Annotated in this window: 59 protein-coding genes and 1 tRNA gene; 38 read left to right on the top strand and 22 right to left on the bottom strand. The window is 56.8% G+C overall.

Going from position 1 to position 55,368, the window contains the following annotated elements:
* The first annotated feature begins 111 nt into the window (after positions 1-111).
* The 4 genes from J122_RS14000 to cydC are packed head-to-tail and all read left to right on the top strand — an operon-like array spanning position 112 to position 5,850.
* Positions 112-1,551, top strand: coding sequence for a cytochrome ubiquinol oxidase subunit I (locus J122_RS14000; protein WP_061332894.1), 1,440 nt, complete (start codon positions 112-114; stop codon positions 1,549-1,551).
* A 2-nt stretch (positions 1,552-1,553) separates the two neighbouring features.
* Positions 1,554-2,555 (top strand): cytochrome d ubiquinol oxidase subunit II, encoded by a 1,002-nt coding sequence (cydB, locus tag J122_RS13995; RefSeq protein ID WP_058089798.1) that lies wholly within the window; start codon positions 1,554-1,556, stop codon positions 2,553-2,555.
* The gene (gene cydD / locus J122_RS13990) at positions 2,556-4,229 is read left to right on the top strand and encodes a thiol reductant ABC exporter subunit CydD (RefSeq protein ID WP_061332893.1); all 1,674 of its coding nucleotides are present in this window, start codon (positions 2,556-2,558) and stop codon (positions 4,227-4,229) included.
* Positions 4,204-5,850 (top strand): thiol reductant ABC exporter subunit CydC, encoded by a 1,647-nt coding sequence (gene cydC, locus J122_RS13985; protein WP_227510215.1) that lies wholly within the window; start codon positions 4,204-4,206, stop codon positions 5,848-5,850. Before cydD ends, cydC begins: the two co-directional genes overlap by 26 nt.
* Before the next feature lie 3 nt (positions 5,851-5,853).
* On the opposite strand, the gene J122_RS13980 is transcribed toward cydC, so the two are convergent.
* Both J122_RS13980 and J122_RS13975 read right to left on the bottom strand, forming a co-directional pair.
* Positions 5,854-7,095 carry a saccharopine dehydrogenase family protein gene (locus tag J122_RS13980; protein WP_061332891.1) on the bottom strand — a complete coding sequence of 414 codons (1,242 nt, stop codon included), beginning with the start codon at positions 7,093-7,095 and terminating at the stop codon, positions 5,854-5,856.
* Between the two features lie 43 nt (positions 7,096-7,138).
* Positions 7,139-7,552 carry a hypothetical protein gene (locus tag J122_RS13975; RefSeq protein ID WP_061332890.1) on the bottom strand — a complete coding sequence of 138 codons (414 nt, stop codon included), beginning with the start codon at positions 7,550-7,552 and terminating at the stop codon, positions 7,139-7,141.
* 158 nt (positions 7,553-7,710) lie between these two features.
* On the opposite strand from J122_RS13975, the gene J122_RS13970 reads away from it, so the two are divergent.
* Positions 7,711-8,040 (top strand): hypothetical protein, encoded by a 330-nt coding sequence (locus J122_RS13970; protein ID WP_058089793.1) that lies wholly within the window; start codon positions 7,711-7,713, stop codon positions 8,038-8,040.
* Positions 8,041-8,051: 11 nt separating this feature from the next.
* Complete coding sequence (locus tag J122_RS13965) at positions 8,052-8,507, top strand: hypothetical protein (RefSeq protein WP_061332889.1); 456 nt, start codon at positions 8,052-8,054, stop codon at positions 8,505-8,507.
* A 30-nt stretch (positions 8,508-8,537) separates the two neighbouring features.
* Here J122_RS13965 and J122_RS13960 read toward each other — a convergent pair whose 3' ends face one another.
* Positions 8,538-9,479, bottom strand: coding sequence for an electron transfer flavoprotein subunit alpha/FixB family protein (locus J122_RS13960; RefSeq protein ID WP_061332888.1), 942 nt, complete (start codon positions 9,477-9,479; stop codon positions 8,538-8,540).
* Positions 9,480-10,229, bottom strand: coding sequence for an electron transfer flavoprotein subunit beta/FixA family protein (locus J122_RS13955; protein ID WP_061332887.1), 750 nt, complete (start codon positions 10,227-10,229; stop codon positions 9,480-9,482). It lies immediately after the preceding gene.
* Positions 10,230-10,655: 426 nt separating this feature from the next.
* Between J122_RS13955 and J122_RS13950 the strand changes: the two genes are divergently transcribed.
* Entirely contained in the window at positions 10,656-12,308 is a 1,653-nt protein-coding gene (locus J122_RS13950; protein ID WP_061332886.1) for an electron transfer flavoprotein-ubiquinone oxidoreductase, read from the top strand.
* A 117-nt stretch (positions 12,309-12,425) separates the two neighbouring features.
* On the opposite strand, the gene J122_RS13945 is transcribed toward J122_RS13950, so the two are convergent.
* The 7 genes from J122_RS13945 to J122_RS13915 form a co-directional block, all read right to left on the bottom strand.
* Positions 12,426-12,887, bottom strand: a complete 462-nt coding sequence (locus J122_RS13945; RefSeq protein ID WP_058089788.1) for an FKBP-type peptidyl-prolyl cis-trans isomerase — start codon at positions 12,885-12,887, stop codon at positions 12,426-12,428.
* A gap of 201 nt (positions 12,888-13,088) precedes the next feature.
* The gene (locus J122_RS13940) at positions 13,089-13,655 is read right to left on the bottom strand and encodes a DUF1285 domain-containing protein (protein WP_061332931.1); all 567 of its coding nucleotides are present in this window, start codon (positions 13,653-13,655) and stop codon (positions 13,089-13,091) included.
* A gap of 17 nt (positions 13,656-13,672) precedes the next feature.
* Positions 13,673-14,569, bottom strand: coding sequence for a radical SAM protein (locus J122_RS13935; RefSeq protein ID WP_061332885.1), 897 nt, complete (start codon positions 14,567-14,569; stop codon positions 13,673-13,675).
* A gap of 42 nt (positions 14,570-14,611) precedes the next feature.
* Complete coding sequence (sixA, locus tag J122_RS13930; RefSeq protein ID WP_061332884.1) at positions 14,612-15,061, bottom strand: phosphohistidine phosphatase SixA; 450 nt, start codon at positions 15,059-15,061, stop codon at positions 14,612-14,614.
* 26 nt (positions 15,062-15,087) lie between these two features.
* A complete protein-coding gene (locus J122_RS13925) occupies positions 15,088-16,149 on the bottom strand; it encodes an NAD(P)H-dependent glycerol-3-phosphate dehydrogenase (RefSeq protein WP_061332883.1) in 1,062 nt (353 codons plus the stop codon).
* Between the two features lie 54 nt (positions 16,150-16,203).
* A complete protein-coding gene (locus J122_RS13920; RefSeq protein WP_058089783.1) occupies positions 16,204-16,695 on the bottom strand; it encodes an STAS domain-containing protein in 492 nt (163 codons plus the stop codon).
* A 13-nt stretch (positions 16,696-16,708) separates the two neighbouring features.
* Positions 16,709-17,917 carry a PP2C family protein-serine/threonine phosphatase gene (locus tag J122_RS13915; RefSeq protein WP_061332882.1) on the bottom strand — a complete coding sequence of 403 codons (1,209 nt, stop codon included), beginning with the start codon at positions 17,915-17,917 and terminating at the stop codon, positions 16,709-16,711.
* Between the two features lie 114 nt (positions 17,918-18,031).
* Between J122_RS13915 and J122_RS13910 the strand changes: the two genes are divergently transcribed.
* Entirely contained in the window at positions 18,032-19,516 is a 1,485-nt protein-coding gene (locus J122_RS13910) for an HD domain-containing protein (protein WP_061332881.1), read from the top strand.
* Positions 19,517-19,525: 9 nt separating this feature from the next.
* Here J122_RS13910 and J122_RS13905 read toward each other — a convergent pair whose 3' ends face one another.
* Positions 19,526-20,536 carry an NAD(P)/FAD-dependent oxidoreductase gene (locus J122_RS13905; RefSeq protein ID WP_061332880.1) on the bottom strand — a complete coding sequence of 337 codons (1,011 nt, stop codon included), beginning with the start codon at positions 20,534-20,536 and terminating at the stop codon, positions 19,526-19,528.
* 8 nt (positions 20,537-20,544) lie between these two features.
* On the opposite strand from J122_RS13905, the gene J122_RS13900 reads away from it, so the two are divergent.
* The 10 genes from J122_RS13900 (at position 20,545) to J122_RS13855 (ending at position 28,989) form a co-directional block, all read left to right on the top strand.
* On the top strand, positions 20,545-21,501 hold the full coding sequence (locus J122_RS13900) for an acyl-CoA desaturase (RefSeq protein ID WP_061332879.1): 957 nt from the start codon (positions 20,545-20,547) through the stop codon (positions 21,499-21,501).
* The gene (locus J122_RS13895; protein WP_061332878.1) at positions 21,498-21,965 is read left to right on the top strand and encodes a nuclear transport factor 2 family protein; all 468 of its coding nucleotides are present in this window, start codon (positions 21,498-21,500) and stop codon (positions 21,963-21,965) included. Before J122_RS13900 ends, J122_RS13895 begins: the two co-directional genes overlap by 4 nt.
* On the top strand, positions 21,962-22,744 hold the full coding sequence (locus J122_RS13890; RefSeq protein ID WP_061332877.1) for an SDR family NAD(P)-dependent oxidoreductase: 783 nt from the start codon (positions 21,962-21,964) through the stop codon (positions 22,742-22,744). The genes J122_RS13895 and J122_RS13890 overlap by 4 nt, the downstream gene beginning before the upstream one ends.
* Before the next feature lie 26 nt (positions 22,745-22,770).
* Positions 22,771-24,036 (top strand): NAD(P)/FAD-dependent oxidoreductase, encoded by a 1,266-nt coding sequence (locus J122_RS13885; RefSeq protein WP_061332876.1) that lies wholly within the window; start codon positions 22,771-22,773, stop codon positions 24,034-24,036.
* Positions 24,037-24,038: 2 nt separating this feature from the next.
* Positions 24,039-24,938 (top strand): DUF1365 domain-containing protein, encoded by a 900-nt coding sequence (locus J122_RS13880; RefSeq protein WP_061332875.1) that lies wholly within the window; start codon positions 24,039-24,041, stop codon positions 24,936-24,938.
* On the top strand, positions 24,926-26,194 hold the full coding sequence (locus J122_RS13875) for an SAM-dependent methyltransferase (RefSeq protein ID WP_061332874.1): 1,269 nt from the start codon (positions 24,926-24,928) through the stop codon (positions 26,192-26,194). The genes J122_RS13880 and J122_RS13875 overlap by 13 nt, the downstream gene beginning before the upstream one ends.
* Positions 26,191-26,715, top strand: a complete 525-nt coding sequence (locus tag J122_RS13870; RefSeq protein ID WP_061332873.1) for a DUF2878 domain-containing protein — start codon at positions 26,191-26,193, stop codon at positions 26,713-26,715. Before J122_RS13875 ends, J122_RS13870 begins: the two co-directional genes overlap by 4 nt.
* Positions 26,712-27,449 (top strand): hypothetical protein, encoded by a 738-nt coding sequence (locus J122_RS13865; RefSeq protein WP_061332872.1) that lies wholly within the window; start codon positions 26,712-26,714, stop codon positions 27,447-27,449. The genes J122_RS13870 and J122_RS13865 overlap by 4 nt, the downstream gene beginning before the upstream one ends.
* Positions 27,450-27,528: 79 nt before the next feature.
* The gene (xthA, locus tag J122_RS13860; protein WP_061332871.1) at positions 27,529-28,341 is read left to right on the top strand and encodes an exodeoxyribonuclease III; all 813 of its coding nucleotides are present in this window, start codon (positions 27,529-27,531) and stop codon (positions 28,339-28,341) included.
* Positions 28,342-28,359: 18 nt separating this feature from the next.
* Positions 28,360-28,989 carry a TetR/AcrR family transcriptional regulator gene (locus J122_RS13855; RefSeq protein ID WP_061332869.1) on the top strand — a complete coding sequence of 210 codons (630 nt, stop codon included), beginning with the start codon at positions 28,360-28,362 and terminating at the stop codon, positions 28,987-28,989.
* 3 nt (positions 28,990-28,992) lie between these two features.
* Here the strand turns inward: J122_RS13855 and J122_RS13850 are convergent, their stop codons facing one another.
* Positions 28,993-29,412, bottom strand: a complete 420-nt coding sequence (locus J122_RS13850) for a phasin family protein (RefSeq protein ID WP_061332867.1) — start codon at positions 29,410-29,412, stop codon at positions 28,993-28,995.
* A 352-nt stretch (positions 29,413-29,764) separates the two neighbouring features.
* On the opposite strand from J122_RS13850, the gene J122_RS13845 reads away from it, so the two are divergent.
* From J122_RS13845 to J122_RS22525, 8 genes are all read left to right on the top strand, one after another.
* The gene (locus J122_RS13845; RefSeq protein WP_061332865.1) at positions 29,765-30,202 is read left to right on the top strand and encodes a YeeE/YedE family protein; all 438 of its coding nucleotides are present in this window, start codon (positions 29,765-29,767) and stop codon (positions 30,200-30,202) included.
* 4 nt (positions 30,203-30,206) lie between these two features.
* Positions 30,207-30,644, top strand: coding sequence for a YeeE/YedE family protein (locus tag J122_RS13840; RefSeq protein ID WP_061332863.1), 438 nt, complete (start codon positions 30,207-30,209; stop codon positions 30,642-30,644).
* 90 nt (positions 30,645-30,734) lie between these two features.
* On the top strand, positions 30,735-31,163 hold the full coding sequence (locus tag J122_RS13835) for a TIGR01244 family sulfur transferase (protein WP_061332861.1): 429 nt from the start codon (positions 30,735-30,737) through the stop codon (positions 31,161-31,163).
* Between the two features lie 23 nt (positions 31,164-31,186).
* On the top strand, positions 31,187-32,299 hold the full coding sequence (hemH, locus tag J122_RS13830) for a ferrochelatase (RefSeq protein WP_061332859.1): 1,113 nt from the start codon (positions 31,187-31,189) through the stop codon (positions 32,297-32,299).
* A 15-nt stretch (positions 32,300-32,314) separates the two neighbouring features.
* Entirely contained in the window at positions 32,315-33,055 is a 741-nt protein-coding gene (locus J122_RS13825; protein WP_061332857.1) for a 5-oxoprolinase subunit PxpA, read from the top strand.
* Positions 33,052-33,735 carry a 5-oxoprolinase subunit PxpB gene (pxpB, locus tag J122_RS13820; RefSeq protein ID WP_061332855.1) on the top strand — a complete coding sequence of 228 codons (684 nt, stop codon included), beginning with the start codon at positions 33,052-33,054 and terminating at the stop codon, positions 33,733-33,735. Before J122_RS13825 ends, pxpB begins: the two co-directional genes overlap by 4 nt.
* Entirely contained in the window at positions 33,732-34,685 is a 954-nt protein-coding gene (locus J122_RS13815; protein ID WP_061332853.1) for a biotin-dependent carboxyltransferase family protein, read from the top strand. The genes pxpB and J122_RS13815 overlap by 4 nt, the downstream gene beginning before the upstream one ends.
* Positions 34,672-34,875 (top strand): hypothetical protein, encoded by a 204-nt coding sequence (locus J122_RS22525; RefSeq protein WP_061332851.1) that lies wholly within the window; start codon positions 34,672-34,674, stop codon positions 34,873-34,875. The genes J122_RS13815 and J122_RS22525 overlap by 14 nt, the downstream gene beginning before the upstream one ends.
* A 134-nt stretch (positions 34,876-35,009) precedes the next feature.
* Here the strand turns inward: J122_RS22525 and J122_RS13805 are convergent.
* A tRNA-Ser gene (locus tag J122_RS13805) sits at positions 35,010-35,100 on the bottom strand.
* 259 nt (positions 35,101-35,359) lie between these two features.
* Between J122_RS13805 and J122_RS13800 the strand changes: the two genes are divergently transcribed.
* The 5 genes from J122_RS13800 to J122_RS13780 all read left to right on the top strand — a co-directional run bounded on the left by J122_RS13800 (position 35,360) and on the right by J122_RS13780 (position 37,551).
* Positions 35,360-36,061 carry a Bax inhibitor-1/YccA family protein gene (locus tag J122_RS13800; RefSeq protein ID WP_058089752.1) on the top strand — a complete coding sequence of 234 codons (702 nt, stop codon included), beginning with the start codon at positions 35,360-35,362 and terminating at the stop codon, positions 36,059-36,061.
* 101 nt (positions 36,062-36,162) lie between these two features.
* Positions 36,163-36,573: a sulfurtransferase complex subunit TusD gene (gene tusD, locus J122_RS13795; RefSeq protein ID WP_061332849.1), complete on the top strand. Its 411-nt coding sequence runs from the start codon at positions 36,163-36,165 to the stop codon at positions 36,571-36,573.
* A 1-nt stretch (position 36,574) separates the two neighbouring features.
* Positions 36,575-36,925, top strand: coding sequence for a DsrE family protein (locus J122_RS13790; protein WP_061332847.1), 351 nt, complete (start codon positions 36,575-36,577; stop codon positions 36,923-36,925).
* A gap of 10 nt (positions 36,926-36,935) precedes the next feature.
* Positions 36,936-37,226, top strand: a complete 291-nt coding sequence (gene tusB / locus J122_RS13785; RefSeq protein ID WP_061332845.1) for a sulfurtransferase complex subunit TusB — start codon at positions 36,936-36,938, stop codon at positions 37,224-37,226.
* Between the two features lie 4 nt (positions 37,227-37,230).
* Positions 37,231-37,551 (top strand): TusE/DsrC/DsvC family sulfur relay protein, encoded by a 321-nt coding sequence (locus J122_RS13780; protein ID WP_061332843.1) that lies wholly within the window; start codon positions 37,231-37,233, stop codon positions 37,549-37,551.
* Here the strand turns inward: J122_RS13780 and J122_RS13775 are convergent, their stop codons facing one another.
* From J122_RS13775 to nfuA, 3 genes are all read right to left on the bottom strand, one after another.
* Positions 37,552-37,920 (bottom strand): hypothetical protein, encoded by a 369-nt coding sequence (locus J122_RS13775; RefSeq protein ID WP_061332841.1) that lies wholly within the window; start codon positions 37,918-37,920, stop codon positions 37,552-37,554.
* A gap of 15 nt (positions 37,921-37,935) precedes the next feature.
* Positions 37,936-39,150, bottom strand: coding sequence for a DUF445 domain-containing protein (locus tag J122_RS13770; protein ID WP_197463851.1), 1,215 nt, complete (start codon positions 39,148-39,150; stop codon positions 37,936-37,938).
* A 207-nt stretch (positions 39,151-39,357) separates the two neighbouring features.
* Positions 39,358-39,945 carry a Fe-S biogenesis protein NfuA gene (gene nfuA / locus J122_RS13765; protein ID WP_058089746.1) on the bottom strand — a complete coding sequence of 196 codons (588 nt, stop codon included), beginning with the start codon at positions 39,943-39,945 and terminating at the stop codon, positions 39,358-39,360.
* Positions 39,946-40,186: 241 nt separating this feature from the next.
* Here nfuA and metH point away from each other — a divergent pair, with 241 nt between their 5' ends.
* The 4 genes from metH (at position 40,187) to J122_RS13745 (ending at position 46,655) form a co-directional block, all read left to right on the top strand.
* Entirely contained in the window at positions 40,187-43,885 is a 3,699-nt protein-coding gene (gene metH / locus J122_RS13760) for a methionine synthase (RefSeq protein ID WP_061332839.1), read from the top strand.
* Positions 43,886-43,899: 14 nt separating this feature from the next.
* Complete coding sequence (locus J122_RS13755) at positions 43,900-44,139, top strand: DUF2970 domain-containing protein (RefSeq protein WP_082780601.1); 240 nt, start codon at positions 43,900-43,902, stop codon at positions 44,137-44,139.
* 364 nt (positions 44,140-44,503) lie between these two features.
* Complete coding sequence (locus J122_RS13750; protein WP_061332837.1) at positions 44,504-46,156, top strand: nitrite/sulfite reductase; 1,653 nt, start codon at positions 44,504-44,506, stop codon at positions 46,154-46,156.
* Positions 46,149-46,655 carry a DUF934 domain-containing protein gene (locus J122_RS13745; RefSeq protein ID WP_061332835.1) on the top strand — a complete coding sequence of 169 codons (507 nt, stop codon included), beginning with the start codon at positions 46,149-46,151 and terminating at the stop codon, positions 46,653-46,655. The genes J122_RS13750 and J122_RS13745 overlap by 8 nt, the downstream gene beginning before the upstream one ends.
* A 50-nt stretch (positions 46,656-46,705) precedes the next feature.
* Here J122_RS13745 and sohB read toward each other — a convergent pair whose 3' ends face one another.
* On the bottom strand, positions 46,706-47,767 hold the full coding sequence (gene sohB / locus J122_RS13740; protein WP_061332833.1) for a protease SohB: 1,062 nt from the start codon (positions 47,765-47,767) through the stop codon (positions 46,706-46,708).
* Positions 47,768-47,996: 229 nt separating this feature from the next.
* On the opposite strand from sohB, the gene J122_RS13735 reads away from it, so the two are divergent.
* Positions 47,997-48,311, top strand: a complete 315-nt coding sequence (locus tag J122_RS13735) for an SCP2 sterol-binding domain-containing protein (protein ID WP_061332831.1) — start codon at positions 47,997-47,999, stop codon at positions 48,309-48,311.
* Positions 48,312-48,390: 79 nt separating this feature from the next.
* On the opposite strand, the gene J122_RS13730 is transcribed toward J122_RS13735, so the two are convergent.
* The 4 genes from J122_RS13730 to J122_RS13715 all read right to left on the bottom strand — a co-directional run bounded on the left by J122_RS13730 (position 48,391) and on the right by J122_RS13715 (position 52,328).
* Positions 48,391-50,097, bottom strand: coding sequence for a hypothetical protein (locus tag J122_RS13730; protein WP_061332828.1), 1,707 nt, complete (start codon positions 50,095-50,097; stop codon positions 48,391-48,393).
* Positions 50,098-50,307: 210 nt separating this feature from the next.
* On the bottom strand, positions 50,308-51,051 hold the full coding sequence (dnaQ, locus tag J122_RS13725; protein WP_264753578.1) for a DNA polymerase III subunit epsilon: 744 nt from the start codon (positions 51,049-51,051) through the stop codon (positions 50,308-50,310).
* Positions 51,052-51,064: 13 nt separating this feature from the next.
* Positions 51,065-51,508 (bottom strand): ribonuclease HI, encoded by a 444-nt coding sequence (gene rnhA / locus J122_RS13720; protein ID WP_061332824.1) that lies wholly within the window; start codon positions 51,506-51,508, stop codon positions 51,065-51,067.
* Positions 51,509-51,524: 16 nt separating this feature from the next.
* Positions 51,525-52,328, bottom strand: a complete 804-nt coding sequence (locus J122_RS13715; RefSeq protein WP_061332822.1) for a class I SAM-dependent methyltransferase — start codon at positions 52,326-52,328, stop codon at positions 51,525-51,527.
* Between the two features lie 112 nt (positions 52,329-52,440).
* Here J122_RS13715 and gloB point away from each other — a divergent pair, with 112 nt between their 5' ends.
* Both gloB and J122_RS13705 read left to right on the top strand, forming a co-directional pair.
* Complete coding sequence (gene gloB, locus J122_RS13710) at positions 52,441-53,235, top strand: hydroxyacylglutathione hydrolase (protein WP_061332820.1); 795 nt, start codon at positions 52,441-52,443, stop codon at positions 53,233-53,235.
* A gap of 163 nt (positions 53,236-53,398) precedes the next feature.
* Positions 53,399-55,141, top strand: a complete 1,743-nt coding sequence (locus J122_RS13705) for a LysM peptidoglycan-binding domain-containing protein (RefSeq protein ID WP_061332818.1) — start codon at positions 53,399-53,401, stop codon at positions 55,139-55,141.
* Positions 55,142-55,368 lie beyond the last annotated feature (227 nt).

Here is a 55,368-nt window from a genome sequence, read left to right as displayed (position 1 = left end):
GTAGCATAGTAATGAACTGCCGGTAATAACAATAGACAAGATGAGCCAAGGCAGCGGCTGAACGGGCGCGCTGGCCCGTTTTTTGACTATGTTTGAGTTACCGGAGGTACTATGGAACTCGATCCTCTCATCCTATCGCGAATCCAGTTCGCGTTTGTCGTGTCATTTCACGCCATCTTCCCGGTGTTTTCCATCGGTCTGGCGTCGTTCATCGCTGTCCTTGAGGGCTTGGCGTTCAAAACCGGCAATCCGCTGTGGGAAAAACTGTCCGCCTTCTGGACCAAGGTGTTTGCCGTGGTATTCGGGATGGGGGTGGTATCAGGCATCGTGATGTCGTTTCAGTTCGGTACCAATTGGAGCAACTTCTCCCAGGCCTCAGCCAACTTCCTCGGGCCCATGCTCAGCTATGAGGTGATCACGGCGTTCTTCCTGGAGGCCGCATTTCTGGGTGTGCTGCTGTTCGGTCGTCACAAGGTGCCGGCTGGTGTTCACCTGTTTGCAGCCATTATGGTGGCGGTTGGTACCTTCATCTCGTCGTTCTGGATACTGTCTGCCAATAGCTGGATGCACACACCCTCAGGTGTGGAATTGAGAGATGGCGTATTCCATGTCACGTCCTGGTCTCAAGCCATATTCAATCCCTCGTTCCCCTATCGGTTCGCCCACATGGTTATGGCGTCGTTCCTGACGGGAGGCTTTGTGGTAGCTGGCGTCAGCGCCTGGTACCTGCTTCGTGGGCGAGAGGTGGAAGCAAACCGCAAGGCCTTGTCTATGTGTCTGTGGATGTTGTTGTTCCTGGCCCCGACCCAGGCGGTGATTGGTGATCTTCATGGTTTGAATACCATGGAGCATCAACCGGTCAAAGTCGCAGCCATGGAAGGTAATTGGGAAACCTCTCGAAACGTGCCGCTGCTGCTGTTTGCTATTCCCGACCAGGAAAACCAGACCAACCGGTTCGAGATTGGTATTCCTAACCTGGCGAGCTTTATCCTGACCCACGAATGGGATGGTGAGGTGCCTGGCCTGAACGAGGTTGCGGTAGAAGAGCAGCCGCCAGTGGGTATCGTGTTCTGGTCTTTTCGGGTGATGGTTGGCCTGGGACTGTTGATGATTGCCTTTGCCCTCGCTGGTCTGTTGCTCAGACGCAATGGCGCCTATTACCGGAAGCGCTGGTTCCTTCAGGGTTTGCGGTTCATGAGTATCACCCCGTTTATTGCGGTGATTGCAGGATGGTTTGTGACTGAGATAGGCCGTTCGCCCTGGTTGGTGTATGGCATGATGAACCAGGCCGAGGCACTGACACCGTCGCTTACCGGGGGCATGGCTCTGTTCACCCTGATTGGCTATGTTGTTGTGTATGGACTTGTCTTTAGCGCAGGCGTCTACTATCTGCTACGTGTGCTCTATGTGGGCCTCGAAGACGAGGATGAAGGCGAGCACGAATCTGACCGCCCTGCTCGGCCTTTGTCTGCCGCCCATGTACCGTTTGAAATTGAACATGGCCAAGGTGATGTTAGCCACGCCAAGCCTGCCAACGAGGGAGGTCACTGATCATGGAACTGTTCAATCTGTCTTTGATCTGGGCATTCATTATTGGCTTCGGCGTGATCATGTATGTGTTGATGGATGGTTTCGATCTGGGTGTGGGCATCCTGTTCCCCTTCGCCCCAACGGAGACCGACCGAGACACCATGATGAATACTGTGGCTCCGGTATGGGATGGCAACGAAACCTGGCTGGTGCTTGGTGGCGCCGGCTTGTTAGCAGCCTTCCCGCTGGTATATTCCATCATCCTGCCTGCGCTCTATATTGGCGTATTTCTGATGCTTGCCGGATTGATTTTCCGGGGTGTAGCCTTCGAGTTTCGGTTTAAGGCCCGGACCTCCCGCTATCTCTGGAACTGGGCCTTTGCCGGCGGCTCCACCATCGCTGCTTTTGCTCAGGGTGCTGTGGTTGGCGCCTATATCCAGGGCTTTGAAACTACCAACGGTGCCTACTCTGGTGGCGCTCTTGACTGGCTGACACCCTTTACGGTGTTGACCGGTCTTGGCCTGCTTGCCGGTTATGCCTTGCTGGGCTCCACCTGGTTGATCATGAAGACGGAAGGCCGGTTGCAGGAGTGGGCATACCGTATTACTACACCTCTGCTGATCGCGGTGCTGGTGATCTTCGCCATCATCAGCGTATGGACTCCGTTCGTGGACGACATGGTGCGTGAGCGCTGGTTTGATCACATCACGGTGATCTGGGTTCTGCCGGCACTGACTCTGCTGTGTGCGTTCCAGATCTGGCGCTCGGTTCGCAACCGCTTCGAAGGCATGCCCTTTGTGGCGACCATGGGGCTGTTCATCACCACTTACCTGGGCCTGATTGTCAGCCGCTGGCCCTATGTGGTTCCCCCGGAGTACACCCTGTGGGATGCCGCCTCTGCCTATGAATCGCAGTTGTTCCTGCTGCTCGGGCTGCTCTTTGTCATCCCCATCGTGCTGACCTACACCGCCTGGACCTACTGGGTATTCCGGGGCAAGGTCCGTGCTGGTGAGGGGTACCACTGAGTGGCGGAACCGGTCCAGGCTGAGATTCGCCAATGGCTTGCCGGGCTCGCCCGGAAAAACCAGCGGTGGATTCGCGCCACGGTCGTGGCCGGGGTGCTGGTCGGGCTGGCAACCATCGTTCAGATGGCTCTGCTGGCTTGGCTGGTGCATCAAATCGTCATTGACGGCCAGACTGCGTCTACTCTCGCACCCTGGTTCGTCGCCCTGGTGGCCACACTGCTGGTTCGCACGTTGGGCCAGGGTTTCCAGACACAATTTGCGGCGCGCTGCAGCGAACAGGTGCGGCGCGATGCCCGACGGCAAATTCACCGCCACTGGCGGGATACCGGCCCGGTAGCGCTTGCCGACAGCTCAGCCGGCACTCTGGCCCGGGAATGGCTTGACCATGTGGAAGCATTGCATGGTTATTTCGCCCGCTTCCTACCGCAAATGTCGTTGTCGGTGATTGTGCCACTGGCCATTCTGGTTATAGTGTTCTGGCTGGACTGGCTTGCGGGCATTTTTCTCCTGCTGTCCGCGCCGCTGATCCCGATTTTCATGGCACTGGTGGGAATGGGTGCTGAGAAGGTCAACCAGCAGCATTTCGAGACCATCAGCCGGTTGTCCGGCCAGTTTCTGGACAAAGTTCGAGGCCTCACAACCCTGCAATTGTTTCGTCAGACGGAGGATGCTTCCCGCACCCTGCACCAGCGGTCTGACCAATACCGCAAGATCACCATGAAAACCCTCAAGGTGGCCTTTCTGTCTTCCGCTGTACTGGAGTTTTTTGCCTCCGTCGCCATTGCCGTTATTGCCATCTACATTGGTTTTGGTTTGCTGGGCTACATCACTTATGGGCCCAGCGCAGACCTCACACTCTTTTCCGGTTTGTTGATTCTGTTGCTGGCGCCGGAATTCTTCCAGCCGCTGCGCACGCTGTCGCAACACTACCACGACCGGGCCGCCGCTCTTGGTGCCGGCGCTGAAATCCTTGCTCGACTGGCAACCCCCGTTGGCGGGGAGCCTGCATCCAATACGTCCGCATCATTGCCGGATCATGGTCTTAGCCTGGACAACGTCACCCTCAGCTACCAGGGCAGCAAGCCGGTATTCACTAATCTTGACCTGACCATTGAACGCGGAAAAGCGGTTGCGCTGACCGGGCCCTCCGGAGGCGGCAAATCCTCTTTGTTGCACTTGATGGCGGGGTTTATCCAGCCGGATAGCGGGGCCATCAGTGTGTTCGGCCAGGCGGCCGGCCAGTCCCCGTTTGGCTGGCTTGGCCAACGCGGGTTCTGGATACAGGGATCCTGGGCAGACAACCTCCGCCTGACCAGTCCGGAGGCATCCGACATTGCCATTGAGAACGCGCTGCGCCTGGTGGGTCTGGGCAGTGTGCTTGAAAGCCGGGACCAGGGTATTCACAGTTTGATCGGGGAAGATGGCCAGGGGTTGTCCGGCGGCCAGGCTCGCAGGCTGAGCCTGGCACGTATTTTCCTGGCGGATTATGACCTGATCCTGCTGGATGAACCCACCGCCGGGCTGGACGCGACCAGCGAGATTCTGGTTCTGGAAGCGCTTCACAAACTGGCGGAAGCGGGCAAGACGCTGGTTTTCTCAACGCATCACCAAGCCCTGCTGGCCCTCGCGGACCAGGTGCTGATTGTCAATGACGGCGAGGTTCGCCATGCATGAGCTCAAGCCCTGGCTGGACCTGATTCTTCAGCGGCGGGGCCGCCTGGTGGTTGGTGCCCTGTTGTTGCTGGCTACCCTGCTCTCCGGTATCGGGTTATTGGCCTTGTCGGGCTGGTTCCTGACCGAGACCGCACTGGTGGGCCTGCTGCTGGCCGCTGGCACACAAGCCTACATCAACCTGTACGTTCCGGGCGGCGGCATCCGTTTTTTCGCGGTGTCCCGCACGGTCTCCCGCTATCTTGAGCGGGTGTACAACCACAACACGGTACTGCAGTTGCTAACCGATATTCGTGTTGCCCTGTTTAACCGAATGGCCGAAGCCGGACACCGTGACCGGGGCCAGAAATCTGGCGCCCAATGGCTATCCAGGCTTACCGCAGACGTGGATGCTCTGGATACCCTGTACCTTCGGGTGATCGCGCCCACGGCCCTGGCCGGGGTTGTCAGCGTGTTGCTGGTGCTCTCAGCATGGCTGCTGTTCTCGGGCTCATTGGCGCTGATACTGCTAATACTGTTGGCGGTGGCTATCTTGCTTTCGAGTTGGCGAGTGTTCGCCGGTACACAACACTTATCGGGCCAGCTAAGTGACCAGCAGGAGAAACTCCGTGGCGATGTTATTGAGCACCTGGAAGGCTTTGCCGAGCTCACTGCAGCCCGGCGCACGGGCAAACACTCCGGCCGGTTGATGAGGCAAGCGCTGTCGATGTCCAGAACCCAGGCGCGGGTGGATAGCCGTGCCGGATGGCATCAGGCAGCCACGCAGTTAATCGTGAATCTGGCGGTTGTGGTGACACTGTGGGTTGGTATTACCCTGTTTAACCAGGGATCGGTAACCGGCCCCGTACTGGTTCTGCTGCCCATCGCCCTGATGGGACTGCTGGAAGTCTATGCCATGCTGCCCGATGCCTTTGCCAAACTCGGCGCCACCCTGTCTGCAGCCCGGCGCCTGAACCAGGAGGTGCAGCCCGCTCCGGGAACCGATTATTCTTCAGCGTTTGACAGGCAGCCGGCAGAAGCCACCGCCAATGCACTGGAAGCACGGGATCTCTCGGTTGGCCACCCAGGGCTGCCACCGGTTCTGACCCATTTCAGCCTCAAGGTTGGCCCAAGAGAACGACTCGGCATTGTTGGCGCCTCCGGCTCCGGTAAATCTACACTGGCGGATACCTTCGCCGGCGTGATTCCGCCCCGGCAAGGGAAGCTCGCCTCCCTGCCCTGCGCCTATCTCACACAAGCGACGGTGGTGTTCGAAGACACGGTTAAAGCCAATCTGTTATTGGGCAACCCCAATGCTACCGATGGGGATCTATGGCGTGTTCTGGAACTGGTAGAGCTGGCAGACAGGTTTGCCCGTGAAGCCGAAGGTTTATCCACCTGGCTGGGGAGTGCCGGTAACCGGCTGTCTGGTGGTGAGGCAAGGCGTCTGGTGCTGGCGAGGGTGTTGCTGAGCACGGCACCCCTGGTGATTCTGGATGAACCTTTTACTGGAGTGGATACAGACACCAGGGGGCGGATAGCGCCCCAGATCAATCGATGGCTGGAAGATCGAGCGGTTATCTGCCTGGGGCATGGACCGGAGGCGCTATTGCCCTCCTCCGGCCATACCCTGCATCTGAATTGACCCTCAGCGGGTTTCTAACACGTCGAAAGTCAGGCCAGCTTTGCTGGTCAGGCGCTCCAGCAGTTTGCCATCCAGCATGGAAGCCGGCGTCCAGAAACCGCCCTGGTCATCGTCTGACAAATCAAACGCCAGGCACAGGCCTGCCTCGCCCAGCATTTTGGCCGTGGAACCGTAACCCGGATCCCGATCGCCGGTGACTTTGGTGATGATGGTCTTGCCGTCTGTGGTACGCCCCACAAAACGCAGGTCATAGAAGCCGTTTTCCTGGTCTTCAGGGCTTGGGCCCTCACCGGGCTTGGGTACCAGCTTCTCAACCACCCAACGGGTTGGCTTGATGGCGGAAGCGGTAAAGAATGCGCCAAGTGCGGCGGTGATGCCGTAAGCGGTCAGGCGGCCTTTGGCGCCCTTTCCGGTCATCATGGCTTCGTCGTAGGTGAACTCCTGACCGTAACGGGCCTTCTGAAGCGCGTTTGAACGGTGCACCACGCGGGTGTTGATGGCACCCATCACGAACGGCGCCAGCCACACGTCAAAGTCTTTGTCGTACTCTGCGGTTTTCAGGCTGGGCTGACGCACCTTCGAACGGTGGCCCTCCGGGCAGATCGAGAAGGGATTGGCCAGCTCCTTGCGCAGTTTCGGATCGGCGCCAGCTTCTTTGGCCACGTTAATCATGGATGCCACGGTGCCACCGGACAAGCCGCCCTTGGCGACCTTCACCCGCATGCGCACATCCTGGCAGGTTTTGCCGAAGGCTTTCTCAGCCTGCTGCTGCAGGAACCAGACGCCCATATCAGACGGGATTGAGTCGAAACCGCAGCAATGGACAATGCGAGCACCGGTTTTCCTGGCCTGGGCTTCATAGCCCTCGACCATCCGGCGAATCCACTGCACCTCACCGGTCAGGTCGCAATAATCGGTGCCAGTGTCCACGCAGGCCTTGACCAGCGGTTCACCATACAATGCGTATGGGCCAACGGTGGAGATCACCACGCGGGTCTGTCGGCACATGCCCGCCAGTGCGGCATCGTCGGCCGCGTCTGCCACCAGAACCGGCAAGTCCGCAGCCTGAGCACCCAGTTCGGCTTTGAGGGTATTCAGCTTGCCCTCTGAACGGCCAGCGATCGCCCACTTCACCTTGCCGGCCGCGCCATAGTTCTCTACCAGGTATCGGGTCAGAATCTGGCCCACAAAGCTGGTGGCACCAAATACCACCAGATCATAGTCTGCCTGCTTGGAATTCGTCATTACATGTCCTTTTTGGTTTGCGTGTACGAATATCTCTGATCGGTCAGGGTTGGCGAGACGCTTTTGCTGCCATCAGCACCATAAATACGGCCACTCCCAGCCCCCAGAAGCCGTTAAGAATGAGACCACCTACCCAAGTCTGGGCTGATACTGCCAAACCCTTCATCGGAAAGACAACCAGCATCGCTACGGCGGTTGGGCCGACGGCACCCAGTATCACATGGCCGAGCCAGTACAACGCTCCTTTCAGGCGGCCGGCGATGGCCCATATCGCGACACCCCATAAGCCGCCGAAAAATGCCAGGGAGATCACCGATGGTACCCCCAATGGCGGCACGGGAGTAAGGTTAAATGGCGCTGCGGGTACGGCACCCGCCAGGTAAAACACGGCAAATAGCCCCTGATGGAAAATCAGTGTTGCCAGAAAGCCCGCAACAAACGCCTTTATCCAGACCATATTGGATTCCTTTCGAGTTTCATTGAATTGATGGTAACAGGTTTAAAACCGGCACGACTTTCCCGGATACACCATGACAGGCGTCCGGCCGGCCAATCGTTTGTCATACAGCTTGTTGCACACTGTGGCGCATAATGACACAAGTGTGGAGGCATCCCTTGATCATCTTTCTGACCATCACAAGCCTGATATTGCTGGCCATCAGCGGTTTACTGCTTTGGCAACTGCTTGAACAGCGCAAAATGATCAACAACATGCTCGAAAACGAGGATATCAGTGATATCCATCGCGAACCGGAACTGGTGCTTACGTTGCGGGTGCTGGATCCGATTGCCCTGGCAAAGCGCGAATCCCGAACCGGCCGGGCGCTGGCAGACAAACTGCCGGTTATGACCCGGAAAATGGTCTATCAGGAAGTCATGAAAGAACTGGAAAGCGAACTGTTTGAGCGGGATATCGACGTCGAAATGCACATTGAGTATCGCTGAGGAGCACGGCTATGGTCTCTCAGGTTCTGATCATCATTTGCCTCGCCGGCACGGCAACGCTTCTTTTTTCGGGGTTCCGTCTGTCGAACCAAACCCGAAAACGGTTACTGATTCTCAATGCCCATCGAATTGCGGCCCGTAGCGCCATCCAGAAGAGCAGGATGGACCTGGCGGAAGTGCGCAACCGGGCCCGACTTCTCGAAGATACCGTCTCAGGCGGCGCTTCTGCGGTTGAGAAGGTGCATAAGGCGATAGCCAACACCACCTTCGGTCTGATCGACATGTTCTCCAAGGATGAGGAGTTCAAAGACAGTACCCGTAAGGCCCGGCAAACCCATCACCAGAAAAGTGAACAGGTTTATCAGGCGGTGAGAACCACCAATCATGCCCTGCACATCCTGGCAGACACGCTGATTATCAGCAAAGCGGAAAAACGCATTGCTTCAAAACCAAAAAAGGCGCCCTGAGGCGCCTTTTTTGATCGAACTATCAGAAAGTTACAGGACTTTCTTCAGCTCTTCTTCCAACTGCGGTACGGCTTCAAACAGATCCGCAACCAGGCCGTAATCAGCAACCTGGAAGATCGGCGCTTCTTCATCCTTGTTGATCGCAACGATCACCTTGGAATCAGACATACCGGCCAGGTGCTGGATGGCACCGGAGATGCCGACCGCGATGTACAGCTGCGGCGCAACGATCTTGCCGGTTTGGCCAACCTGCATGTCATTGGGTACGAAACCTGCGTCAACCGCGGCGCGGGATGCACCAACGGCAGCGCCCATCAGGTCAGCAACCTGCTCCAGCATCTTGAAGTTGTCGCCGTTCTGCATGCCGCGGCCACCGGAGATAACGATACCGGCAGAAGCCAGATCCGGACGGTCAGACTGGGCTTTCTCTTCACCAACGAAGGAAGACAGGCCGGCGTCTTTTACAACGTCCAGCTGCTCAACGGAAGCGGAACCACCTTCGGCAGCTACCGGGTCGAAACCGGTCGGGCGTACCGTGATAACCTTGATGGCGTCGCTCGCCTTAACAGTGGCGATGGCGTTACCCGCGTAGATCGGACGAACAAACGTGTCCTCGGATTCAACGCGCACGATGTCAGATACCTGGGCAACGTCCAGCAGCGCTGCAACGCGCGGCATGAAGTCTTTACCGGTAGTACCGGCAGCCGCCAGGATGTGGCTGTAGCCTTTACCTACTTCAGCAACCAGCTCGCCCAGGTTTTCGGCCAGGAAATGACCGTAGGCAGCATTGTCGGCAACCAGTACCTTGTTCACGCCTTCTGCCTTGGCAGCGGCTTCAGCGACGGCGCCTACGTTCTCACCGGCAACCAGCACGTCGATGTCACCACCGATGGCCTTGGCAGCCGCTACAACATTCAGGGTAGCCTGCTTGAGGCTGCTGTTGTCGTGTTCAGCAATTACCAGGATGCTCATTTAGATCACCTTCGCTTCGTTCTTCAGTTTGTCCACCAGCTCAGCTACGTCAGCCACCTTGATACCAGCCTGGCGTGCAGCCGGGGCTTCGACCTTCAGGGTGGACAGGCGCGGGGCGATTTCAACACCCAGATCGGCGGGGCTCACGGCGTCCAGCGGCTTCTTCTTGGCCTTCATGATGTTCGGCAGAGAAGCGTAACGCGGCTCGTTCAGGCGCAGGTCAGTGGTAACAACCGCAGGCAGGTTCAGAGCAACAGTCATCAGACCGCCGTCTACTTCACGGGTTACGTTAACCTTTTCACCATCAACAACCACTTCGGAAGCGAAAGTGCCCTGGCCCATGCCAGTCAGAGCAGCCAGCATCTGGCCAGTCTGGTTGTTGTCGGAATCGATGGACTGCTTGCCAAGAATAACCAGCTTCGGCTCTTCTTTCTCAACGACAGCCTTCAGCAGCTTGGCCGCTTCGAGGGACTGAACTTCTTCGTCAGTCTCGATGTGGATACCACGGTCAGCACCCAGAGCCAGAGCAGTACGAATTTGCTCCTGAGCAGCTTTCGGTCCAATGGATACAACAACGATTTCACTGGCAACACCCTTCTCTTTCAGACGAACCGCTTCTTCAACAGCGATTTCGCAGAACGGGTTCATTGCCATCTTGACGTTGGCGAGGTCAACACCGGTATTGTCCGGCTTGACGCGCACCTTCACGTTGTAGTCGATAACTCGTTTTACAGCGACCAGAACCTTCATAGATTCCTCGTTCTTCTACGATGGGTTTAATGACTCGCAATCCTTAACGGGGAGCCTGCTGGATAGTGCGCAGTAATACTGCAGGCTACTGTCTACAGGGTCAATAGCCCCATTCGACGCATCAGGACTGCCTTCACAGCCAATAGACCGGGTTGACCCGGCCTGGCAATGAGACGATACTAAAAATCGACTCAAAACACACGACATTTCGGTGTATACGTACAATGCCAAAGGTAAACGCAAATTTCAAACAAACGTTTGTTTGATTCCTGAAATGCGTTATCCTTTCGGGACAAAGGGCCCGTGTTTAGGGCTCGGGGCTGTCGTCTATAGGCATTTTTACCGGTATGATGTCGCCCCTGAATGAATTGAGTTAGGCCTGCGGGCAAACAACACCCACTAAAAAAGCTGTTTGAGGAGACCAACGTGGAACGCGAATCGATGGAATTTGATGTTCTGATCGTCGGCGGCGGCCCTGCTGGCCTGTCTGCAGCCTGCCGCGTGATGCAACTGGCGCAGGAAGCTGGCGAAGAACTGACTGTTTGTGTGGTTGAGAAAGGTTCCGAAATCGGCGCGCACATCCTCGCCGGTACGGTATTCGAGCCCACAGCCCTGAACGAACTGTTTCCGGACTGGAAAGAAAAAGGCGCGCCGCTGAACACGCCGGTTACCCGGGATGACATTTTCCTGCTTAAGAACCAGGAAAAAGCCACCAAGATTCCTAACGCCTTTGTGCCCAAGAACATGCACAACCACGGCAACTACATCATCAGCCTTGGTAACCTGTGCCGTTGGCTGGCTGAACAGGCTGAACAGCTGGGCGTAGAGGTTTACCCGGGGTTTGCCGCCTCTGAGACCATTATTGAAGATGGCCAGGTTAAAGGCATCATCACCGGCGACATGGGCGTGGCCCGTGACGGTTCCGAGAAAGACGGCTACATGCCGGGCATGGAACTGCGCGCCAAGTACACCCTGTTTACCGAAGGCTGTCGTGGTCACCTGGGCAAGCGCCTGATCAACGATTTCAAGCTGGACGAAGGCAAAGATCCACAGCACTACGGTATCGGTATCAAAGAGTTGTGGGACATTGACCCGGCCAAACACGAGCCCGGCCTGGTGGTTCATACCACTGGCTGGCCGCTGAACGAGTCCGGTTCCACCGGTGGGTCCTTCCTGTATCACCTGGAAAACGGCCAGGTTTATGTCGGCCTGATCACCGATCTGTCTTACAGCAACCCGCATCTGAGCCCGTTCGAGGAATTCCAGCGCCTCAAGCACCATCCGGAAATCAAGAAGTATCTGGAAGGCGGCAAGCGCGTTGCCTACGGCGCCCGCGCCATTTCCAAGGGTGGCTACAACGCCCTGCCGAAGATGAGCTTCCCCGGTGGTCTGTTGCTGGGTTGTGACGCCGGCACCCTGAACAGCTCCAAGATCAAAGGCTCCCATACCGCCATGAAGTCTGGCCTGCTGGGCGCAGAAGCCGTGTTTGAGGCCCTGAAGGAAGGTAAGGCTGGCGAAGAGATCACCAGCTTCCAGAAGCGCTTTGAAGACAGCTGGCTGTACAAAGAACTTTACGCCGAGCGCAACTTTGGCCCGGCCATGCACAAGTTCGGTAACATTGTAGGCGGCGCCATTGCCTTCTTTGAGCAGAACATTCTGCGTGGTAGCCTGCCGATCACCTTCCGCGATACCACTCCGGACTACGCCACCCTGAAGCCAGCGTCTGAGTGCAAGAAGATCAGCTATCCGAAGCCGGATAACAAATTGACCTTCGATCGCCTGTCCTCGGTGTTCATTTCCAACACCAACCATGAGGAAGACCAGCCGGTTCACCTGAAACTGACTGATCCGGACATTCCGCTGAAGGAAAATCTGCCCAAGTACGACGAGCCAGCACAGCGTTACTGCCCGGCCGGCGTATACGAAGTGGTCGAGAAAGACGACGGCAGTGGCAAGAAGTTCCAGATCAATGCCCAGAACTGTGTTCACTGCAAGACCTGTGACATCAAGGATCCTGCCCAGAACATTACCTGGGTAACGCCGGAAGGCGGCGGTGGCCCGAACTATCCGAATATGTAATCGGGTGCACTAGCCAGAAAAGCCGGAGCTCGTCTCCGGCTTTTTTGTGTCCGCGCCACAACTCCAAAAAAAACGGCTCCCGCAGGAGCCGTTTTTTGATCAACCTTTCGGAAGAGATCAGTGCACGTGGCCGTGCTCCTGCTCTTCGTCAGTTGCTTCGCGAGCTTCTACCACTTCTACGTCGAAGTGCAGAGTCTGGCCCGCCAGCGGGTGGTTGGCATCAATAGTGACGGTTTCGTCGCTGACTTCCACAACACGAACGATCTGGGGACCGCCCGGAGTCTGAGCCTGGAACTGCATGCCCGGCTCGATGGTGTCTACGCCTTCAAAGGCAGAGCGCGGAACCGGCTGAATCAGCTCTTCGTTGACTTCGCCATAGCCTTCGGCGGGAGCAACGGATACTTTCACCTGATCGCCTGCGTTCTTTTCGTTAAGCGCACTTTCCAGTCCACCGATAATGTTTTGTGCACCTTCCAGGTAAGACAGCGGCTCACGGCCTTCTACACGGGAGGAATCGAGTTGCTCTCCCTGGTCGTTAGTGAGCGTGTAATGGATGGTGACAACACGAGGTTGGGCCATGTGATCTCCTTGCGTGTCGCAATGACTGTGTATTTAGATTGTAGGCAATCGAAAGTGTTCGTGAACAGCCATACTGCACAGAGGGACTAACGACCACCGGGCCTCGTTAGAGAGCCAGGCTCGGTAACAAGTATGAAAACACAGTTTAACAAGTGACAGACTGCGTTTTCTACCCTATTTATAGAGGCGAACTTCCGCTTTTCAACCGCCCTGCCCGATTTTCCAGAATTTTCCGTGACTAAGCACGCCGTACTGGGCTTCCCCATTTTCGTGCTGTTCTTCCACCAGATCAGCCAGCTCGTAGAATGCCGCCGTCACCAATCGGGCCTCAATACCGTGGCGGACGTAAACCACTGGGCGGGGCTCGTCGCTGTTCGGGTACTGGCTCACCGCCAGGGGATGCTCTGGCCCTATTTCAAGAATTTCACCCACGTTGGTGGTTAGTGAAAGCACTTGCCCGGCGCCCTCTCCTTTGCGCTCCAGGGAGTGTGCCAACAAGGGAGTGTCTTCTACCTGGATGCGCCATTTCTCGACAGGTGTGACCAGGTAATGGTGCCCGTCGTCTTCCCGGCGCAAAATCGTTGAGAACAGTTTAACCGTGGCTTCCCGCGCGATTGGGGCTCCCTGATAAAGCCACTGGCCGTCTCGGGTGATCACCAGGTCCATGTCGCCGGACAACTCCGGATGCCACTGGTGCAGTGGCGGAAGGCCCTTTGCGCTACTGTGTTGCTGTACCGATCGTTCGATATCATCAGGCTTCATGTTCATTGGCGGAAACTCCCAGGTTACAGGCCGCGCATCCATTCGGCACGCAGCGGCGCCGCGCCGGGGTCACGAATAGCAAGGTCAACCTCGCCGAGAAGTCGCTGCTTATCGCGCCCAAGGGTGCCCTTGAGGACCAGGTAATTGGATGCGTGATCACTACGGAATATGGTGCTGTCCAGTTCCAGGTGCTCGAGAAACACCCGAATCTCTTCGAACAGACCCTGCTGACTCAGGGGAACGAAGTCGTCGCCGAAACCGGCGCGAAAGCGCTCCTCACCCTGGGGAAAGCTCACCACCAGCGTGGACAGGTAATCGGGCTGAGTCTCGTTGCACAGAGTGGCCGTGTTGATGGCATGCTGCCGGGAGAGCACCTCGCCCCCCAGACCGTTGAGCACCATCACAGAGCTGGTCAGCCCCGCCTGCTTTATCTTCTCCAGAGCCGACCGGGTAGACTCCCAGGTTTCGCCCTTGTTGATTCGGCGAAGCACTTCGTCATCACCCGATTCCATACCGACGTACAAAATGCCCAAACCGGCTTCCCGCAACTCGACAAGTTCTTCCACGGATTTCCTGGCCAGGTTGCGGGGCAAACAGTAACTCGACACCCTCCGCAGACCTGGGAAAGCCTGCTTCAGGTCTGCCAGAATTTCCAGTAAGCGTCGGGTTGGCAGAACCATGGCGTCGCCGTCCGCGAGAAACACCCTTGGTACGGATTCGAAGGCCTCAGCGGCCCGGGCAATATCACGGCGGATATCGTCGGGTTTGCGCGCGCGGAACTTTTTCTGGGGTTGGGTGTACATTTCACAGAAGGTGCACTGGTTCCAGGAGCACCCGTTGGTGACCGGCAGTATCAGCGATTTGGCTTCACTCGGTGGCCGGAACACCGGCTCAACGTACTCAATCGGAAAGCTGTACATGGCGTCTCAGCAACAATTCAGGGAAGTTGGATATGGGTAAGATCAGGGCAAAAACTGGGCTTTCAAGTCTGCGCAGCCGGGTCCCACCACTGGCATGTCGAGCAACACCGCCTGCGCAGTCATGAACGGTATGCCTTTGCGGTGGCCATCCACCAACAGGGTGGACAGACAGCCAACGAACGGCATGTGAGACACCAGCATCAGCGGCGAGGCCTTGTTCTCCAGCAGCAGATCGAGGCAATTTCCGGGGTCGTCATCCGGGGTGATGACCGGGCATTCTTCAACCGGGCAATTGAGCACTTCAGACACGATCGCCGCGGTCTGGCGGGCGCGCGTATACGGACTGGCCCAGATTCGCTCCGGCCGCCAGGGAGACTTGGCAATCTGCGCAGCCACAGAGGCGACTCCGGCCCGGCCGGCTTCCGTCAGCTCCCGTTCCTGGTCCAGGGTGTGCCAGCCGGCCTCACCGTGGCGCATGATGATCAGATGCAAGGTAATCCTCCCTGCCCGGCGCGGGCTTACTGACTGATGGTACGGGGCAGAATAAACTCAACGTCGGAATTCTGGACAGCCATCATCAGGCTGTTGATGACCGCGTTGATGGAGGCGCCTTCGTACAGGATTTCATAAAGCCCCCTCACCAGAGGCATATAAATACCAATGGCCTCTGATTTCTCCCGGACCAGCTTCAGGGTATAGATACCCTCGGCTACCTGCCCCAGCTCCTGTGCAGCTTCGTCAAGCTTCTTGCCTTTACCGACCGCATAACCCACCCGGAAGTTCCGGCTTTTGTTGGAGGTACAAGTGGCAATGAGATCACCAACGCCAGCCAATCCCATGAAGGTCATCGGGTTGGCGCCCAGGCTGACCGCAAAACGGCTCATTTCCGCCAGGCCACGGGTAATCAGCATCGCCTTTGCGTTCTCGCCCATTTCCAGGGCGTTGGCCAGTCCGGCTACGATCGCGTAAATGTTTTTCAGTGCTCCGGCCAGCTCCACCCCGTACACATCGACGTTTGCGTAAACCCGGAAGTACTCGCAACCAAGTAGCTCCTGAATGGCCCGGCGCACATCCGGATCTTTGGCGGCAATCACCGTGGCCGTCAGCTCCCGGTTAACAATCTCGCCTGCCAGGTTGGGGCCACTGAGTACGCCGGTGCGGCAACGGGGAATTTCTTCCTGAAGGATCTCGCTCATCAGCTTGAAGCCGTGTTCTTCGATGCCCTTGGTCAGGCTGACAACAATCTGGCCGTCCCGGAATACCTGGCTGTTTTCCCGGATAACGGCACGAAATGCCTTGGACGGAATGGCAACCAGCACCACCTCCGCTTTGCGAACGGCATCTGCGAGATCAGTCGTGGGCTGGATATCGCCCTCCAGGGTGATACCTGGCATATAGCGTTTATTAATACGGTTCTGACGAATATCGTCGGCCTGCTCTTCATCACGCATCCAGAAGTGGACGGTGTGGCCATTCTCGCCAAGTACCTTGGCCATGGCAGTGCCGAAACTGCCGCCACCCAGAACGGCGACGTCACGAGGGCCCGCTCCAGCGGTGCGGTAGGTTGCGTTTTCAGACATATCAGTTCCGTTTTGTTGCTTCGGGGGCATCGCAGGGAACGCGTAACCGAACGTTCAGCCCGGTTCTTCGCACTCCAGTGCGCGCACCAGGTTCTTGAATTCTTCCCTGTTTTTGCTGTTCATACCCATCAACACTTTGTGGGCGTCGAGCACTTTATCTCTGACCTGCTGTTCACTGGCCTTCAGTACGGGGATTTCTTCGAGCTCTTCAATTCTGGAGGCAGGCTCCCGGACAATGATGAAAATCTTGTCGAAGCCCATAGAGGCGATAATGCGGGTAATGTCGGGGTTGGTAGAGATCAGAGTTGGCAGGAATTGACTTTGTTTTTGCGCCGCCAGGGCTATCTTGGCCAGCAGGCCCAGGGTAGTGCTGTCGATGATTTCCGTTTCCGTGAGATCGACCACAACCGTTTTGAATTGGGGATCACGGGTGATGGACTCAACCAGATTGTCCAGCGTCGAACACAGGTTCAGCCGGATTTCCCCAATAAACTTCAGGACGTAGATTCCCTGCTTCTCAGCTTGCAGGATTTTATAACCAGCCATTTTCACACTGCCACTAAGTCGACGACGTGTTGTCTGAACCATCTATGGTATCAGTTACCGATACTATCGCGATATCATCCGGCAGCTCCGAGATCTTACCAAGCCCCAGAGCGTCGCTCAGCGATGCGATAGTGTGACTACCTCCTGATACGAGTTCAAGTAGTGTCTTCTCCTTTTCATCCAGGGATTTGGCAGGAATCACTTCCAGAATCCCGTCTGAAAACAGCAACAGCCGGAACGGCTTGTCCAGCTTGACCTCGTAAACCTCCCACTCTGGTGCCTCAAACAACCCTACCGGGAGCCCACTGCCTTCCAGAAAACGGGTTTCGCCGCCCTCGAACGACAAAATCGGCATCGGGAAGTGTGCACCAACCGCATAACTTAATGTACGGGTGGAAATCGAGATAATGCCAACAAATACGGTTACGTGCTTACCGAGACCAGTATCCAGAAGCTCCGAATTGATCCGTTCCAGAAACCGTTCCGGGTACAGGATATCGTCGCTGGATTGGCGGCGCATATTGCGCTGCAGGCGATTGGTCAGGTTCTTGAGCAGCACCGTGACAAACGCCGAGCTGGCGCCATGCCCCGATACATCGGCAATATAGACCAGCACTTTGTCTTCGGTGATGCGGAAGTAGTCCAGGAAATCGCCGCTCAGGTAGAGCGAAGGCTTGATCAGGTGGTCCACCTGTAAACCGGACAGACGCAGCTCGTGGTCCGGTAACATTTTGAGCTGGACCTTGCGCCCGGCATTCTGGTCAGCCCTCAATTCCGCGATACCGGTGCGCAGTTCGCGGTTGGCTTCTTCAAGCTCCTGCCGGTACAACTGGTTCAGGCGATTCACCCTTACCCGGTCAAACAGTTTGCCGATAACGTCGTCCAGGGCGCCCTTGTCGTCGTTACAGGGTTTAAGAACAACATCCGCTGCACCTGCTCTGAGGGCCTGGACAATCTCCGCACTGGACTCACTGCAGGTACAGGCAACGATAGGCGTAAAGCTGTCGGCTTCATCCAGTCGCTTTGATAGCTCTCGGATGGCCTCGGGGGGCAAATCTGCAAAGATGACATCGGGAATGTTATCTTCGAAAAGGCTTCGGGCGGCGCTGACATCGGGAAATCCAGTCACGTAGAAGCCTCTCGCTTCAAGGTAGCGGGACAAATCCGATCTAGCCTGTTCGTTGGCGTCAATAATCAGAATGCGCTCGGTGCGCGAGGTCATGTTGATGGCCTTAAACTACCAGCGATAAAAGAGAAATTGGCTTCATTACGCCTATTCTGGCATGCCCCTGTGATATAACAAGGGCCGTGTCATTAAATTGGGAGATTTGTAACCATGCGACGTGCCGTCAACGACCTGCTCGGAGCCTACGACAAGCTCATCATGGACCCCGTGCACGGCGGCATTCCCTTGTATCGGCATGAAATCCAGGTGATTGACCATCCCCTGTTCCAGCGTCTGAGAAACATCTGCCAGAACGACATCCTGAGCCTGGTGTTCCCCGGCGCGACCCACTCCCGGTTCCTGCACAGCATTGGCGTAATGCATGTGGGCACCCGCATGTTTCGTTCAATGATCGACGCCTACCTTCGGGAAAGGCAACTCAGCGAACGCACAGATCTGAGCCTGAGCCAGCTGGACGCCATCGATTACCTGGCCAAAACCATTCGCCTTGGTTGCCTGCTGCACGACAGCGGCCACTCCAGCTTTTCGCACCAGTTCACCCAGGCCCGCCGCATCCGGGAACTCATGTCGCGCCCCCAGCGTTTCCGGGACCTCTGGCGCGGGGTCGACTTCACCCGTTATCACCCGGAGGAACCAGGAGAACTGGAACATGAACATTATTCCGTCCGGGTTGCCCATGACGTGCTTTCATCGGTAGATCTGGATAACGCTGGGCTGAACGCCGTTGATGTGATTGGCATCATGGAGACCACCGACGTAACCCCAAGCGACACCTTCTGCCGCCACGCCCGCACCTTCTGGGCATTCATTGCCGGCGAAGATGCGGTCGCCGGCACCATCGGTGAACAGGACGTGCCGGCCCTGGTCATGGGGTTGCTGTCCTCCATCGTGTCCGGTGAGATCGACGCTGACCGGGCAGATTACATGCTGAGGGATGGTTTCCACAGTTCCGTTACCATCGGCGGGTTCAACCTCGACCACCTTCTAAGCAACCTGAGGTTTGGCTGGGATGTGTCCGAACCCTGGATGGGCCTGGCGATTACCCAGAAAGGCCTGGGTGCCCTGGAAGATTTCGTTTACAGCCGGTATCAGATGTACCGGAAAGTCTACGCCCACAAAACAGCCCTGGGTTTCGACTGGCTGCTGCGGGAAGCCATCAACGAAGTACTGGAAGACGCGGAAAGCTTCGACTGGATCGACACCTGCCTGAGCGATATGAGGTACTTTGCCGAGCTGACCGATAACTTCTTCTGGGAAGCTTTCCGGAAAGTGGCCCGCAAGCATCCGAAAAGTTATTCATTCTGCATAGTAAACCGGGTGAAGCTGCACCACCTGGATACCCGGGAAAATCTCGACAAACAGCAGATTGCCGACCACAGCCACTGGCTGGCTGGCGAGTTGGCCATGGACCCGGGCAACGTGGTGACCTGCTCCATGCGCGCCCGTTTCTCGAATATCCAGGACAACTTCAACGGCATAAAGGTATTGGTGAAGAATCCGATCTCCCGGGAGCGCTCATTGCGCAAGATTACCGAGGTCAGCGCGTTTTTCTCGAAGTTTGGTGACGGCACCATCACCCATTTCTACAGCCGGCCGGAAGTCACCAGGATGGCGCCTCCCGACCTGCTTGAATAGACTGGTGCGCTACTGAATCGCGGCAACCAAGCGGGTGGCGCTTTCCCACGCGCCTTCCACCCGGCCGCCAGCCAGCCAGTCGCCCGCCAGCCCAACCCCATTCTCGGCATCGTACCGATAGCCGGGCTGACTACTCCAGGCCGACCGGGCATAAAGCCAGCGGTGGGCCACCGTCTCATCGGGCCGGGCATCGGCACCGGTTAACGCCGCGAATTCGCCTACCAAAGCGTTGTTGACATAGCCCGGCTCTGCATCCACATGGGCCTTGGTCCACTCCGGGGTGGCATGCAGTACCCACCATTGGCCGGAATCATCCCGGCCGGGTTTGGAGGAGTTGTTAGCAACCCAGTAGAGCACCTCAGAGTGCGGGCGCATGGCGTCTGCGTCCACCTCCGGTGGCTCCGAATAGTGAGCCGCCACTGCCCAACATGGGAGAATCTGATCAACCGGCTTTTCCAGCTCTTCCGCCAGCCCGTCAAGCTGGCTCGCCCGTAACAACTCCTGGGCCTGGGCCGGGGGCGCGGTGATGATCACCTGGTCGAAAACACCGTGGTTCAGTCCTTCTGTACACACCAGTTGCCACTGGTTACCGGAACGCTCCAACCGTTCAATTCTCACCTGGGCAGTGACATCAACGTGAGCAGACAATGCGCGGGTGATGGCAGTCATTCTCGGTACTCCAACATAACGCTTTTCTTCCGGAAACGGCTGCCAGTTCAGGGTGTCGTCCTGAAAACGAAATCTGGCCGGCCATTCGAGGAACGCATCGCTTCCCGCCCAGCGCTGCAAGAACGAAAGAAACTCACGGTTGCGGGCGGTAAAATATTGAGCACCAACATCGGCAGAGCCACTACCCACTCTCTTGGAGGCCATACGACCACCGGGCCCGCGACTTTTCTCAAACACCGTGACACTATGGCCCAGTTGGCCAAGTAAAATTGCAGCCGTGAGGCCTGCCAGACCTGAACCGATAACCGCTACGCTGCGTATTGATGTGGTGTCTGATGTCACTTTAAGCATGGTTGTATATGGCCCGATTGAATTATTGGTTAACAAACATTCTGAGATGGTTCGATTCCGAAGCCGGTTCAGATCACCTGGACTCCAGTTCCAGATCCTTTAACTGGGTGAGAGTGCTGCCTTTTATCGCATTGCATCTTGCTTGCCTACTCGCATTTTTCACTGGTGTCAGCACGTTTGCCGTCGTGTTCGCCGCAGCCTTTTTCATCATCCGAATGTTTGCCATCACTGGCTTCTATCATCGTTACTTTTCCCACAAGACATTCAAAACCAGTCGCGCCGCCCAGTTTGTGTTCGCCGTATTGGGTGCCAGTTCGGCCCAGCGGGGCCCATTGTGGTGGGCCGCTCACCACCGCCATCATCACCAACACTCCGATAATGCGGAAGACCTGCATTCCCCCCACCACGGCGGGTTCTGGTGGTCTCACGCTGGCTGGTTTACCTGTGATGCCGGTTTCAGCATGGATGAACGCCGGGTACGAGACTGGTTGAAATTTCCGGAACTCAAGTTTATCAACCGTTTCGATTCATTGATCCCGGTGGCGGCAGCCGTGCTGATCTACCTCCTTGGTGAAGCCCTGGCGGTTTGGGCACCGGGGCTGGGCACCAATGGTTTGCAACTGCTGGTTTGGGGATTTTTCATCTCAACGGTGTGCTTGTTCCACGCGACGGTATCCATCAACTCCTTGTCGCACGTGTGGGGAAAACGCCGGTTCGAAACCGACGACGACAGCCGAAACAATTTCTGGCTCGCGCTCATTACGCTGGGCGAAGGATGGCACAACAATCATCACCGGTGGCCACAATCCGTGCGCCAGGGGTTCCGGTGGTATGAAATAGATATTACCTGGTACGGGCTCTGGGCGTTGTCCAAGCTCGGGATAGTGTGGGATTTGAATCCAATACCGGCACACATCCAGAAAGAAACCCGTGAATTGGACGAACAGAGGAGGAAGCGCAAATGACGACTGCTTCTGCCATCGAGGTCGGCTCACCGAACCCCGCCCTGCCAGCTGTGCTCGACCAGTTCTGCGCCTTGTTCAATCAGCTGGATAAGGGCAATCTGCACAAACTGCAGCAGGTTTATGGTGAAGACATCGAGTTTCAGGATCCATTTGGAACGGTGAGCGGCCTGGATGAACTGACGAATTACTTTGCCGACGCCTACGGCAACGTTATCCGCTGCCAGTTCCACTTCAACAGCCCAGTGATCCAGGACTCTTGGTGCACGATTCCCTGGGTAATGGAGTTGCAGCACAAACGCATCAAAAGGGGAAAAACCGTAGAGGTTGAGGGTATCAGCCACCTCCGGATTCTGGACGGTCGGGTACGGTACCACCGGGATTACTTCGATGCCGGCCAGTTACTCTATGAAAATCTTCCGGTAGTGGGCGGCGTGATCCGCTGGGTCAAGGAGCAGGCAGGATGAGCAGACGCTTGGAAACCGCCAGCAACATCTGGCTGACCGGCGCATCGTCCGGTATTGGCGAGGCACTGGCAAAACAACTTGCCACCCACGGGCACAGGCTGATTGTCACCGGGCGCCGGAAGGAGGCACTGGATGCCCTGGTGAATCAGCATCCCGAACAGATGCTGGCCGCCCCCGCCGACACCACCAGTAAGAGTGACCTTGAGGCTTTAAAGGATTCTCTGGGCCACTTTGGTGATCTGGATGTGGCGATACTCAATGCCGGTACCTGCGAATACCTGGAAATCGCCGAGTACGACAGCCGCGTTATTGAAGCCAACATGATAACCAATGTGGTTGGCACCGCCCGCAGCCTGGATATCGCGCTCCCAGCCCTCAGGGCCACACGGGCCAAAGGTAAACCGGCAACACTGGTGATCGTCAGCTCGTCGGCCTGGTGGTTTCCCTTTGGCCGGGCAGAGGGTTACGGCGCTTCAAAGGCTGCCCTGACCTACTTTGCTCACGCGCTGCGTGCCGACTTGGCGGCGGAAGGCATCGACGTGGTGGTGGTCTCACCGGGCTTTGTAAAAACACCTCTGACGGACCGTAACGACTTCCCCATGCCCTTCATCATCAGCTCGGAAGATGCAGCCCACCGCATCGTTAAAGGGCTTGAAAAGGGTAAAACGGAAATCGCCTTTCCCCGGCGTTTTACCTGGCTGCTCAAGGCGCTGGGCGCCTTGCCTCAAGGCCTTGTGGATCGCATGGCCGCATCCATGGCCCGTAACAACCACTCTTGAACACTTTGGTAACAGGAAAAGATTGCATGAACCCGAATCGTCAGCGTATTGCTGTGATTGGTGCCGGTGTATCCGGCTTAACGGCGGCCTGGCTGCTCAGCGAAAAACACGACGTTCAACTGTTCGAGGCTGGCGATTATGCGGGTGGCCACACCAACACCGAGCAAGTTGAGGCTGGCGGGCGCGTTTGGCCGGTGAACACCGGTTTTATCGTGTTCAATGACTGGACCTACCCGAATTTTATCAAACTGATGGACCGCCTGGACGTAAAGTCGGAAGTCAGTAACATGAGTTTCAGCGTGGACTGCCATGTGTCTGGCCTGCAGTACAACGGGACCAGCCTCAATACGCTGTTTGCCCAGCGCAAGAACCTTCTTAACCTGAACTTTCTGAAGATGATCCGGGAAATCCTCCGGTTCAACAAGGAAACTCGCGCCGATCTCGCTGCCGGCCAGATCCCAGAAGGTGAAACCCTGGGCGAATACCTTAACCGCAATCGCTACAGCCGTTATTTCCGTAACAACTACATCGTTCCGATGGGTGCTGCTATCTGGTCTGCCCCGGAAATCGTATTGGAGCAGTTCCCGATCCGGTTTTTCCTGCAGTTTTTTAACAATCACGGCATGCTTTCGGTGGACGACCGCCCAACCTGGCGGGTGATTTCCGGTGGTTCCGCCACCTACGTGGACAAGATGATGGCGCGGCTGGGCGACCGCACTCACCTGAACAGTCCGGTAACGGCGATTACTCGGGACGAAGAAGGCGTCACCATTGTCGTGAACGGCCAACAGCACCGGTTCGATCAGGTTGTGCTGGCCTGCCATAGCAACCAGGCGCTGGCGATGCTGAATGATCCGACCGATCAGGAACGGGACATCCTTGGTGCCATCGGCTACCAGAAGAATGATGTAGTGTTGCACACCGATGCCAGCGTTTTGCCATCCACCCGGCTGGCCTGGGCAGCCTGGAACTACATGATTCCCGAACACAGCACCCAGCCGGTGTCGGTGACCTACAACATGAATACCTTGCAGAACTTCGATGATGCGCCTGAAACCTTCTGCGTTACGCTCAACCGCAGCCATGACATCGACCCCGCCAAGGTCATCAAGCGATTTGAATACGACCATCCGGTGTTTACCCTCGAAGCCGTGGCCGCCCAGGAGCGCTATGACCAGATCGGCAACCGTAACCGGACCCACTACTGTGGCGCCTACTGGTTCAACGGCTTCCATGAAGACGGTGTACGCAGCGCATTGCGCGTTACCCGCGCGTTCGGGGTGGAGCTCTGATCATGGCCAGCCAGTGGCTAGAAGGCACTATAAGACATCGGCGTAAGATTCCGGTTTTGCACGAGTTTAAGTACAAGATCGGTATGCTGGCGTTAGACCTGGATGACTGGGAGACCATCACCTCTTCGAGCCCGTTCTTTTCCCTGGAACGGTTTAACTGGATGTCTCTGTACCGGCGGGATTACCTGAACCCGGAAGTGCCCAGTCTGCGCCAGGCAGTGTTCAACCAGGTGAAAAGCGCCACTGGCTGGGCACCGGACGGCCCAATAGAGCTGATCACTCATCCGCGCTACCTGGGATACGTCTTCAATCCAGTCAGCTTTTATCTTTGCTACAACCACGGCGAAAGCCCTCAAAACGGCGACGTTCCCCGAGTGATTCTGGCGCAGATTACCAACACACCCTGGAAGCAACGCCATATTTACTGCCTTGAGTGCCATCAGCCCGGATCTACCCTGACCGGGGCGTGGCATACCGAACGCTTTGCCTTCAGCAAGCGCTTTCACGTGTCCCCGTTCAACCGCATGGATCAGCAGTACCAGTGGCTGTTCAGTTTCAAAGGCCCCGAGCTACGTATTCACATGAACGTGCAACAGGGACAGGAAAAACATTTTGATGCCACCCTGGTAGTCCAACGCAGCCCGTTTGAACGTAAAACACTGCACAGAAGCCTGAGGCGTTTTCCCCTGGAAACCCTCAAAGGCACGGCCGGCATTTACTGGAATGCCCTGAAGCTGAAGCTCAAGGGCGCGCCTTTCTACACCCACCCGGACAAGCTGGACAAAACGGACAGCCAATATCGAAAGGGCGTGGAAGATAAAGGCGCAGAGATCACTTTAACACCGGCACCCAGGCACTCAGATTCAGATATAGCGGGAAGGGTAAGCTCATGGAGAACCTGAACACATCCGTAGACAGCCAGCGCACCAGCCAAACGCCGCTGGTAAGCCGGATTGCAAAACAGCTTGTCTGCCAGCAGCTGTCACAACTGGCCCACGGCAAATTGGTGGTCAAGGAATACGGTGCTGAGGATCTCGTCTACGGTGACGGGGACCCGCAGTATCCGGCAGCGGAACTGGTAATCCATGATCACACCACCTGGCGTGATCTGGTGACTGGTGGCAGCGTTGGGGCTGCCGAGTCCTTCGTTGCAGGGGACTGGAGCTCTCCGGACCTGACCGCCCTCCTGCGTTTTTTCAGCCGAAACCTGGACACCATGAATGCCTTTGAAGACAAGTTCAGCTGGGTAAGCAAGCCGACCCTGAAAGCGCTGCATTGGCTGAACCGCAACACCCCTGCCGGTTCGCGTAAGAACATCAGTGCCCACTACGATCTGGGTAACGATTTGTTCCAGCTCTTTCTTGACCCAACCATGATGTATTCATCGGCCATTTACCCGAGCGCGGACTCAACACTCGAAGAAGCCGCGGTCTACAAGCTGGATACCATCTGCAAGAAGCTGGACCTGCAGCCAGAGGACCGTGTGATCGAAATAGGCACCGGCTGGGGCGGGTTTGCCATTCACGCCGCCAAGCATTATGGCTGCCACGTAACCACTACCACCATCTCCCGGGAGCAGCTTGAGCTGGCCAAAGAGCGGGTGAAAGCCGAAGGCCTGGAAGACCGTATCACCCTGCTGTTTGATGACTACCGTGACCTGACCGGGCAATTCGACAAGCTGGTGTCGATCGAAATGATTGAGGCCGTTGGACCGCAGTTCCTGGACAGCTACCTGGCCCAGATCAGCACGTTGCTCAAGCCGGACGGCCTTGCCCTGGTGCAGGCTATTAATATGCCGGAGCAGCGTTACGACCGGGCCCTGAAGAACGTCGACTTCATTCAACGGTACATTTTCCCGGGCAGCTTCATACCCTCATTCGGAGCCATTATCACGTCCATGCGCCGCGGATCCAACCTGGTGCTGACCCACTCCGAAGACTTCGGCTTCCATTACGCCCGCACCCTGCGTGACTGGTGTGACCGGTTCATGGCAAACCGGAACACCCTGCTTGAACGTGGCTACGACGAGGCCTTCCAGCGTCTATGGCACTTCTACTTTGCCTACTGTGAGGCGGGCTTCAGCGAACGGGCCATTGGCGTGGCCCACTTGGTGCTGGCCAAACCCGCCAACAAGCGCGCCAACATACTCAGTTTATGATCGCCTCAGACACCGCCCGTAATATCCTGAACTTCGCCCTGTTCCAGACAGGCTGGCTGGTGTGCGTTCTGTTTCCCGGCCTGGCTGCCGCCGGGCTGGTGTTGATATTTCTGGCCATCCACTTTGCGTTGGTGAGCCAGAAGCGCTTTACCGAGCTCCAGTTCATCGGCTTCGGGGTGGTGCTTGGCAGCCTGATGGATACACTCTGGTTCCGAACCGGTGTACTGGGCATCAATGGTTCCGATGAAGTGCTGGTTGCGCCCCCCTGGCTGGTCGCTATCTGGGCCATATTCATGACCACCCTGTGCCACTCACTGGGCTGGATAGCGCAACGCAAATGGCTACCTTATGTGTTTGCGCCGATCGGAGGGCCGTTCGCCTATTGGTCCGCCAGCAAACTGGGTATCGTCACCCTGCCCGACCTCACGATCTCTCTGGCCGCCATGGCCGTGGGGTGGTTCCTGTTATTCCCGTTGCTGCTTTTCGTTCGGAAGACCCTGTACTCGGAGTTGCAGCCATGATTCGTTCAGCCATTACCTTCAGCGCCCTGACCATTCTGGCACTGCCCGTAAACGCCAACCAGTTCGTGTTCACCGGCACAGCCAAGAGTAACGGTGGCACGTTGCTTTACCAGGAAGTCCATCGGGTTGAGGGCCATTGTGCGGAAGGCATCTTCGAACCCCAAACTCACTCAGTGAACTACCGAAAGGAACCTGGCGAGGACCCCTTCGCAACCAAACAGATGAACTATGAAGACTCCTCGCTCCGCCCGAGCGTGGATTTTCAGCAACCGGACTTCAACGAGAGCCTGAAAATCACCTACCCGGAGGCGAACCGCCTGGATATTGAATGGCAGACTCCCGCCGGCGACGTTGAGAGGTACGAGGTAGATTTTGATAATCGGTTAGTGGTGGATGCCGGTTTTGATCATCTGGTCCGCGCCAACTGGGGCCAGGTTACCCGGGGAGAGTCGGTGGAGTTTCGCTTCCTGGGCCCGACACGGGGCGAGCATTATGGGTTTGTACTGGAACCCACCCGCAATAACCAATTGAACTCCGATGTTGTCCTTCGTATTCGCCCCACCAGCCTGGTTCTCCGGTTTCTGGTTGACCCTATCGTGCTGGGGTACAACAAAGAGGGCGCACTGACCGAGTACCTGGGCCTTACCAACATCCGTGAAAACGCAGATGCCAATTTCACCGCGCACATCCGCTACGAGGTGGAACAATACCCGGATTGTGAACTGACGCCCTGAACCCGGCCCGGCCGCCAAACAGATAACCGGCCACGGTGTGGTAAACTCTCGGGCAAAACGTACCGGAGACTCCACCCCCATGATGTTTGTGTCGTTTAACGTCAACAGTATCCGCACCCGTCTGCACCAGCTTGAAGCTGTGATCGAGCAACTGAACCCGGATATCATCGGGCTTCAGGAAACCAAGGTCACTGACCAGGAATTCCCGGTAGATGACATCCGCAAACTCGGCTACCACGTGCACTTTCACGGCCAGAAAACCCATTATGGCGTCGCCCTGCTCTCCCGGGCCGAGCCTGAGTCGGTCCAGAAGGGATACAGCACCGATGACGACGATGCCCAGCGCCGTCTTATAACCGGTCGCTTTACCGTGAACGGAGAGCCGCTGACCGTGATCAACGGCTACTTCCCCCAGGGTGAGAGCCGGGATCATCCGGTGAAATTTCCCGCAAAACAGAAGTTTTACCGGGATCTGATGGCCTACCTGGACGACTTGAAAAGCCAACCTGGCCATGTGATTGTCATGGGCGACATGAACATCTCGCCCACAGACAAAGACATCGGCATTGGCGCGGATAACGCCAAGCGCTGGCTGCGCACCGGGAAATGCAGTTTTCTGCCAGAGGAACGGGAATGGCTTGCCCAGGTTGAAAGCCGGGGCTATACCGACGTCTTCCGGTACCTTCACCCGAACGAGGCCGATACCTTCAGCTGGTTTGACTACCGAAGCAAAGGTTTTGAACGGGACCCTAAACGGGGCCTGCGAATTGACCTGATTATGGCCAGCGACAGCCTGCTGCCCAAAGCCACAGAGGCCGGCGTATCCTATGATATCCGAGGTATGGAACGGCCATCAGACCACTGCCCGGTATGGGCGCGGTTTGACCTCTGAGGAATCGATTCAGCGATTATGAAAAAAATCAAAACCAGGGACAGGATTCTCGGCACCAGCCTGGCGCTGTTCAACAGCCTGGGCGAGCCGAATGTCACCACCCTGCTGATCTCCGATGAGCTGGACATCAGCCCGGGCAATCTCTATTACCACTTCAAAAGTAAGAGCGACATTGTCGACGAGCTGTTCCAGAGCTTTGAAGCAGAAATGGTGGACTTACTCGCGGTGCCGGACGACGCCGATATTTCACTGGACCAGTTCAGCTTTTTCCTGCATTTGCTGTTTGAGGCTGTCGCCCGATATCGTTTTCTGTATCAGGATCTGGTGAACGTGCTGTCTCGCTACAGCCAGCTGCAAGTGCGGTTTAAACGGATTCTGGCGAAGAAAAAAAATGCGTTTCGGGTTTTGTGTGAGAGCTTTCAAAGCCAAGGGGTCATGACCATCAGTGAAGACGAGCTGCTCTCACTGTGCGAACAGCTCACCCTGACGGCCTGTTATTGGAGCAGCTTTGACACGCTGTCCCATCTGGATGACCGGGAATCGGTAGATCCGGGCAAGGGAGTGTATCAAATGCTGCACCTGATCCTTCCGTACCTGGCGGAACAGGAGCAACAGGAGATTCAGCTGACCAGCCGCAGCTACCTTTGAGGGTTATTCTTCTTCATCCGAGGCTGGTGAATCACCCCGCAATCTGGCCAATTCGCTTTCCAGCGCTTCAATCCTGCGCTCCATCGCTTCAATTTCCTCGCGCCGGTGAATACCAAGGCGACGCAAAGCACCGGATACGCGCTGGTCGAACATGTGCTCAAGCTTGTCCCAGGTTCCGGTCGCCTTTTCCTTAACCTCACCAACGCGACCCTCTACGGTCTTGATCTGCTTTTCCACCACGCCCCGGGTCCTGGTTTCCAGCTGCTCACCCTCCTGCACCAGGCGCTCAAAAAACTTACCCGCATCTTCCTCGGCCTTGGTGTATGCACCCAGACCCGCAAGCCAGATCTGGCGGGCGGAATCCTTGATTTTGTCCGCCAGCTGCGGATCATTTTCCGGGTTTTTATCGTCGTGGTCTGACATGAATACCTCTTGGCAACAAAGCGGGAACGGTCTGGCCCCATTGTATTACAGCCAAACGGGGATTTCAGTGGTCATTCACACCTCCCTGAAACCCGCATAACGAAGGGGCGCAGTATAAACACCCAAGGCATATGAAAAAATGTTTTCAAACGAAAGCCGCTCTCACTTGAACTGCTCACATTATGGTCAATACTTCCCGTTACCGGCATCCCAGTTGATGTCGGTTTGTCTGGAAGTCTTTCATGGATACTACTCGCACGCCTCTGCCCGGCATTCCTTGCCGGGCTTTTTTTTTGGTATTATCGCCCATACTTATAAGCTTATTCCTCAAAGCGAAACCTGGAGCACGTAAATGATTGAGATTGCCTGGAGCCAGTTTACCCCTGGCACTGCACTAACTGGCGGTATTCTGATTGGGCTGGCCGCCGCCAGCTTCCTGCTTCTGAACGGCCGCATTGCCGGCATCAGCGGCATACTCGGCGGTTTGCTTACCCCCACCAGAAGCGACATTCTGTGGCGAATTGCCTTTCTTGCCGGGCTGATTGGGGCACCAGCGATTTGGACACTGGCAGGCCAGTTACCACCTATCGAAATCAACGCCGGTTACCCTGCCCTGATTGCCGCCGGCCTGCTGGTGGGCATTGGAACACGCTATGGGTCTGGCTGTACCAGCGGTCATGGGGTTTGCGGTTTGTCCCGGCTGTCTGTTCGTTCCCTGGTGGCCACCCTCAGCTTTATGGGCATGGGGTTCGTGACCGTTTATGTTATCCGTCACCTGATTGGAGCCTGAAGCTATGAAATATCATATTGCTTCCCTGTTTGCCGGCCTGATTTTTGGCCTTGGTTTGATTGTTTCCGGTATGGCCAACCCGGAAAAAGTCCTCGGATTTCTGGATATCGCCGGTGCCTGGGACCCATCCCTGGCCTTTGTCATGGGCGGTGCGGTTATTGTTGGGCTGGTAGCCTTCACCATCGCCCGCAGACGCACATTGTCATTCCTGGGCTTCAACATAAAGCTCCCCACCAACACCCAGATCGATAAACGGCTGATCGTCGGTAGTATGATGTTTGGGGTCGGCTGGGGTATTGCGGGATTCTGCCCGGGGCCGGCTTTGGTTGCCTTTGGTGCGGGCGAAATCAAAGCTGTGGTCTTTGTTGCATCGATGGTCACAGGTATGATTCTGTTTGAAATTGCTGAGCGTATGCGGGCATCATCCGGTCATAATGCCTAACCCCTGAGCAACACGACCCGATCACAGCATTGTGCCGGGCCCCAAGGGGCCCGTCTTTAAATCCCCGGCCATCAACCATTGGAGCCCTAAGTGGATATCAGAAAGATTGATGAAACCCTATCGGTAGCCCCCCAGATTTCGGTTCAGGATGTTGCCGAAATTGCCCGACTCGGCTTCCGGACCCTGGTTGCAAATCGCCCGGACCGTGAAGAGCCCGGCCAACCCGCCATGGCGGACATCGAAGCGGCAGCGCGGGAACATGGTCTGGAGTGGGTATTCCTCCCGGTGGAGTCTGGCAATATCACCGACGAGGACGTTGACCAGTTTGCGCCGATGATCCGGAATGCCGATAAACCCGTACTGGCCTTCTGTCGCTCTGGAACCCGCTGCACCGTGCTGTGGGCCCTGAGCGCCGCACGGGAAACCCAGCCGGAGGAGATTCTGTCCAAAGCTCATCGCGCGGGATATGACATCACGGGCCTTATACCGCGATTGGCACAGCAGGCTGGCAAGCATTAACCCACCACCATCGGATAGCATCAATGCCATATAAAGGGACGGATCAGTTCAGCCATAACGAGCCCGAACGCCTGGGGGTACTTGTGACCAACCTTGGCACACCAGACGCCCCCACCACACCAGCACTGAGAAAGTATCTTGCCGAGTTCCTGTGGGACCCAAGGGTGGTGGAAGTACCACGCCCCATCTGGTGGTTGATCCTCCATGGCATCATCCTGAGAATCCGGCCAAGAAAAAGCGCCCAGGCCTATGCCAGTGTCTGGCAACCGGAGGGCTCTCCCCTGCTGATACACACCGCCAAACAGGCGGAAGGCATTCGGGAAGCGCTGAAGAAAAAGTATGGCAGCAACGTGGTGGTGGGTTTTGCCATGCGCTACGGCAACCCGTCAATTTCCCGGGTATTGGAAGACATGCAGCAACAAGGTGTTCGCAAGCTGCTTGTCCTGCCGCTGTACCCCCAGTATTCGGCATCCACCACTGCGTCTACCTTTGATGCCATCGCCGCCGACTTTACCCGCCGCCGCTGGCTGCCGGATTTCCGGTTTGTGTCTCACTATCACGACTACCCGCCCTACATTGAGGCCATGGCACGCCATATTGAGGCGCACTGGGCCAATCATGGCCGGCACGAAAAACTCATCCTGTCGTACCATGGCGTCCCCCTCAAATACCTGCTCAAGGGCGATCCTTATCACTGTGAATGCCATAAAACCTCACGCTTGCTGGCCGAACGGCTTGGCCTTGGCCAGGACGACTACTTGACGACCTTCCAATCGCGCTTTGGGCGGGAAGAATGGCTGCAACCCTACACCGACGAAACCCTTAAATCCCTACCGGAAAAAGGTGTAAAATCTGTAGATGTCTTCTGCCCGGGGTTCTCTTCGGACTGCCTCGAAACCATCGAGGAAATCAACGAAGAAAACCGGGAATACTTCATGGAGTCCGGGGGTGAAGCCTTTGGCTACATCCCTTGCCTGAACGCCACACCCGGCCATATCGACGCATTGGTGCAACTGGTGGAAGACAACCTGAAAGGGTGGGCCGTGCCTGACAACAGCCCGGACAATCTGGCTGCCAGGCAGAAATGCGCAGAAGCCCGGAAACAGGCGACGTTTCCCGGCCGTGCGGATATCTGAGACGACCGGTACGCTATGAAACTGAATTGCGATCTCGGCGAGAGTTACGGCGCCTGGCAGATGGGCCAGGACGATCTGGTCATGCCCCTGATCGACATGGCTAATGTGGCCTGCGGGTTCCACGCCGCAGATCCCATGGTCATCCGCAACACGCTGGCGCTGGCATCGCGTTACCACGTGGAGATTGGCGCTCACCCTTCGTACCACGACCTCAGCGGATTTGGCCGGCGGTCTATCCACCACACCCCGGAAGAAATCGAAGCCCTTCTGCTTTATCAGTTGGGCGCCCTGGAGGGCATGTGTCGTAAAGAAGGTTTAAGCCTGAGTTACGTGAAACCCCACGGCGCCTTGAACAACGACATGATGCGGGACCCAACCCTGTTGCACGCGGTCATGGTTGCCACCCGAACCTTCCGGCAGGATCTGCCCCTGATGATTCCGGTCACCCGGAAATACCGGGAGCATCAGCAAATGGCCGCCGATGTCGGCGTTCCCCTGCTGCTGGAAGCCTTTGCCGACCGAGCCTACGACGACGAAGGCCAACTGGTGTCCAGACGCCAGGCTGGGGCGGTGCACGAAGACCCTGAAATCATTGTGCGCCAGGCCCGGTACTTTGCCGAAAAAGGTGGCGTATTCAGTGCCACCGGTAACTGGCTTGAACTTCCTGCAGACAGCCTGTGCGTTCATGGCGACAACGACGCCGCGCTTGAGGCGATCAAGGCCATCCGCAAGGCTCTTGGCAAACCCGGGCAATGATTGAAGCGGTTTCGGAAGATACCATCCTGATCACCCTGGCCGAGGCCATCGACGAGAGCCTACCTGCCCGCATCGCCGGACTTGCCGACAACATTCGCAGTGCCTGTCTCCCCTGGTTAGTCGATATAGTTCCCTCATACACCACGCTGATGGTGGTCTACGATCCATTGAAGATCGACTTTCGGCAGGCTGTGTCTAAGCTAAGGCCACTGGTTACCCTCGAAAACACCTGTAAGCGCGCGCCGGATGTGAAGGGCCGACTGGTTGAGCTGCCGGTTTACTACAGCACCGAGACCGGGCCTGACCTGCAATGGCTGGCCTCAGAGTGCGGCCTGGAGTGCGAGGACATCATCCGCAAACACAGCGCCGTTGAGTACCGGGTCCATGCCCTTGGGTTTGCTCCCGGATTTGCCTTTATGGGGCAAGTGGACCCCACCATCGCCGCGCCCCGAAAGACCAGCCCCCGAAAACGGGTGCCCGCTGGCAGTGTTGGCATAGCCAACCGGCAGACCGCCGTATACCCGCAGGCGTCCCCTGGCGGCTGGCAATTGATTGGCCGGTGCCCGACACCCTTGTTCGACCAAACCAGCCTGTCACTGCTCAGGGTCGGCGACCGGGTGAGATTCAAAGCCATAAGCCGGGAGGCGTTTCTGGCCGCGGGCGGGGAGCTGACCCCATGAGCTTTCTGGAAGTCGTCCGCCCCGGCGTACAAAGCACCATTCAAGACAGTGGTCGTCGGGGTTGTCGCCACCATGGCCTGGCGGCGGGCGGTGCGCTTGACCTGATCAGCTATACCTGGGCCAACAAGCTGCTGGACAACCCTCGCAATGCGGCCTGTCTGGAGATAGTGCTGGGTGGATTTCGCGCCATTGCCCATGGTGCGCTTCAGGTAGCCCTCACCGGCGCCAGAACACGCGTAACGGTGAACGGGCAAACGGTTGAGTCGTGGCAAACCCTGAACCTCAACGATGGTGACGAACTAACGATTGACCACTCAACGCACCATCGGCTTGTCTACCTGGCCGTGGTGGGTGGGTTGGATGCGCCGGAACAATTCGGGAGCCATTCGGTGGTTGTTCGGGAAAAGCTCGAGGGCCAGGGCCCGGTGCAGGCAGGAGACCGATTGATGCCGTTGCAGCCAAAACGGCAAGTGCCAGAGCGGAAAGTACCAGATCACCAGCGTCCCGACCTTGATGCAGAAACGGTTATCCGGCTGATTCCGGGCTATCAATACCCTCAGTTTCAGCGAGCGGATATCATCCGGCTAACAACCAGCCGCTATACAGTTGGCGACCAATCCGACCGCATGGGCTTTCGACTCCAGGGAACGCCCCTGAGCTCCCCGCCCCCCGGAATTATTTCCGAAGGCATCGCCCTTGGAGCCGTCCAGATTCCCGGTGATGGTCAACCTATCGTCTTGCTGAACGATTGCCAGACCATTGGTGGCTACCCTAAGCCCGGCGTCGTTCCCACCGTGGATTGCGGCCTTCTGGCCCAACAACTGCCTGGTGCCAGCGTCCGGTTTGAATTGTGTGACCTGGCTACGGCGCAGAATCAGCGTCGCCTTTTTGAGCTTCATTACCAGAACACTCGCTGGTGTCAGACCGGCCAGGAACTTGAGTGGCTCTGATACCACCGGCATGGTCCAGGTCGGGAACATCCTGGCAAAAGGTGCATTCCGCGGTATCCACTGCAGCACCGCCCGTTTCAACGTAACGCACCCGGTGGCTAGCGCTCCCACGATTGGCAGAGACGGCAAAGCGCCGGTTCTTTCGATCCTGCTCGGTTTCCGGAATCTGGCTCTGATCCTGATCCATTAAAGCACCTGCTCACAACGGGCATTCGATTTCACACCAGTGTACTGGATTCGCAAAGAAGTTTAATACGCAGGAAGTTACGTAGTCTGTCGAAGGTATCGATTGGGGAGTATAGAGACCGGTGTCAGGAAGAAAAATGGCGGTGGGCCAGGGATTCGAACCCCGGGACGGCTATTAACCGTCGGCGGTTTTCAAGACCGCTGCATTCAGCCACTCTGCCAGCCCACCGTCTTACCGAAAAAACGCCAGAAGGCGTATTTCCGTTGCTGCCGTTGCGACAGCGGGTGGAATGATACCGGATTTGCCATTACTGTCAACGCCTTGAAGAAAAAACGTTGGAAATTCCACTGGTTCTGGTCACGGTGCGAGCAAGATTACACCAGTTTAATGGAATCCATTGGGGCATTTTCTGTCGTAAATGATTGAAAGTTGCGGATTCGACATTATCATGGGACTCAGTATCCAGTTGCAATAAACGGAGATGACAATGGAAGACAGACGTTTCGGCGTTCAGAACAACCAGGCTGCCTACCCGCAGTCCGGTCAAGCCACCGGCGTAACAGCGGGCATTGATGAAGATGCGCTGAAGGTACTGCGCAACACCTACATGCTGCTGGGCATGACCCTGGCCTTCTCGGCCCTGACTGCGTTCCTGAACATGAACGGCACGCACCCGGGCTTCCTGATCACCATCGTTGGCTATATTGGCCTGCTGTTCGCGACCTATAAGCTCAAGAACAGCCCCTGGGGCATCGTAACCACCTTCGCCCTGACCGGCTTCATGGGGTACACCTTGGGCCCGATCATCGGCGCGTTCGTTGCCGCGGGTGCCTCTCAGATTGTCGCCCAGGCACTGACCCTGACAGCCGTAGCCTTTGTTGGTCTGTCAGCCACCGCGCTGATCACCAAGAAAGACTTCAGCTTTATGTCCAGCTTCCTGACGGCCGGTGCGTTCGTGCTGATCGGTGCCATGCTGCTGGCCTTCTTCATGCAGAGCTCTGCCCTGCATCTGGCGGTATCCGCTGGCTTCACCATTTTCGCCTCCATCATGATCCTGTTTGAAACCAGCCGGATCATCAAAGGCGGCGAGCGTAACTACGTGATCGCAACCGTTGGCCTGTACGTGGCCATCTACAACCTGTTTGTCAGCCTGCTGCACCTGCTGGCGGCATTCAGCGGCGACGATTAATTCGCCAGAGCAACGCGTTGAACAGGAACCCCGGCCTTTGCCGGGGTTCTTGCTTTCGGTAAACTGAAATCCGATCCATTCCTGACCGGCAACCTATCGTTATGTCCCCTGGCCTTTCTTACACCCTGGTTATTACCGGCGCTCCCTGGTCTAGCCAGGCACCACAAACAGCACTGGCATTCGCACAGGAGCTGATTGCAGCCGGCCACCACATCGACCGGATGTTTCTTTATGGCGAGGGCGTACACCTAGCTTCAGCCCTGAGTACGCCCCCCTCCGATGAACCCGACTGGCCAGGCCAGTGGGCAGATTTCCTTGCTGACAACCAGACGCCTGGGGTCGCCTGCATTGCCTCGGCCTTGCGCCGGGGAATCGTCGACCAGGGCGAACAGGCAAGGTATGAACTCAGCGCCAACAACCTTCGTCAGCCTTACCAGATAGCGGGCTTGGGGGAATGGGTGGAAGGCAACCTGAAGTCTGACCGTGTGATCTACTTTCATGGGAGCCACTAAGATGACCACCTTGATTGTGATTGATCAGGCTCCGTATGGCTCCTGGTCCGGTCGCGAAGCGCTGGATATGGTGTTTTCCCTGGCAGCCTTCGATCAACCAGCGGCATTGCTCTTTATCGGCGCTGGTGTTAACTGGCTGCGCAAATCCCAGGATGCCGGAGGCATCGGCCAGAAAACGGTTGAAAAGAACCTTGCTGCGGCACCGGTGTTCGGAGTCGAACAGATTCTCGCGGAACAATCCGCCTGCGAGCGTTTTCGGCTTGGTGAGGAAGACAGGCTGAATGGCGTGGAACTGATTCCATCGGTCAGAGACGCCCTTGATCGCTTTGAACGCATCGTTTTTGCAGGCTAAGGATGACGGAATGACACAGGAACAAACGATTCAGGCGACACTTCATATCCTGAACAAATCACCCAGTCACCCAAGGTTCGCAACCTGTCTGGCAGCCCTTCACGAAGGAGACACGCTGGCACTGGCGGAAAATGCGGTACTGGCGGTAACAGACAGCACTGCTGGCCTCCCCCGAAATTGTGTTGCCCTTGGCGCAGACCTTGAGGCCAGAGGCCTGGCAGGCAACCCCAAGGTACAAATCATCAGCTATGGCGATCTGGTGCGCCTGACCGCCGAACATTCACGTACGGTGAGCTGGTAATACAATGACGACTTTGCCGTTACGCAACAACGAGGGTTTTCTGGAAGACGCTGGCAGCTGGACCCCTGAGGTAGCACAAGAGATTGCCGCCGAGGACAGCATACAGCTAAATGAAAATCACTGGGAGATCATAGATTTCCTGAGGGAATTCTACAAACAACATGAAATGTCTCCGCCGTCAAACCGGTTATTTGTGAAGGCGGTGAAAGAAGCGTTCGGGGACGACAAGGGCAACAGTATCTACCTGATGCAGTTGTTCCCAGGCACACCCGCCAAAACCGCCTGCCGAATTGCCGGGCTACCCAGGCCAACCAACTGCCTTTGATCAGCGATCGCCCTGCCCTGGTGGCCGGCTACCACTGCTGGATTGGGATTTCTGCATTTCGGCAGTCGAGCCCAGAAAGCTGCTGAGCCCGTTCTCGAACAGATTGGAGCCAAACTTCAGGAATTGCTTGGTCGACTCCTTGGTCGCGCCTTCCCATGCATTTTGCGGGAGCTGCCGGACGGCATCGGCGACGCCTTTATTGACGCCCTTGGCCACCTTGGGCTCGATCTGGTCAGCGGCTTCCACCAACTCCCGCATGCGTTCAGCCAGCCAGGGCCGAACTACGAGGTACCAGAACGCAAACAGAACAGCCGCCACCGTACCAGCGGTCAACAGCACCTGAACAATCATCAAAACCCACACAGACATTACCTGTCTCCCTTGTTAGCCACCCAGTGGCGGCATCGGCAGCTGGTTCATCGCGATAAACTGAATCAGGCCGGCCACTGCGCCGAACAACCCCCCAACAAACATCAGCTGGAGCTCTTCTTCTCTGAACGCCGGCCGCAATATGTCCTGGAACTCCTCCGGACGGAGCGATTTCATCTGGCCCGCCAGCACACCGGCCACAATGGGTGCCCGCTCCTTGTTAAAATCGGGATCGTTGAACACATCCCGGGTGGCGATCACCGCCTTCTGGTTCATCACCCGCTTGAGATCAGTGTAGCCGGTCATACCGACCGTCACCTGCGCCGCCAGCTTCATAACCATGGAGTTATCGAGCATTGGCCGCAGATGCTTCTGGATGATAGCTCGGGTTCTTGCTCCGTGCTGGCCATTGATCATGGCGTCCGCCACCTTCTCAACGGTGATCAGCTCCTCGGCCACCAGACGTGCCCAGGTATCACTGATCTGCTCCTGACGGCGCAGAAACAACCCCTGAATCCGCCAAAACAGAACCCGGCGAGGGCGAAGCGGTGCAAAAATCAGATTAATGGCGATCCAGTTGGTGATAAAGCCAATGGCAAAACCACCGACCGGCAGCAGCCATGGCTCCGGATAGGCCAGCCACAGCGGCGCCAGGATGGCACCCAGCAAACCGCCAATGATGGCACCACGGTTAATGACCGATTGCAATTCAACGGAACCGGCTTCCCGGAAAATGCGATTCATCAGGTCAGGATGATTCTGCAGTTCGCGGCTGAGCAGTGCTTTCAGATCCACCAGCTCATTCAGGTCGTCACCGAAATCCTCAACCAGCTCTTCAATCCTGTCCGGCAGCTGCTGCCTGGCCCATTGGTAGATCCTGGCGCGAACAAACAGCGGCAGGTTATCCCACAACACCGGCTGCACTTCGTACATGACTTCGTCGATGTATTCATCCATCCGTGGTGAAACCTGTGCCACCACCTGTTGAACAATGCGCTGGGGCTCCAGCTTTTGATAGACGGTATTCAGATCACCAAACTGCTGCAGCGTCCGGTCGATACAGATGTGCGCCATCTTCTCGGCTTTACGGGGGATAACACCCTGCCAACCAATAACGCCAATGCCGATGAAACGCACCGGGTGAAATGACATCTGTATCGCAAGCCAGTTGGTAAACCAGCCGACGACAGCAGCCATCACAGGTACGGATAAGAGAGCAAGGTCGAGCAAGTGTTACCCCGGTTTCAAGTCTGGCGGCAATGGCGCCGCTGATATCACTGTTTTTTATGGCACGGTACAGCAACCGTGCACGGTTCTGTTAATCAACAGGATAATGGAGTATTGCAGATATCAGGACATTGGCCGTGTAGCCACGAAAGACAGGCATCTGCGGCAGCCGCCGCGGTGAACGACGGCCTGGCAGAGGTAATGCAGAAATTACTGATAGTAGGCGTTTTCAGTGTTCGAGTGGTCGGTCACATCACGAACCGCAGTGATCTCCGGAACCCGCTCCTTGAGGGTTTTCTCAACACCTTGCTTGAGGGTCAGGCTGACGGCGGAACAGCCCTGGCAACCGCCACCGAAACGCAGCACTGCCACCGACTCCTCAACGATCTCCACCAGCGATACATCACCGCCGTGGGCCGCCAGATTGGGGTTGATCTCAGACGCCAGCACGTAGTTCACCCGCTCAGGAAGGGGGGCGTCATCAGACACCTGGGGCACTTTGGCGTTCGGCGCCTTGATGGTCAACTGGCCGCCCATCTGGTCTTTGGAGTAGTCCACGTAGGCATCTTCCAGAAACGGTACCGAGTTATGGTCCAGGAACAGGGTGAATTTCTGCAGATCAACCTGCTCGTCTGTAGGGACGACTTCGTTTGGCGGGCAATAGGCCAGACAGGTCTCGGCATTGCGGGTACCCGGCTGGGTGACGAAAATACGAACGCCCATGCCCTCGACATCCTGCTTTTCAATCAGTTGCGCAAGATAATCCCTTGCGGAATCAGTGACAGTTACCAAAGCCATGCTTCCTACCTGTTTTCAAATGTAGTCTCTATTTTAGGAGAGTTCGCAGGAACTTAAAAGACCAAGTAAAATAGTCGGGCTTTAACAGGATAATGAATTGCACGTATAACCTCCCGCCAGGAACTTTGTGGTCAGTGCTTGATAATGATCATCTGTATTAAGACGTATACGTACAATTTTGCTATGATCCCGCGCCGTCCGAACAAACACGACGTTATTAATGACCCCGGAAGAATTCCCTATGACCGATCGTACTACCCGCCTGGACCAGCTTCATAAGGCCCTCAAGGAACGCATCATCATCCTCGATGGTGGCATGGGCACCATGATCCAGAACCAGAAGCTGGACGAAGCCGCATTCCGGGGCGACCGATTCAAGGATTTCGACCGGGACGTTCAGGGCAACAACGATCTCCTCAACCTGACCCAGCCGGCCCTGCTCCGCAATATCCACGCAGACTACCTGGATGCCGGCGCAGACATCATCGAAACCAACACTTTCAATTCCACCCGCCTTTCCCAGGCGGACTACGGCATGGAAGATCTGGCCCGTGAATTGAACGTGGAAGCGGCCAGGATCGCTCGGGAAATCGCTGATGAGTTCACCGCCCGCAATCCGGACAAACCACGGTTTGTTGCCGGCGCCGTGGGCCCTACCTCGCGCACCGCCTCCATCTCACCAGACGTCAATAACCCGGGCTACCGGAATGTGGATTTCCAGACCCTGGTGGATAATTACTATGAAGCGGTCTCCGGGCTGGTGGAAGGCGGCTCCGATCTGATCCTGATTGAAACCATTTTCGACACCCTGAACGCCAAGGCCGCCATTTACGCGACCCAGCAGTTCTTTGAGGACAACGGTTTTGAACTGCCGATCATGATCTCCGGCACCATTACCGACGCGTCCGGTCGAACACTGTCGGGCCAGACCACCGAGGCCTTCTACAACTCCATCGCCCATGCGAAACCCATCTCAGTGGGTCTTAACTGCGCCCTGGGTGCGGACGCGTTGCGCCCTTATGTGGAAGAGCTGGCCAACAAGGCAGAAACCTATGTGTCAGCCCACCCCAACGCCGGGCTGCCCAACGAATTTGGCGAATACGACCAGACCCCCGAAGAAATGGCCGACATCATTGAGGGCTTCGCCAAGGACGGGTTCATGAACATCATCGGGGGTTGTTGCGGTTCACGGCCGGATCACATTGAAGCCATTGCCAAGGCGGTATCCAAGTATCCGCCCCGGAAGATTCCCGACCGCCCCAAGGCACTGCGCCTGTCAGGCCTCGAACCCTTTACCGGTGACGAAAACACGCTGTTCATTAACGTGGGCGAACGCACCAATGTGACCGGCTCCAAGCGATTTTTGAGACTGATCAAGGAAGAACAGTACGAGGAAGCGCTGAGCGTGGCCCGGGACCAGGTGGAAAACGGCGCCCAGATCATCGATATCAACATGGACGAGGGCATGCTGGATTCAAGGGAGGTTATGGAGACCTTCCTGAAACTGGTGGCATCCGAACCTGACATTTCCCGCGTGCCGATCATGATCGATTCTTCCAAGTGGGAAGTGATCGAGGCCGGTCTTCGATGCATTCAGGGCAAGGCGGTGGTGAACTCCATCAGCCTCAAAGAAGGCGAGGAAGAGTTCATCAAGCGGGCAAAAGACTGCATGCGCTACGGTGCGGCCGTAGTGGTCATGGCCTTTGACGAAGACGGCCAGGCCGACACCTTCGAGCGTAAAACCGAGATCTGCAAACGCTCTTACGACGTGCTGACCAGTATCGGCTTTAACCCGGCCGACATTATTTTTGATCCGAACATCTTCGCCATCGCCACCGGCATCGAAGAGCACAACAACTATGCGGTGGACTTCATCAATGCCACCCGCTGGATCAGGGAAAACCTGCCCCACGCGTCCATCTCCGGTGGCGTGAGTAACGTCTCGTTTTCTTTCCGCGGTAACGATGCGGTGCGCGAGGCCATTCACTCCGTTTTCCTGTATCACGCGGTCAAGGCCGGCATGAACATGGGCATAGTGAACCCGGGCCAGTTGGTGATCTATGACGAGATCGAGCCAGACCTGAAAGAATTGGTGGAAGACGTCGTCCTGAACCGCCGCGATGACTCAACAGATCGCTTGCTTGAGGCGGCCGAAAAGTTCAAAGGCAAAGGCGGCCAGACCAAAGAAGAAGACCTTGCCTGGCGTGAATGGCCCGTCGAGAAGCGTCTTGAGCATGCCCTGGTGAAAGGCATCACCAGTTACATTATTGACGACACCGAAGCCTGCCGGCAGAACGCCAGCCACCCCATCGAAGTGATCGAAGGCCCGCTGATGGCGGGTATGAATGTGGTCGGCGACCTGTTCGGTGATGGCAAGATGTTCCTGCCCCAGGTGGTCAAGAGCGCCCGGGTAATGAAGCAGGCCGTCGCCCACTTGATCCCGTTCATCGAGGCTGAGAAAACAGAAGACCAGCAGGCCAAGGGCAAGATTCTGATGGCCACCGTGAAGGGCGACGTACACGACATTGGCAAGAACATCGTGGGCGTGGTCTTGCAGTGCAATAACTACGAAGTCATCGACCTAGGCGTGATGGTGCCCTGCGAGAAGATTCTGGACGTTGCGAAAAAAGAGAATGTCGACATTATTGGTCTGAGCGGCCTGATCACACCCTCGCTGGATGAAATGGTCCATGTTGCCCGGGAAATGCAGAGGCTGGATTTCAATATCCCGCTGATGATTGGCGGTGCCACCACCTCCAAAGCCCACACTGCGGTGAAGATCGAGCCCCAGTACAAGAACGACATTGCCCTGTACGTATCCGATGCGTCCCGGTGCGTAAACGTGGCCTCTCAGCTTCTGAGCAAGACCGCAAAGCCCACGCTCGTGGAAGCCGCCCGTACCGAGTACGACGAGATCCGTGAGCGCCGCAAGAACCGTGGCGACCGTACAAAGCTGGTGTCAATGTCAGAAGCACGGGCACGGGCACCGGAACTCGATTTCGAGACTTACCAGCCACCGAAACCAGCCTTCACCGGGGTGCGGGCGTTCAACGATTACGACCTGAACGAACTGGTGGACTACATCGATTGGACGCCGTTTTTCATTTCCTGGGACATTGCCGGCAAATACCCGGCAATCTTCGACGATCCGAAGCGGGGCGAAGCTGCACGCACCCTGTTCGACGACGCCCAGAAACTGCTCAAGAAGATGATCGAAGATAAACGCATCACCGCCAGAGGCGTGATTGGCTTCTGGCCGGCCAACCGTCGCGGAGACGACATTGTCGTTTACACAGACGAGTCCCGCACCGAGGAGCTGACCACCCTGCACCACCTTCGCCAGCAAGACGAAAAAGCGCCCGGCAAACCCATGATGGCCCTGTCTGATTTTGTGGCCCCTGAAGACTCCCACGTGGGTGACTATGTCGGCGGCTTTGCCGTAACCACCGGTATTGGGGTGGACGAACTGACCAAAGAGTTCAAGGATGCCCACGACGATTACAGCGCCATTATGGTCCAGGCCCTGGCAGACCGGCTTGCAGAAGCCTTCGCCGAGCGCATGCACGAACGGGTTCGCAAAGAATTCTGGGGCTATGCAACCGATGAACAGCTGGCCAACGATGACCTGATCAAGGAACGGTACCAGGGCATCCGCCCGGCCCCCGGCTATCCTGCCTGCCCTGACCATACAGAGAAAGCCACCCTGTTCAAACTGCTGGATGCAACGGCCAACACCAGCCTCCAGCTCACCGAACACTTTGCCATGTACCCAACGGCAGCGGTCTCTGGCTGGTACTTTGCCCACCCGGAATCCAAATACTTTGCCGTCGGCAAAATTGGCGTGGACCAGGTTGAAGACTATGCTGAACGAAAAGGGCTGTCCAAAGCAGAAGCTGAGCGCTGGCTGATGCCCAGCCTGGCCTACGATCCGGCCGAATAAATCAGGGTGACTCAATGAACGATATGGCTGACAACAACAATAACAGCAGCAAGAAAAAGCCCGGTTCGCCGGGCGTTCTGAAAATCATGCAAAGTATCCTCGCCGGCGCTTTGGGGGTGCAGTCTGAAAAGCGCCGACAAGAGGATTTTGCCAGCCACAGCCCGGTGCCCTACATCATTGCCGGGCTGCTGTTTGGCGCTGCGTTTGTGGGCGGGCTGATACTGGTGGTAAAGGTGGTGCTGGCAGGCCAGTAGCGCTACTGGCCGGCAACCCACACTACTGCAAAGGCAACAGCCAGCAACACCAGTAACACTGCTGCAACGGCATCGGCCTGGCTATCTGAATCCGCTGTCTTTTTCATAGCTTACTCCTCGGTTATCCAGTCTTGTTGTTGTTTCAGTACCCGGCTTTTATTAAAGCAGGAAATTGATATTCGTCCAGTCCTGCCCGCCGCTGCTGATTTTCCTGCTTATCACCTGAATCGATAATGATATTTTGAAATAATCATTTTAAGAATAAAAACCCAGTGATATCCTCCGCTTCAGGAATAAGGCCCAATGTCATTTTGGCGCCATTCAACAACCGCATTTCAGAAGTTACCAGGCAGGACGTTACCCTATGTACGTTTATGATGAGCACGACCGGCAAATTGCCGCGGAACGTGTCGCACAGTTTCGGGACCAAACCGAGCGGGCCCTCGCGGGCGAGCTGGCGGAAGAAGAGTTTCTTCCACTTCGTCTGCAGAACGGTCTCTACGTTCAGCGTCTTGCACCCATGCTGCGTATCTGTGTGCCCTATGGCATGCTCCGTTCAGACCAGATCCGCCGCCTGGCCCGCATCACCCGTGATTACGACAAGGGTTATGCGCATTTTACAACCCGTACCAACATCCAGCTGAACTGGCCAAACCTGGAAGACGTTCCGGATATCCTGGCCGAACTGGCCGAAGTCGAAATGCATGCCAACCAGACCAGCGGTAACTGCATCCGTAACACCACCACAGACCAGTTCTCCGGTGTTCAGGCCGATGAAATCGCCGACCCTCGCCCTTACTGCGAGATTATCCGGCAGTGGTCTACCTTCCACCCGGAATTCGCTTTCCTTCCTCGCAAATTCAAGGTGGCGGTTAATGCTTCCGAAAAGACGGACCGGGCGGCCATTCAGGTGCACGATATCGGCCTGCAACTGGTCCGGAATGATCAGGGCGATCTGGGCTTCCGCGTACACGTGGGTGGGGGCCTGGGCCGCACGCCCATGGTGGGGCCAGTCATCCGGGAATTCCTGCCGGAACTCGACCTTCTGACTTACCTGGAGGCGGTCCTGCGGGTCTATAACCGTTACGGCCGGCGCGACAACAAGTTCAAGGCACGCATCAAGATTCTTGTGAAGGCACTGACCCCGGAAGGTTTCGCCGAGAAAGTCGAAGCTGAATGGGCACACATCAAAGACTCCCCGACTCGGCTGACCCCGGAAGCGATCCGAAAATTCCAGGGCTATTTCACCGAGCCTGACTACGAGACACTGGAGAACGCCACTGCCCTGCTGAGTGAGCAACGATTTGAGAACCGCGAATTCGACAAGTGGCTGACTCACAACGTCAGCGAGCACAAGAAGCCCGGCTATGCCAGTGTCACCCTGACCCTGAAAAAAACCGGGACCCCGCCGGGTGACGTGACCGATTATCAGCTTGAGCAGATTGCCGACCTGGCGGACCAGTTCAGCTTTGGTGAGGCCCGCGCGACACACGAGCAGAATGTGGTTCTGGCCGATGTTCGCCAGGACCAGCTGTTCGAGCTCTGGCAGCGCCTCGTTCCCTTGGGCTTTGCCACTGCCAACCTGAACACCCTGACCGACGTCATCTGCTGCCCGGGCGGCGATTTCTGCGCCCTGGCCAACGCCAAATCGATTCCCGTTGCTGAGGCTATCCAGCGTCGCTTTGATGATCTGGATTACCTGTACGACCTCGGCCCCATCGACCTCAACATCTCCGGCTGCATGAATGCCTGTGGCCACCACCACGTTGGTAACATTGGCGTGCTGGGCGTTGACAAGAAAGGCGAAGAGTTCTACCAGATCAGTCTCGGTGGCGACTCCCATCATGACGCCGCCATTGGCAAGATTCTGGGGCCCTCGTTTGCAAGGGACCAGATGCCCGAAGTGATTGCCAAGATCATTGATGTATATGTCGACAAACGGAGCGAGGAAGAAACCTTCCTGGATACCTATCGCCGTGTTGGTATTGAACCATTCAAGGAGCGGGTCTATGCCTGATGTAATCGCTGCTGACGGCAGCATCCGTAACGACAGCTGGGTGGTCGTAGAGCGCCCTGCCGAGGGTGAATCCCTCAATGTAGCCGCAGGCCAGCCTGCGCTGATTCCCGCGGATCTGTGGCTTGCAGGCTACGAGCACTACGTAGGCCGGGATGATATCGGAGTCTGGTTCGACAGCCATGACGAGCCCGAAATGCTCGGGGAAAAGGTTAAGGAATTACCGTTGATTGCGGTGAACTTTCCACGCTTTGTGGATGGCCGGGGTTACAGTATCGCCCGCCTGCTGCGGGAAAGGTTTGGCTACCAGGGAGAGCTGAGAGCTATTGGAGATGTACTGCTGGACCAGTTGCAGTTCATGAAACGGTGCGGCTTCGATTCCTACGTGCTGCGGGCCGACAAGGACATCAGCAAGGCAGCTCGCTGCCTGAACTTCTTCAGCCAGGCCTACCAGGCCGCCACCGATACCGACCAGCCCCTGTTCCGTCGCAGGGCTTCCTGAGCGATCACGGGTGGGCGCAGAGCGTTAAACTCTCTGCGCCCGACCCTGACTTACTGAATTTTCTGATTACGGAAAGCACTGAGCACCCGCCAAACGGTATGCTCAAGCGCCGCACTGGTGGCCAGGCCAAGCCGTTCCGGCAGGGTTCTCTTACTCTGGAATGACACCGAGACCACCTCACCCCGATCGCAGGCCTCGATCAGGTATTCGTCCGACGTCTTGATATCGTCAATGAGCTTGACCTCAAGGGCACGCTTGCCAAACCAGATGTCGCCATTGGCCACCGCCTGGATATCCAGCGCAGGGCGCCGCTCGCTGACGTATTCCTTGAACAGACCGTGGGTATCTTCAAGGTCCGCGAGAAATTTCTGCCGGCCCTTTTCGGTGTTCTCTCCAAACACGGTCAGTGTGCGCTTGTGCTCACCGGCGGTCAGCACTTCAAAATCCACATCGTTCTTCTGCAGGAAACGATGGAAGTTCGGCAGCTGGGCAACCACACCAATCGAACCGAGAACTGCAAAGGGCGACGCAATGATCTTGTCGGCAACGCAAGCCATCATGTAACCACCGCTGGCCGCCACCTTGTCTACGCAGGCCGTCAGGGGAACCCCTTTACTGCGAATCCGGTCAAGCTGTGCGGCTGCCAGACCATAGGCGTGCACGAGGCCGCCACCGCTTTCCAGGCGAACCACCACCTCGTCTGTCTCCGGGTTGGCGACACTGAGCACCGCAGAGACCGACCGCCTGAGCGTGTCGGTATCGCTGGCTTTGATGTCGCCATCGAAGTCGATGACATAGATGCGTGGTTTGGAGGCCTTTTCTTCCTCAGCGGTTTTATCCTGTTTGGCCGATTTTTTCTCGGCTTTCTCTTCTTTTTTCTTTTGTTTCTGCCAGGCCTTGTGTTCGGCGTCTGACATCAACCGGGACTGGATGGATTCTTTCAGTTTCCGGTACTGGTCGTTCAGTTTGCGAATTTTGAGCTCGCCCTCTCCTTCATGATCACTCCGGTCCCGCTGGGTGGCGGAGAAAATCACCGAGGCCAGAATGATGGCGGCCACCACGAAGGTCACCACTTTAGCGAGGAAAAGTCCGTATTCGGTCAGAAATTCCAAAATGCAGTCTCCAGACGTCGTTGCAAAGCCATGAGTGTACCCCCTCACAGGGGGCGTGATAAGTCCAAAAGAAAATTAAAACAAGCGTTCGATCAAGCTTGACACAACCGTGTTCTAACCATAAAGTCGGATGGCGAGGTCGGCGCTACCCGGGCTATCAAACAGGCTTCTGAGGCCAGGGATTCCAAGCCGTCACCATGACAAGACAACCACTCAAAAGGGTAAAACAATGTCTGTAGCTCAGGTATTTGAAAAACTCGAACAGAATTTCAACGCAGACGCGGCACAAGGCCTGGATCTGGTGTTCCAGTTCGACATCGAAGATGACAAAACCTACCACCTGGTGATCAACGACGGCACTTGCAAGCTGCACGAAGGCGCGAACGACGATCCTTCCGTTACCCTGATCATGAACTCCGACACCCTGCAGGGTATCGTTTCCGGCGAAACCGACGGCATGCAGGCATTCATGGCTGGTCAGCTGCGCGCCGAAGGCGACATGATGCTGGCAACCAAGCTGGGTGAACTGTTCAAGATGGGCTAAGCCCCGCTTAACAGGCCATAAAAAAACCTGCGCAAGTCGCAGGTTTTTTTTGGTCGCTTCAACGACACCGAAGCCGTTATTACAGCCCGACGTCGCCCAACGACGATTCCGCCAGTTTCAGCAGGTCGCTGTTGCTCTCTTCGCGGCGGCCAATGCTTTCAATGTAGTACTCCAGCGACGTAAGCGCGTCCGCCAGCGCTTCAAGCACCTGAGGTGCCGGCGCTTCCCTCGCATCCAGTAGCTGCTCCTGAATGGATGCCGCTACCCGCGCAATGACACTGGCAGCCTGGGGGTCGTTCACCATCTGCAAACCACCCCAGATACTGCGCAGGGTGCCCGGCAGGTTGGCCAGGTGCAACTTGTCGTAGTCGGATTCGATAAACGCGGTAATAGCACGCTTGGCCAGGGTCAGGGCGCTGCGCGCCTCGTCTGCAACCACCCAGATGGCTTCCTGCAGGTAGACGGACTCGTCCCGCTTGCGTTCACTGCCTGCCAACGCATCGGTCTCCGAGGTAATACCTCGAATGACGATCTGCATGACGGCATCCTCCACCCCCAGCACCGAATCGGCCAGGCGATAGAGTTCGTCCTCTGCCGGCAGGCGCTTCTCCTCCTCCCACTGACGGAGTTTTGTCGCTTCCTCACGGGCAATACCGGCCAGGCGATTGAGATCGAGCATCACCAGGGTGTTCGCCAGGCGCTCGAGGGCGTCAGCGATGGACGCCAGCTCGGCCAGGTCTGGCTCGATACCCCGTTCGATGATGTCCAGCTTATCCTTCAGTTGATTGAGCTCTTCCTGCAGCGCTTCCGACAAGGATTTCAGTACATCCGAACCCGGGCCGTACAGCCGGCGCGAGTGGGCTTCAAGGATAGCATCGGGAAACTCAGAGGGCGCCAGCCGGTAGGCGGAAAGAACGCTCGCCACCTCGGGATTAGCGGACCCGCTGCGGTACAAAAGGTAGACAAGGTCTTTGATGACCGAGTCAGGGGCATCTTTGGTGGTGGCCACTTTGCCAACGTACACCACTTCGCGGGCATACTTCTCTATTCGCATAAGCAGACGTTTGCGGGCTTTATTGAAGCCCATGGCCCGGTCCAGCATGGTGTCTGCAACCACAGACAGCAAGCACCACATCTGGCCCATTGGCGCGCCCTGGCAAAGTCTGGCAAAGCCACGGGAAGCCCTGGCCACCAGCTTTTTGCTGACCACCTCATTACGCTCACGAAGAATGCCAAGCAGAGCGACCTGTAGGGTCAGGCGCATACGCCTGGCGAGAATTTCGTATTCGGCATCGCCGCCTTCAAGCGGCTGAAGCGAAAGCCCGGAGCAGAAATCCGGACGCTCTTTCACATCCACATCAAAGAAACAGGATTCGGGATAGGGTTTCTCGCGCCGCGCCTCGCGTAGATCATTGATCACCGGCAGCAGCAATTCCGGATGGTCTTCCCGTTGCTGGTGGTAATATTCAACGTAGCGACGCAAGATAAACAGGGCGCTGTTGAGGGTCGTCAGCAGAATGTTCTTGTCGTCATTGGCGCCTACGGGCACGTCGTTGGCCAGGTTCACTGCCTCCTGACACAGCAGCGTTCCACCACGCAATTCCACCAGAATGAAGATGCCCCGCAACTGATTGAGATAATCAACACAGTTCTGCAGGTCTTCCCCACTCTCACGATTTTCCTGAAAGCGCTCAAGGCTGGATTCTGCCTGTTTGATGGTCTGTTCGATTTCGCTTTTGACCAAATCAAACGACTGCGATTTCGTCGCCAGAGACGATTGAACCATAAACGCTTCCTGTTACTTTGCGGAGACTACCGCATCCTGTTCGTGAACTAATGCCGGGGGACATGGGGCCGGCGTTTGTTATGGGCCATGCACCCTGCCGGCCAACATTCAGCTCGCAGAAAACTGGCGAACTTATCATTACTTATAACATAAAACTCAAGTACCTCAAGAAAGGCGGAATGTAACAAATGGTACACCCTGACGTGGTTCTCATTCCGATTGCTGTAATTTGCTCCAGACGGTGTGGCCGGCCTGCTTCTCCATCATCGCCAGAAATTCTTCATGGGCCGAGGCCTCGGCGTCATCAGCGCGGATCACAGCCAAAGCCGGTCGGCTGCCAGTCAGGCGGCGGATGCCACCGGCAGTTCCATCATCACCAGCCCCGGCATCCAGGGATAACGCTGTTTGCCCGCCGGTCATCAACAAATAAACGTCAGCCAGAATCTCCGCATCCAGCAACGCGCCGTGCAGTTCCCGGTTACTGTTATCTACTCCGTAGCGTTTGCACAGGGCATCCAGGTTGTTCTTCTGACCCGGATGCTTGGCCCGGGCGATGGCCAGCGAGTCGACGATGCCGCAGTGGTCAGCGGTTTTCCGGACCGGCTTGAGGCGCGCGAACTCGGCGTCCATGAAGCCGACGTCAAAAGCCGCGTTATGTATAACCAGCTCCGCACCCTTGATAAACTCGAAAAATTCGTCGGCAATTTCGGCGAACCTGGGTTTGTCGGTCAGAAACTCATTGGTGATGCCGTGAACGGTGATAGCTTCGGCCTCAACCTCCCGTTCTGGATTGATGTAGACGTGGTAATTGCGGCCCGTCAGCTCACGCTCAATGACTTCAACGCAGCCAATCTCGATAATGCGGTGGCCGTCGTTCGGGTCGATACCCGTGGTTTCGGTATCCAGTACGATCTGTCTCATGTCTCTGTGCTCTCTGTTTCCGTCGTCGCCCACACCACAGGCCGCGTCAGGCGCTGGTCAGTTCGTCAACGCCACGGTTGGCCAGTTCATCCGCAAGCTCGTTGTCGGGGTTACCGGAATGGCCCTTGACCCAGTGCCAGTTCACCTTATGTCGTGCCGTTTCGGTGTCCAACTCTTGCCATAAGTCGGCGTTCTTGACTGGCTTCTTCGCCGAATTCTTCCAGCCGTTTCGCTTCCAGCCCGCCATCCATTCCGTGATGCCCTTGCGGACATACTGGGAGTCTGTATACAGCTCAACCTCACATGCACGGTTCAGGGCCCTCAAACCGCGAATAGCGGCCATAAGCTCCATACGGTTGTTCGTGGTCTGGCGCTCACCACCATGCAGGGTCTTGCAGGCATCTCCGTATCGCAAAACCACACCCCACCCACCGGGACCAGGATTGCCTTTACAGGCACCATCGGTGTACATCACCACCTTGCCAGCCATTTACTCTCCCAATTATTCATTGATTCTCTGTCGCGCCAGCGCTCTGGCTTGAACACCCCCGCGAGGCACCCACCGTGCCGGGCATCGAGATCACTTTGCTCTTGCGCCAGGGCGCCCGCCTGCGGATGGGGGCGTACACACGCTTGCGGGCAAGGATACAGTAATACGCGCCGACCGGCAGGAAATGACCGTTCTCATTCAGGGTACGGTGATTCCTGGTGGTGTAGCCTTCCTTTCTCTGAACCGGCAGGGTGCAAAAATGGGTGCAGGAAGTCTCAAGCTCAAAGCCGAGCAGCTGGAGCCAATCCTCCATCCGTGAACGCATCAGGAAGCGCCCTCCCCAGGGCCCTTGATGATGTCTTGAAAGCAGACGCCTGACACCCCAAAGGCTCAGTGGATTGAATCCAATCAGCGCAATACGCCCCTCGCCCCTCAACACCCGGGCCGATTCCCGTAATACCTCGTGGGGATCCGGGGAGAAATCCGCTGTGTGGTGCAGTATCACCAGATCCATGGAGTCCCCTGGAAACGGCAGTTCGTCAGCATCACACACTGCTACACCATCCGGCATCTGCGGGTGCCAGCCAGGCGTGGTGATGATTTTCTGGACGAAGTCGGCGCCGCTGGCAAGCGGCAGCCTGTGGCTTAGCCCCACCTGCAGTTGCCGGGCCCCGGCCAGGCCTTCGAATGCATGATCAAGTACCCGGCGCTGGCTGGCCAGCAACGATCTGCCAAGCGGAGTCTGGAACCAGCGCTCGAAACTCTCATGCCTTTGTGAGTAGTCCACCGCCCCTGAGGCGCCCAATCTGAATCTCTGCATTAACCGGATTCCCCTGCACCGCCTTTTGTTCCCGGCTCACGAACGACCCTTGGGATAGAAACGGCGTTGGACTATCATAACAGCCACATCCAAAGAGCACATGGGGTCATGCATGTTCGATATCCAGGCCATTCCTGCGTTTTCCGACAACTATATCTGGTGCCTCTGCGACCGGTCATCCGGCAAAGCGCTGGTGGTAGACCCTGGGCAGGCCCAGCCGGTGGAAGACTACCTGGAAAGTCAGCAGCTGGTTCTGGATACCATACTGGTCACCCACCACCACCCCGACCACACCGGCGGCATCGCCAGCCTGGCAAAGACCTTTCCGGATGTTCGCATAACGGGCCCGGAGGATTCCCCCTTCAAGGGCACCACCAACCCGATCCATCCCGGTGACGAAGTGGTCTGGCAAGGCCTGACCTTCGAGGTCATGGCGGTACCGGGCCACACTCTCGACCATGTTGCCTACTACTCGGAAACTGAGATTAATGATCGCCCTGTGCTGTTCTGCGGCGACACGCTCTTCGTTTGCGGCTGCGGGAGGCTGTTCGAGGGCAAACCCGAGCAGATGCGACAGTCTCTCGAGTCGTTGCGCGCCCTGCCCGATCAGACCGGGGTTTACTGTGCACACGAATACACCCTGGCCAATCTCAGGTTTGCCCGCAGCTGGTTGCCAGACGACAAAGCCCTCGAGCAGTTTGAGCAGGACTGTCAGGCCAGGAGGAACCGTGGTGAGCCGACCGTACCCTCCAGTATTGGCGCAGAAAAAACCCTGAACCCGTTTATGCGCTGGGACCAGCCGGAAGTGATCGAAAGTGCCCGGCAATATGCTGCAAGGCAGGGTTTGCCATGCGATTCAGCGGATGCGGTGTTCGCGGCCATTCGACACGGCAAGGACCATTTCTGAGCTGTTAATGGTTGAGTTCTTAACATTTCTTCTCACAGCCGTAACATCAGCCGTATTGACCCCCGGAAAAGGGCTCCCATAGAATCCAAGCCTGTTTGTTACCGTAACTCATTAATGTGCCGGGTTTCTGTCCATACCCGGCCAATACCCGGAAGCTGTGTTTATGTCGGTGAAACGATTGTCTTACGTGCTGATTGCCAGCACCCTCCTCTCAGGCTGCAGCACCAGTCAGGTTCTTGAAAACTGGCACACACCGTCAGCCTGGTTTGGTGAAGACAACCACACCGCAGACAGCAACCCCCTGGATTCTGACGAAGTCGTGGTTGCGCAGGGCGACGAGGGTCTAAAGAAATCGGTTGCGTCCGGAAACGGTGACCAGGCCAGCGATGCACCGCTGGACGACGCCATCGCCCCCGAACTGCGCAAGCAAGCCAGGGAAGCACGGGAGAAGCTGGATAACCCCCGTAGCAGCCAGGACGTTGCCACTTCGGAGTCCGATTTATGGGACCGGCTTCGGGCCGGATTCCAGATGGACCACTCCGTTGACAACGCCCGGGTTCAGGCACAGCTGGACTGGTATGCCCGCCACCCCCGCTACATTGACCGGGTGGTTGAACGTGGCTCCCGATACCTCTACCACATCCTGGAAGAAACCGAAAAGCGGGGTCTACCCAACGAACTTGCACTGCTACCCATTGTTGAAAGTGCCTTTGACCCCTTCGCCTATTCACACGGGCGGGCTGCGGGCTTGTGGCAGTTCATCCCGTCAACCGGCAAGTATTTCGGATTGACTCAAAGCTGGTGGCACGATGACCGCCGGGACGTGATTGCGGCAACCGATGCAGCCCTTACCTACCTTGACCGCCTGGCCAACCGGTTTGATGGCGACTACACCCTGGCCCTGGCTGCCTACAACGCAGGTGGCGGCACAGTATCCAGCTCCATTCGCCGTAACCGCAACGCCGGTAAGTCCACAGACTACTGGTCGCTCAGCCTGCCCACCGAGACCCGACACTACGTACCCAAACTGATCGCGCTGGCAAAGATCTTTGACGACCCTCAAGCCTATGGCATTGAACTGCCGGCCCTGAAGAACGAGCCATTTTTCGAGGTCGTCGACACCGGCTCTCAGCTCGACCTCGCCCAGGCGGCTGAGCTTGCCGGTATCGAAATCAACGAAATCTATCTGCTGAACCCCTCCTACAATCGCTGGGCCACCAACCCGGATGGGCCTCATCGGTTGCTGGTTCCGGTTGAGAAAGCCGACGGTTTCCGGACCGCACTTGCCAGGTTCCCAAACGAACAGCGGGTGTCCTGGCAAAACTACCGGGTGCAGAAAGGCGATAGCCTGAACACCATTGCCCGGAAGTTTTCGACAACACCGTCCGTCATCCAGCAGGTTAACAAGCTGAACAGCGATCTCATCCGCATCGGCCAGCAGCTACTGATCCCCTCGGCCACCAAGGGTTCGGAAACCTACGCCTTGAGTCAGAACCAGAGGCTTCAACGCACACAGGAGCGGCAACGGGATGGCAACAAGGTTAATTACACGGTCCGCCGTGGCGATACCTTCTGGGACATCGCCCGGGAACATCGGGTTTCGGTACGGGAAGTGGCGGCCTGGAACGGTATGGCGCCGGGCGACCCGCTGATCCCAGGCAAACAACTGGTGATCTGGTCTAAAACCGCACAACCCACCAAGAATGTTGCCAGTAGCCAGCGGGACAGCGCCATGGTTCGCAAGGTGGGATATCGCGTGCGCCAGGGTGACTCGCTGTCTGCCATTGCAAGCCGCTTCTCGGTGAATGTGCGGGATATCGCATCATGGAACGATCTTAATACCAACCGTTATCTGCAACCCGGCCAAAGTCTGGTACTCTACGTGGACATAAGAAACAGCCCATAACGTGCGAGAGCCATGACAAAAACACGGAAAGCACCTCATCTGACCCTGCCTGGACTGATCACATCCCTGGCCTTGATGGCCACTCCGTTTTTTTCCTTTGCTGACGATCACCATGAAAACGGGCTAGGAGTCTGCGCGGCAGAAGTGTTTTGAGCAAGTGCCTCCGCCGCGCCGAATCACGGTTGTGCCCGAGAGTATAGGCGCAGTATCCAACCGGATAGAGTCAC

Source organism: Marinobacter excellens LAMA 842 (assembly GCF_001574445.1).
In the GTDB taxonomy this organism is placed as follows: Bacteria; Pseudomonadota; Gammaproteobacteria; order Pseudomonadales; family Oleiphilaceae; genus Marinobacter; species Marinobacter shengliensis.
The sequence above is the reverse complement of the archived record's forward strand: the minus strand, read 5'-3'. Positions and strand labels throughout refer to the sequence as shown.

What these genes read in the sequence shown, in the direction of transcription:
- J122_RS14000 (WP_061332894.1), top strand. Translation starts at nt 112, where the DNA reads ATGGAACTCGATCCTCTCATCCTATCGCGAATCCAGTTCGCGTTTGTC.
- cydB (WP_058089798.1), top strand. Translation starts at nt 1,554, where the DNA reads ATGGAACTGTTCAATCTGTCTTTGATCTGGGCATTCATTATTGGCTTC.
- cydC (WP_227510215.1), top strand. Translation starts at nt 4,204, where the DNA reads ATGACGGCGAGGTTCGCCATGCATGAGCTCAAGCCCTGGCTGGACCTG.
- J122_RS13980 (WP_061332891.1), bottom strand. Translation starts at nt 7,095, where the DNA reads ATGACGAATTCCAAGCAGGCAGACTATGATCTGGTGGTATTTGGTGCC.
- J122_RS13975 (WP_061332890.1), bottom strand. Translation starts at nt 7,552, where the DNA reads ATGGTCTGGATAAAGGCGTTTGTTGCGGGCTTTCTGGCAACACTGATT.
- J122_RS13965 (WP_061332889.1), top strand. Translation starts at nt 8,052, where the DNA reads ATGGTCTCTCAGGTTCTGATCATCATTTGCCTCGCCGGCACGGCAACG.
- J122_RS13960 (WP_061332888.1), bottom strand. Translation starts at nt 9,479, where the DNA reads ATGAGCATCCTGGTAATTGCTGAACACGACAACAGCAGCCTCAAGCAG.
- J122_RS13955 (WP_061332887.1), bottom strand. Translation starts at nt 10,229, where the DNA reads ATGAAGGTTCTGGTCGCTGTAAAACGAGTTATCGACTACAACGTGAAG.
- J122_RS13945 (WP_058089788.1), bottom strand. Translation starts at nt 12,887, where the DNA reads ATGGCCCAACCTCGTGTTGTCACCATCCATTACACGCTCACTAACGAC.
- J122_RS13940 (WP_061332931.1), bottom strand. Translation starts at nt 13,655, where the DNA reads ATGAACATGAAGCCTGATGATATCGAACGATCGGTACAGCAACACAGT.
- J122_RS13935 (WP_061332885.1), bottom strand. Translation starts at nt 14,569, where the DNA reads ATGTACAGCTTTCCGATTGAGTACGTTGAGCCGGTGTTCCGGCCACCG.
- J122_RS13925 (WP_061332883.1), bottom strand. Translation starts at nt 16,149, where the DNA reads ATGTCTGAAAACGCAACCTACCGCACCGCTGGAGCGGGCCCTCGTGAC.
- J122_RS13920 (WP_058089783.1), bottom strand. Translation starts at nt 16,695, where the DNA reads ATGGCTGGTTATAAAATCCTGCAAGCTGAGAAGCAGGGAATCTACGTC.
- J122_RS13915 (WP_061332882.1), bottom strand. Translation starts at nt 17,917, where the DNA reads ATGACCTCGCGCACCGAGCGCATTCTGATTATTGACGCCAACGAACAG.
- J122_RS13910 (WP_061332881.1), top strand. Translation starts at nt 18,032, where the DNA reads ATGCGACGTGCCGTCAACGACCTGCTCGGAGCCTACGACAAGCTCATC.
- J122_RS13905 (WP_061332880.1), bottom strand. Translation starts at nt 20,536, where the DNA reads ATGCTTAAAGTGACATCAGACACCACATCAATACGCAGCGTAGCGGTT.
- J122_RS13900 (WP_061332879.1), top strand. Translation starts at nt 20,545, where the DNA reads ATGGCCCGATTGAATTATTGGTTAACAAACATTCTGAGATGGTTCGAT.
- J122_RS13895 (WP_061332878.1), top strand. Translation starts at nt 21,498, where the DNA reads ATGACGACTGCTTCTGCCATCGAGGTCGGCTCACCGAACCCCGCCCTG.
- J122_RS13890 (WP_061332877.1), top strand. Translation starts at nt 21,962, where the DNA reads ATGAGCAGACGCTTGGAAACCGCCAGCAACATCTGGCTGACCGGCGCA.
- J122_RS13885 (WP_061332876.1), top strand. Translation starts at nt 22,771, where the DNA reads ATGAACCCGAATCGTCAGCGTATTGCTGTGATTGGTGCCGGTGTATCC.
- J122_RS13880 (WP_061332875.1), top strand. Translation starts at nt 24,039, where the DNA reads ATGGCCAGCCAGTGGCTAGAAGGCACTATAAGACATCGGCGTAAGATT.
- J122_RS13875 (WP_061332874.1), top strand. Translation starts at nt 24,926, where the DNA reads ATGGAGAACCTGAACACATCCGTAGACAGCCAGCGCACCAGCCAAACG.
- J122_RS13870 (WP_061332873.1), top strand. Translation starts at nt 26,191, where the DNA reads ATGATCGCCTCAGACACCGCCCGTAATATCCTGAACTTCGCCCTGTTC.
- J122_RS13865 (WP_061332872.1), top strand. Translation starts at nt 26,712, where the DNA reads ATGATTCGTTCAGCCATTACCTTCAGCGCCCTGACCATTCTGGCACTG.
- xthA (WP_061332871.1), top strand. Translation starts at nt 27,529, where the DNA reads ATGATGTTTGTGTCGTTTAACGTCAACAGTATCCGCACCCGTCTGCAC.
- J122_RS13855 (WP_061332869.1), top strand. Translation starts at nt 28,360, where the DNA reads ATGAAAAAAATCAAAACCAGGGACAGGATTCTCGGCACCAGCCTGGCG.
- J122_RS13850 (WP_061332867.1), bottom strand. Translation starts at nt 29,412, where the DNA reads ATGTCAGACCACGACGATAAAAACCCGGAAAATGATCCGCAGCTGGCG.
- J122_RS13845 (WP_061332865.1), top strand. Translation starts at nt 29,765, where the DNA reads ATGATTGAGATTGCCTGGAGCCAGTTTACCCCTGGCACTGCACTAACT.
- J122_RS13840 (WP_061332863.1), top strand. Translation starts at nt 30,207, where the DNA reads ATGAAATATCATATTGCTTCCCTGTTTGCCGGCCTGATTTTTGGCCTT.
- hemH (WP_061332859.1), top strand. Translation starts at nt 31,187, where the DNA reads ATGCCATATAAAGGGACGGATCAGTTCAGCCATAACGAGCCCGAACGC.
- J122_RS13825 (WP_061332857.1), top strand. Translation starts at nt 32,315, where the DNA reads ATGAAACTGAATTGCGATCTCGGCGAGAGTTACGGCGCCTGGCAGATG.
- pxpB (WP_061332855.1), top strand. Translation starts at nt 33,052, where the DNA reads ATGATTGAAGCGGTTTCGGAAGATACCATCCTGATCACCCTGGCCGAG.
- J122_RS13815 (WP_061332853.1), top strand. Translation starts at nt 33,732, where the DNA reads ATGAGCTTTCTGGAAGTCGTCCGCCCCGGCGTACAAAGCACCATTCAA.
- J122_RS13800 (WP_058089752.1), top strand. Translation starts at nt 35,360, where the DNA reads ATGGAAGACAGACGTTTCGGCGTTCAGAACAACCAGGCTGCCTACCCG.
- tusD (WP_061332849.1), top strand. Translation starts at nt 36,163, where the DNA reads ATGTCCCCTGGCCTTTCTTACACCCTGGTTATTACCGGCGCTCCCTGG.
- J122_RS13790 (WP_061332847.1), top strand. Translation starts at nt 36,575, where the DNA reads ATGACCACCTTGATTGTGATTGATCAGGCTCCGTATGGCTCCTGGTCC.
- tusB (WP_061332845.1), top strand. Translation starts at nt 36,936, where the DNA reads ATGACACAGGAACAAACGATTCAGGCGACACTTCATATCCTGAACAAA.
- J122_RS13780 (WP_061332843.1), top strand. Translation starts at nt 37,231, where the DNA reads ATGACGACTTTGCCGTTACGCAACAACGAGGGTTTTCTGGAAGACGCT.
- J122_RS13775 (WP_061332841.1), bottom strand. Translation starts at nt 37,920, where the DNA reads ATGTCTGTGTGGGTTTTGATGATTGTTCAGGTGCTGTTGACCGCTGGT.
- nfuA (WP_058089746.1), bottom strand. Translation starts at nt 39,945, where the DNA reads ATGGCTTTGGTAACTGTCACTGATTCCGCAAGGGATTATCTTGCGCAA.
- metH (WP_061332839.1), top strand. Translation starts at nt 40,187, where the DNA reads ATGACCGATCGTACTACCCGCCTGGACCAGCTTCATAAGGCCCTCAAG.
- J122_RS13755 (WP_082780601.1), top strand. Translation starts at nt 43,900, where the DNA reads ATGAACGATATGGCTGACAACAACAATAACAGCAGCAAGAAAAAGCCC.
- J122_RS13750 (WP_061332837.1), top strand. Translation starts at nt 44,504, where the DNA reads ATGTACGTTTATGATGAGCACGACCGGCAAATTGCCGCGGAACGTGTC.
- J122_RS13745 (WP_061332835.1), top strand. Translation starts at nt 46,149, where the DNA reads ATGCCTGATGTAATCGCTGCTGACGGCAGCATCCGTAACGACAGCTGG.
- J122_RS13735 (WP_061332831.1), top strand. Translation starts at nt 47,997, where the DNA reads ATGTCTGTAGCTCAGGTATTTGAAAAACTCGAACAGAATTTCAACGCA.
- J122_RS13730 (WP_061332828.1), bottom strand. Translation starts at nt 50,097, where the DNA reads ATGGTTCAATCGTCTCTGGCGACGAAATCGCAGTCGTTTGATTTGGTC.
- rnhA (WP_061332824.1), bottom strand. Translation starts at nt 51,508, where the DNA reads ATGGCTGGCAAGGTGGTGATGTACACCGATGGTGCCTGTAAAGGCAAT.
- J122_RS13715 (WP_061332822.1), bottom strand. Translation starts at nt 52,328, where the DNA reads ATGCAGAGATTCAGATTGGGCGCCTCAGGGGCGGTGGACTACTCACAA.
- gloB (WP_061332820.1), top strand. Translation starts at nt 52,441, where the DNA reads ATGTTCGATATCCAGGCCATTCCTGCGTTTTCCGACAACTATATCTGG.
- J122_RS13705 (WP_061332818.1), top strand. Translation starts at nt 53,399, where the DNA reads ATGTCGGTGAAACGATTGTCTTACGTGCTGATTGCCAGCACCCTCCTC.